This window comes from Nostoc sp. (assembly GCF_036917635.1).
In the GTDB taxonomy this organism is placed as follows: domain Bacteria; phylum Cyanobacteriota; class Cyanobacteriia; order Cyanobacteriales; family Nostocaceae; genus Nostoc.
In genome coordinates, this window is sequence record NZ_JBALCW010000077.1 from 1 (window position 1) to 57,671 (window position 57,671).

The following is a 57,671-nucleotide window of genomic DNA, read 5'->3' on the forward strand; positions in this document are numbered from 1 at the left end:
CAAGCAATGCAGAGGTAGCAATGGCGACTGAACGCATTGCTGAACAAAAAGCCTCTGGGGAAGTGAATAAAGCATCCTTAGAAAGAGAACTTCAAACACTTATAAAAGAGAAAATTGAAACTGAAAAACAATTAGAGCGCCAAGAGAACGAACTCAGGCAAGTTGAAATCGATCTGAAGCAAACTACTATTACTGCTACAGCAGATGGGATTATTTCCAAGCTAAATTTGAGAAACCCCGGTCAAACTCTCCGGGCTGGGGAGGAAGTTCTCCAAATTGTTCCTAGCCATGCACCTTTAATTATCAAAGCAGCTGTCGGTTCTGAGGAAAAAGGTAAGGTAAAAGTCGGTCAAAAAGTGCAAATGCGAGTCACAGCTTGTCCTTATCCTGATTACGGTACTCTCAATGGCGTTGTCAAAACGATTTCCCCAGATGCTGTTAGTTCGCAAAAAAACGATGCAAACTCTGATACAAATTCTATCCCCAGAGCAACTGCTGTAGGTGCTTTTTATGAAGTCACAATTGAGCCTGAGAAACTTGCTTTAGGTCGCACTACAAAGAAATGTCAAATTCAATTGGGTATGGATGGCAGAGTTGATATTATTACCCGCGAAGAAACTGTACTGCAATTTTTGCTCCGCAAGGCAAGGTTAATGACGGATTTGTGAAATTAAACGTGTTTTGGAATTGCCCTATCGAGTTGGTTACAATTAAAAGAGGGCTGGGAACTTGCCGAGCTATAATATAAACTTGTAGATTTGATAAATTAGGCAAATTTGACACGCACACTGGGAAATCTAACGTTTGAACCCCACTTTTCAATCACGATACTTGCTGCATTTCGGCATAAGCTTGATAAACACCCTTCACGTTGTACCAGTTGAGAAAAATTCGAGCAATTTCTAAAGCTAATTGCGGTTTACCTAAATTAATTAGCCATTGCAAAAAAGGTGCCATTGTTCGCTCATTCAGTGCGCCATTGAGTGACAAAATTCCCCAAAGTAAGCGATGCAACCAAGTCATCTGAATCATCATTCGCACTTCCCATGTGGGATGCTTTTGATAAAACAAAACTCCCATACGTCCGCGTTGAATTTCTTGATCAATTAATCGCGGAATTTGCTCTAATTTAAATGCTGGATGCCAGTGATATCCTACAGCTTCTGGACATTTAATTAATGTCAAACCTAGTTTTTTTAGCCGCACACCCAATTCTAAATCTTCCCAGCCATAGAGTTGAAAGCTGGTGTCAAAAAGTCCCGCTTTATCTAACCAATGTTTAGGGATTGCGACATTTCCGGTAGCAAAAAAAGCTGCTGAAAAATCTGTGACTTTATAGGGTTCAGCCGTTGGGTTATGGAAATTACAAGTATTAATAACTGCACCGTAAGTGAAAAAGCGATCGCTCCCCAATTTCTCTTGTCCCTGCAATAATACATTAGCATGAGCTTGCAGGAAATTCTTCAGTACTACTAAATCGCTATCAATAAAGATAATTGTATCTCCCAGCGCCTGTTTTACCCCTAAATTCCGCGCCGCAGCAGGGCCTGCATGATCTTGCTGAAACCAGCGCACATGGGGAAACTCTTCTTTGTGTCCTGCTAGCCACTCCAATGTGCCATCAGTAGAACCATCATCTACTAAGACAATTTCGTAATCAGTAACCGAACTTGACTTACTCAACTCCTGCACCTCCAAGGCGCGGAGGCACTTTTCTAAAATCGGTTGGCGATTATAAGTTGGTATCACAACGCTGAAAAACACAGTCTCACCCACACACAACACTATTTATCCATCTCCAGGATAGGACAGATGCGACGCTGACACTGTTCCTTACATAATTCTGCTTACGGAAATGGTAAATCTGCCCATGATGCAATATTTGCTGGATATTTAAAAGCAGGTATATAAATTTACCATATCTAAAACCTGAAATTATACATTTTTCTATGTCTGTAAAAGATTATTCAACAGGTGCAGAGGTATTTATGCTTAATTGATATTATTTTTCAGTAAATAATAACAGTTGATAAATTTTAATTAATCAGCATATAACCTGTTGTTAATTTTTATTGATTATAGTTTAGAACAAACTTATAAAAATTCATGCATTTAGGTAACTTAAACTGTAAAAAGGTTTTTTGAGTAATGGTTTCACTTCAATGGTGTGGATGTGCAGATGATTCTGTAAAACTAGTTAATAATTACCAAAAAGCAAAAAATTTGTGGATAACAGTAGGTTTACTGGCTGTTTTTTTTGTTGCTGAGTGGAGTGTGGGTTTATGGAGTCAAAGTTTATCTTTACAGGCGGATGCAGGACACATTTTATCGGATATTACAGCCTTGGCGATATCACTCCTTGCTAGTTTTTTGGCACAGCAACCAGCAAAGAAAAAAGCAACATTTGGATATCAGCGTATCGAAGTTTTAGCAGCTTTGTTTAATGGATTAAGTTTATTTGCGATCGCTACTTTTATCATATTGGAAACTATTCAACGCTGGCAACATCCAGTAGCAATTTTAGGCTTACCAATGTTAGCAATTGCAGTATTAGGTTTAATCGTCAATCTGCTCAATATTACTTTGCTTCATCCCCACACTCACGACGACTTAAACCTACGGGGAGCTTTGCTTCATGTGATTGCTGATACTGTTAGTTCAGTTGGCGTAATTATAGCTGCAATAGCCGTTCATCTTTGGGATTGGTGGTGGGCAGATGTTGCTATTAGTTTAGTCGTTGCAACTTTTACGGGTTTGAGTGCTTTACCTTTAGTACAAGAAAGTTTAAAGATTTTTTTGGAGTATGCACCCGAATCAATTGACCCTGTTGATGTGGAAATATCCCTCAAATCTTTTCCTGGTGTTGTTCAAGTAGAAAAACTTCATATATGGGCAATTAGCTTAGATAAGGTAATGCTTTGTGCAAATTTGACAGTTGAATGTGCAACTATTCAAGAACGCGATCGCTTACTCAATAAATTGGAAACTCACATCCACAAAACTTTTAATATTGCTGAGATAACTTTGCAACTAAGTAGCTATAAAAAACCTTCGGCTTTGCAAATTCATCCTTTATTTAACCAAGATTTAGTTTTAATGTTATCTGCAAATCAAACAAATTCAAAGCTGGAACATAGCTAAATAGATAAATTTATTAATTACTAGTATAATACCCAAAATATTTGTCTATATTTAGTTTTTAAAGAACTTTTAAAATAATGCTTATTGGCATTTTTTCTAACTGTCAAAGCATAGCGATGTCTACGACCGGCTACGCCTGCGCTCATTGCAAATCGGTTATTTACTAAGAGGTTTCCTGCTCATGACTCTCATTCAAAAATCCAAAATGATTTCATTACTGAAACAGTACAAACGCACCTTGGCTTGGTTTATATCTGGTTTGGTTATCCCACATTCCGCACTTCAAAATGTATTATCTATCTTTTCAATAAAAATTCCTAATAATGTTCAAATTATTAAGTATTAATATTGAATACCATTGGCGATTTATGTTGTTGATTTAACCATTTTTTTCCACCTATGGGAAATCTACGCATATTACACGATGAAGTGCGGAAAGTCGGGTTATGACAGCTTTGTTGTTCTTGGGAACATCAAATCAACAACCAGCAACCGCCTCTGACCAAAGTCAAGCTACAGCCTCTACTCAACCAGATGTGACAGCTACATACTCAGACTTTGGTGCTAGTCATCTAGAACCAAATTTTTATCAAAATTAACGCCTAAACCTCATCTATTTTGAGAACCGTAGTTTTTGCCCTCACCCTAAATCCCTCTCCCAAGAAGGGAGAGGGACAACTTTGCGGCTCTCCTTCTCCCAAATTTGGGAGAAGGGGCTGGGGGATGAGGGTTTTTTCTTTTCATCATGGAATATCTACAGTTTTCAAGATGGACGCGGTTTAACTCTTGCTCAATTAACTTTAAGGCATACTGCAATGATTTCATTTTTGCAAAAGTACAAGCGATTTCTAGCCCTTACTATGGCTGGCTTGCTTTGTACCGTTCTACTGGTAGTTGGTAATTCTGTTTTTCAGCCCACTATGGCAGCTGGTAATGGAGTTAACGTAATTATCATGATTGGCGATGGGATGGGCTGGAATATGGCACGGGCCGCAGCCGTTGCCAAAGGCGCTCCTTTTTACACAAGTGGCAAAGGTTCAGGTCTGAGCTTCCAAAAGCTAAGTGGATATGGATTGGTGACTACTTACGGCACAACTATTCAAGGAAATACACCAGCCAATCCAACAGACCAGCCCCATCTAACAACTAACTCTGCTCTGGATGGGTCGAATCCACTCACTGGTGCAAGTCCTCTTCGTCCCAAATTCTCATTCCAGCCTACTCCTTTTAACCCTGGCAATCGATCTGATGGTAATAGCTTAGAGAATGGTAATCTCACGGGTTATGACATCAGTAAGGGCGGCCCTGTTCCTTGGATTCCTTTGACCCCTGCTAATTCTGGTACTTACGACAAAGATTACATCAAGTACAGTTATCCCGACTCTGCTAACACAGCTACAACTCTGTATACGGGAGTAAAGAGCTTTAACAACGCAATGGGGGTAGACATTTACGAGAAGAAGTTGAAAACCATCCTAGAAATTGCTAAAGAAAAAGGCAAGTCTACAGGCTTGGTAACTTCCGTACCTGTTAGCCATGCAACGCCTGGTGCTGCGGCTTCTTTCGTAAATCGTCGTAGTAAGTACGACAGTGTTTACGACCCCAGCAAGACCAACCAAGACAGCATTTTGCAACAAACATTGCTGAACTTTAAACCCAATATTTTGTTGGGTGGTGGTCATCCAAAAGATTTTGAAAATAAAGAAAGCACAAGTACAGCAGAGGGTGTCTTTAAGTATACGTACATTACCGAAGACACTTACCAGCATCTGAAGAATAATCCTAAGTCCAATCGTTACGGCTATACCTTTTTGGAACGCGGCCCTAATGCAGCTAAGACACTGCTAAAAACGGCTGCTAAAATCGACCCCAACAAGGGAGGTAGATCCCACATTCCGCACTTCAAAATGTATTATCTATCTTTTCAATAAAAATTCCTAATAATGTTCAAATTATTAAGTATTAATATTGAATACCATTGGCGATTTATGTTGTTGATTTAACCATTTTTTTCCACCTATGGGAAATCTACGCATATTACACGATGAAGTGCGGAAAGTCGGGTAGATTATTTGGTCTGTATGGTGCGCGTGGACAAAATGGCAACATTCCTGTTAGTTCCTCTAAGGGAGACTATAGTTTGACAGGTCTGGATAACTTCTCTCTGTATACCTCTGTTGTCAAGCCTGGAACTCCTGCTACCTGTCCATCAGGTCAGATAATAACTGGTACTGCTGGGGATTGTGTTCCTGTCATTGATGCAGCTGGTAATCCCATCGCTCCTAATGCTCCTGCACCTGATACTGTTCGTCCTCTGGCTCCTGGTGAAACTGATGCCAGCTTTATCGCTAAAGAAATTAACGAAAATCCAACTTTAGCTGATTTAACCAAAGCAGCTTTAACCGTTTTAGGTAAAGACAAAGATGGCTTCTGGCTGATGGTTGAGGGAGGCGATATCGATTGGGCTGCTCATGACAACAACATGGATAACCTGATTGGTACCATGAATGATTTTGATAAGGCAGTCCAGCAGGTCATTAGTTGGGTAGATAATCATGGTGGTTGGAGCAAGAACCTGCTATTGGTTACTGCTGACCATGACCATTACCTAACTCTAAATAATGATTTTGCCTCTAAATTGACTCCCAATCCTAACCCAAATCAGGCTAAAGGCTTGAAGTATAACGCCAAGGACATCACCTTCGTTAAGCACAATCCTACTGATGCTGGTCACTTCTGGGGGTCTGATCCAAATTACAAATATCTCTGGGGTAGCCATAGCCGCCGCGTTGTACCTGTTTACTATCAGGGTGCTTATGCATCAACTCTGACGCGATCGCTAGGACAAGGCTTCCAAATTACAGATAGCTCTGGAACTTATACTGTACCTGGTGTTCGGGGTGTGGTTGACCAAAGTCATATCTTCCAAGCCATGAAAACTGCGATCGCAAGTCCGTAAAATTAATCCACCGCTTCACTAAACACTAACTGATGTGTTGCAGAGACGTGCTAACACACGTCTCTGTCTCAAAAAACTATTGCAGTATTAATGCTTCGATTCTCTGTATTCGGGTTGAGTTTCTTCTTGAGTCAAAAGATAGCATCTTCTAAACCATCAAGCACAAAAGCTTAAACCAAATTATCAAGAATATTGGAGTGGGATTATCCACACTGCAAATTTTTAAAATTATAAAATTTCAAAGCTCAGATTCTCAATTTTTCTAAAAAGTTAGGGAATCTTGTTATTTACAAATGATTTAGGATTGCTACATCGTTTTATTAACATCAGACAAGAGTTAACGGGAAGGGACTTCCAAATAAAAAATACCAAAAAACTCTCTCCTCCTGATTTCTCTGCGTTCTCTGTGTCTCTGTGGTTCGTTTATTTGGGTAATATGAATAAAATATACATGGATTAGTTTAGATATAATAATGACTCATTGTTTGTTTTCCTAACTGGAGAAATTAATGGGTCGCGCCAAAAAAGTTGTCCTGGCATATTCCGGTGGAGTGGATACCTCCGTTTGCATCCCTTACCTCAAACAGGAGTGGGGTGTAGAAGAGGTGATTACCCTAGCAGCAGATTTAGGCCAGGGAGATGAATTAGAGCCAATCCGAGAAAAAGCTCTCAAATCCGGTGCAAGTGAATCCCTCGTGGCGGATGTCAAAGACAGCTTCGTTAAAGATTATGCCTTTGGAGCGATTCAAGCCAACGCCCTTTATGAAAATCGTTATCCTCTCGGAACTGCCCTTGCTCGTCCACTGATTGCTAAAGTATTAGTAGAAACAGCCGAAAAATATGGTGCTGATGCGATCGCTCACGGTTGCACTGGCAAAGGTAACGATCAGGTTCGCTTTGATGTCTCTGTAACCGCCTTAAACCCAAACCTAAAAATCCTCGCACCAGCCAGAGAATGGGGCATGAGCCGTGAGCAAACCATCGCTTATGGTGAAAAGTTTGGTATCTCCTCACCAGTCAAAAAATCCTCTCCCTACAGCATTGACAAAAATTTGCTCGGTCGTAGCATTGAAGCTGGTTTACTCGAAGATCCGTCATTTGAGCCACCAGAAGAAATTTATGAAATGACCAAAGCGATCGCTGATACTCCCAATGAGCCAGAGTACATCGAAATTGGTTTCCACAATGGTATTCCCACAACCATCAACGGCATAGCTAAAAAACCAGTTGAGCTAATTGAAGAACTCAATCAGGCGGTAGGAAATCACGGCATCGGACGGATCGACATGATCGAAAACCGTCTGGTGGGCATCAAATCGCGGGAAATCTACGAATCACCCGCGATGTTAGTGTTAATTCAGGCACATAGGGATTTAGAAAGCTTGACTTTGACGGCAGATGTCACTCATTACAAGCGGGGGATTGAAGAAACTTACAGCCAAATCGTTTACAACGGTTTGTGGTACAGTCCACTCAAAGTTGCCCTGGATGCCTTTATTCAAAAGACACAAGAGCGAGTCTCTGGAACTGTGCGAGTGAAGTTGTTCAAGGGCAACTCTACCATAGTTGGGCGTTCGAGTGATAATTCTCTCTATACTCCCGATTTGGCAACCTATGGAGCCGAAGATCAATTTGATCACAAAGCTGCTGAAGGCTTTATCTACGTTTGGGGACTACCGACTCGCATTTGGTCGCAGAAAATCAAAAGTTAAGAGTAGGAACACGATTAATCGCGTCTGTACAGGAGTTAGGAGTAGAGAGGCGATTAATCGCCTCTCTTCAAAAATCAAAATCCAAAAGTAAAAGTTAAAAAAATAACTTTTTACTTTACTCCAAACTCCAAACTCCTAACTCCAAACTCCTAACTCCTAACTCCTAACTCCAAACTCCTAACTCCTAACTCCTAACTCCTAACTTTTTACTCCTCACTCTTAACTTCCTTAACTTGGCGAGACTCTAGCCACAGAGGCACAATAATTAAAGCAGCGAGAATCAGTAACGCTGCGATCGCAAATTGACCTACCCAAGCAACCAATTGCTCTAAAGAGACAATTTTGCCAGCAAAAAAAGCCAATGTCACCATCAAGCTAGCCCAAGCAACTGCTCCTAAAAAGTTGTATAAAAAGAATTTTCCAAAAGGCATTTCGGCTATACCAGCTAGTGGTGCAGCAAAAACTCGTAACAATGCCAAAAAACGTCCAAAAAATACTGCTTTAGCAGCATTTTGACTAAATTGTTCTTTGATACTCAGCAGCCGCACTTCAGAAACCCGAAATATGCTACCAACTTTTACTAGAAAAGACCAACCGCTAACTCTACCAATCCAATAGCCACAAGTGCCGCCAATTACAGCACCCATAATTGCATCACTGAGAACCAGCCAGAAATTCAGTTCATCGCTACCAGCTAAAAACCCGCCTACTAAGGTCACAGTTTCGCCAGGAAGGGGAATGCCTAAATTTTCTAGCAAAATTCCCAAAAAAATTGCCCAATACCCGTAAGTGTGGGCGACTTGCTGGATATTTTCTAGTGAAATCAGCTCTAAAGACATCCCGCACCGCCGTCTTTACAAATTTTTACTTTTATTATATCTTTGCTTGTTTATGCGCGGGGTGTCAATTAAACCGCTACATAGAGCCATTAAGCCATTAGTTTAATTCTAAATAATCCATAGACTATAGTCTATGGTAACTATCAACTTTTGACTATTAACTATGCATTGTTTAGAGGTTGCTACCACAAATTCATAATTTATTAAAAAAAAAACAAAATATTTATAAAGAATTTATAAATATCCCGTTAAATGATGAAAATCTTGTAAAAGATACGGTTGATACCGAAATTGTTAGGCGTTTATGCCTATATTGATGAAAGTTATCACAAATTATACGGCATGAATACTGAAATAATCCCTCTCAACTGCACGACCGCAATTACCCAAATATCTGGGTAAAACAGTAATTTTGCTGTTGAAAGAGAAAAGGTATTGATGTTTTTTTTCAATTTTTTGTCAAGTGTTCCAACTACCCCGTTAAATTCATGATTCTCACACAAGAACTTCAAGTTATTTTGTTTAAACCCGAAGGAAGCATAGATTTGGAAGGCGGTAAGACTTTGAGTGAACAGATGGCTAGAGTATCGCCCCAAGCTCATCAACTCTGGGTTATCGACCTAGAAGAAGTTAATTTTATGGACAGTTCTGGGTTAGTCCCTTTAGTAAAAGGATTGAAAGCTGCACGCCAGAGCGGTTGTCGCTTGGTTATATGCAACGTGCAAGCTCCTGTACGGTTAATTTTGGAACTTACCCAACTAGATTCAGTATTTGAAATTTTCCCCACTTACGAAGACATTTTTACCACCGTCAAAGAGAACAGTCTGGTGCTAGCAGGCTAAATAATAAATCTACCTATAGATGGATGGTGGAGTCAAGCAATATTTGCATTTTTTCATATTCTCAAAGAGAACAGTCTAGTGCTAGCAGGCTGATTTTCTTTTTTCTAGAGAAGAATGTTGATCGAAACTCATGGCTTTGACGTAGGTAATATCAATAAGCAGATCAATGAATCTGCTTGGTGCAAGCCATCTACCTAAAGCAGTGAAGTTAATAAATGACCAAAATCGGTCAAAACAATGCAATTATTTGTGAGACTCCCCAGCTTTTGAAAGAGAGGGATTTTCAAAAAATTGCTTTGATCTAAGTAAGTAGGTACAATTAAACCGAACTATATAAAGTTATGTAAAGTGCCAGAAACGCTTTTAATATAAGGTTTTAAGCGATTTACATTTATTAATTTAGTTGTATTTTTTAGCGTCCACCTACTTAATTGTTCTATAAAAAACGTTAGTACGGCAAAGAAGCAGGAGGTAAGAAAGGCTATATTATCAGCCTTTGCCTTATTTCTAACTCCATAGTTGTTATTTATTAGACATCTCCGAAAATGAATGTAGAGACGCGAAATTTCGCCTCTCTACAAGGGTTTCAGATTACGCATATTTAATTTCTGGAGATGTCTATTGCCATGCTGTACTAGTACAGCATGGCGTAAGAAGCTCGGAATACGATTATGCGTAACTTTAGATTTTTCACCAGAAAAAAAACGTACAGAGCAAATAAATTTATTTATTGAAAATAAAAAATATGTATGTAGTAACACGCCATGCTGTGAAATACTACGTCAGTTGACTCAAACTACTAAATTTATTTATGGTTACTGAGCGACTTGCTCTGAGCGCAGTCGAACGCGAGTGCGTCCCGCAGGGAGGGGAGTCGAAGTATGGGCTTGGTAAATTAAATTTTTGAATGCGTGAATGCGCGACTTACCCAAAGCGCCTGACTTCCGCCTTGCGGTACTAGGGACTTCCAAGAAATAAATTATTCCAATAAACGAACCACATAGACAAGGCAGCGCGGTCTTGGGGGTTTCCCCCATGAGCGACTGCCGCACAGAGAACGCAGAGAGAAGAAATAGAGAGAGTTTTTGCGTCAGTTTTGGAACATTTTTTTATTTGTCAGTCCCCTAGTTGGATATCTCCAAGATAGTTTGTCGCGGCAATTTCTTACCTGTTCAATTTTGCCATAATGGTAACTTTAGGCGTTCTGGGGAGTCGAAATGTTAGTTTCTTCGCATGCTGGGCGGGGAAAATTTGGCAAATCAATGCCACTATGGCTAGCATTGCGAGTCTTGAGTGCTAAACGGTAACTCACACTTTGTAGTTCTGCTTGTAGTTGACGGTTTTCCCGTTGTAGCATTGCTACCTTTTCTCTGACTGGCGTCATCCGTTCTTCAAACTTCCGGCGGTAAATTTGAGGCAACTCTTGTACTACTTGCTCCAACATGCGGGTGCGATCGGTGAGTTCTTGAACTGACTGTCGCAATTGGTAAATTTCGGAGTCACGAGTTGTAATTTGCTCTTGATAGAACGCCACCTGCTGCTCTACAGCTTGGAGTTGTTCTTGCAAAGCCTGTAACTGGGTCAGATCGCGCTCAATATCCGGCTGCTGGGGCATAAAACTAGTGTTACCCTTTACCAGCCGGAAGAGTTCTTGAGATAGTTGTTGCACTAACGAATCACGAAGTTGCAACTCTTGGCGTAGCTGCGATACTTCCGTAGAGAGAACTTGAATGTTGGGTGTATCAGATTGGCTCACAGTAGCTTACAGCTCCCATTCAGAATCTTGTCCACTCTTAGGTATAACTGCGGGAGTACTACCTTTGGCAAGTATTTGTTAATTTAGCATTCCCAAGCAAGTAACGAAAAAAGAAAAAACAAAATTTTATCGAATGGGATGGAGTATTAGGGAGTAGCGAGTGGAGCATTAATTATTTGTTCCTCATCTCCCTCATCTCCTCCCTACTCCTTAGACCGTTGCTGCCACTTTAGTGGGTTTTTCTTTTTCCTCTTTAGGGGGTTTTTCCTCTTCGGCTTCCTGCTTAACTGTCAAATAGCGAATCACTTCTTCACTCAAACGCATGGCGCGTTCAAAGGGGGCGATCGCAGTTGCAGGTGCATTGTAGTTTAACTGGATGTAGATGCCATCGCGGTGTTTTTTGATTTCATAAGCAAGACGACGCTTACCACGATTTTGAATTTGCATATCCTCGGCGCCTTGGTCCCGAAGCAAATTCTGATATTTAGTAATTGCTTGCTCTACCTGTTCGTCTCCCAGGTCAGGACGCAGGATGTACATTGTTTCGTAACTTGTAGTCATATTTTCAGTCTCCTTATGGACAGAATTGGCTGCTAGTGCTAATTTATACCTGATTTAATTCAAAATGTCGGTATTAATCAACATCTGAAGCAACAAGGAACTATAATCTTACCAGTTTTAAATTTGAATCATTAGTCAAATCGCCGAAATTTGAATTTTTTGGATGTCCCTAATGAAAATTAACAGAACCGGATTGGGACATATTATAGCGATCGCTTTCAGGCTCAAGGCTCAATCGGTTCGCTAAAAAGCTAACTGATGATTGCTACCCGCTCACAGCAACAAAAAAGCAGATAAAAGGATATTCATTAAGGTTATGGCGCAACGCTATGTGCGAATTCAAAATCAAGAAGGACAGATTTACTATGGGATACTACAATTATCCCTAAATGTGCAGGTGTTAGATGCTCCGCCCTGGTTGCAAGGACAACCCACTGATTTAAGTTTGACACCAGAAAATTACCAAATTCTGGCCCCCTGCGCTCCCTCAAAAATTGTGGCGGTGGGTAAGAATTATGCAGATCATGCAGCCGAAATGGGAACTTCAGTACCTTCTGAGCCACTAATTTTTCTCAAGCCACCCACCTCGATCATTCCATCTGAGAGGGAAATTAAGTATCCTCCCCAGTCACAAAGAGTTGACTATGAAGGAGAGTTAGCATTAGTGATTGGCGATTACGCCTTTGAATGTACGCCAGAGGTAGCCCAAACCAAAATTTGGGGCTACACCATCGCCAATGATGTAACAGCGCGGGATTTACAAAAAAAGGATGGTCAATGGACGCGAGCCAAAGGTTTTGATACTTTCTGTCCTTTGGGGCCTTGGATCGTGCGGGAATTAAATCCAGGAGCGAGATTGCAGACTTTTGTGAATGACAACGCCAATCCTGTCCAATCTGCCTGTATCGATAAAATGGTTTTTTCTCCCGATTTTCTAGTTTCTTATATCAGTCAGGTTATGACGCTACTACCTGGTGATTTGGTGCTTACAGGCACGCCGGAGGGTGTAAGTCCATTGCATCCAGGCGATCGCGTCCGCGTCGAAATTGAAGGTATTGGTCGCCTGGAAAACACCGTAGCGCTCCGTTAACTTCTAACGCACCTGCATGTACACTGCATCGGAAATCGCCGGAATTTCCGCATAACGTCCTAGTAGAGACTGGATGGCGGAATATCCAACTGCTGCTATAACGCCTAGAAAGATGGTGTTAGCTACTGTTTCTATTGCGAAGCCAGTACCAGGAACCTGCCCTAAAACTCGCACCAGTATGGAACACAAAAATATAACTATGTCCAAAAGAATCGCTTGCATTGTGTTGAAACGAATAAAGTGACTGATTTTTTCATTTCTCACCACTAATATTAACAAGGCAAAGAACACAATTATTTGTCCAAATTGTCCTAAACTACCGTAAATTATTAGCACTGGTTGCAGTGGTAAAAACAGAACTGCTAGGGCTGGAAACTGACTCAACAAAAAGCTGCCGAAGACTAAACCATCAACTAGGGGCAGCAAATAAGGCAAGGAAGCAAAAATTCGATCTGAAACTGTTGTAGACCCGCGCCAAGACATTATGCGTTCTCCTGTGGTTAAATTTTAATAGTTACTTGAGCTTAGGATAACGCAGTTGCTTGGTCTTGCTGGCAAATTCAACTATTCTATATGGGCGATGCGAAAACCCATTACACACTCATACTGGTCTGCCTGCTGTTGAGTGAGTTTGCCAATGGCTTGACCACAGCGCAGTTGACCTCCACGCCAACGGGGTTGACCGCTCCTGTCAGCGAGTAAACAAGACTGGCAAACTTGCTCAGGGGCAAGGATTTGCTCGTCCATTAAAATGACTAGCATCGAATCCCTCCTGTAAATCCTCATTGTTACCCACATTTCACTCAGGTGAGGATACGCTTTGTAGTGGTTCAAAGAAACGCTGCTTTGTAGGTTGGGTGCGTGCTGCGCGGTTAAGTGGTGATTTGCGATCGCACTTCGCACCCACCCTAAGCGAAGGCAGAGGACACTTAAGAGCCACATCCTAACTCTTTGTAGCAAAAATGTGGGCAATCACAATTTAATAAAAATTGTCAAGTTAATCTTAAATTTATTGTATGTTGTGTCTATGGTAAATGGACATTGTGGTAAAAAATCATACAAAAAAAGTTGGCACTAAGTTGAGTTAACTAGATAGCCATTTAAAGGATGCATTTACAAAATACTGGGGTAAACTTGCAAGCAAGTTAATACACAATATAATTGGGCGGCTCGTCGGTCTGGGCATCACTCACAATGGAACACTGGCAATTTCTGATACAGAAACAAGGCGATCGCTCATGGCATATCCTAGAATCGCCAAATTTGGAAATTTTGGAAGGGGAGTATAGAGTTTTGGCTCGTTCTAACCTTCCTAATACAGACGTGGAAGTGCGGGTAACTCACTCTTCAACCCAGGAAGTTCTACCAAAGCGGCGAATTTTCAAGCGATCGCGTCGCACTAATTCAGAAGGCTTAATGGCGTTAATTCCCTTTACCTACTTCCATCCGGGAGTTTGGGAGTTGCGCTGTATCAGCGATTTAATGTCGGAGCTACTCGGTAAATCTTGGCACTACAGTGTCCAACTTCAAGTATTGTGTCAGGAAGTAGGGGGGAAGCAGAGGAGGCAGAGGAAGCAGGGGGAGAATGTAGAATTAAATTCACTCAAACCAGATACTGTTTTTGAAAATTTGGAATCTCTAGCTCCAGCAGAACCTGCAATTGCGCTAGAGAAAGCGATCGCTATAGAACAGGTAATTACTACAGACAGTAACCCTGTTACTATTGTTGTGCCAGATGAAGAGAACTTAGAATACACTGCCCCAGAAGAACCCGAAATTACCCTAGAGCAAGCGATCGCAGTCTTTGCAGAACTGCTAATTGCTCCAGACGATAATCCCGTTCCTATTATGGTGCCAGATGAAGAGAACTTAGAAGACACTGCAATACATGAACCCGAAATTACCCTAGAGCAAGCGATCGCTACAGAAGAGGCAATTACTACAGACAGTAAGCCCGTTCCTATTATGGTGCCAGATGAAGAGAACTTAGAAGACACTGCAATACATGAACCCGAAATTACCCTAGAGCAAGCGATCGCTACAGAACAGGTAATTACTACAGACAGTAATCCCGTTACTATTGTGGTGCCAGATGAAGAGAACTTAGAATACACTGCAATACACGAACCCGAAATTACCCTAGAGCAAGCGATCGCTAGAGAACAGGTAATTACTATAGACAGCAACCCTAATACTACTGTTGTGCTAGATGAAACAGAAAAAGATATTGATCAGCCTGTGAGTTCTGTGTGGCTCAAAGGTGAGACGGCAGAGCAGATTTTACAAAATTTAATAGATTTAGCTTTACCCAATTCTGAAGCCCTGCTCAATGATGAAAAGGTTGCAGATTCTCCTTCATCTCAACCAGCGCTTCCATTACTGCTAACTTTAGCTCGGGATACTTACATTGCTCGTTGGGGACAACCTCTTACAATCAATGGACACGTAGAACTCAAAGAAAAGATAAATCTAGATCGGGCTGAAACATTATTCTCCAAAAACCTGCGGGCGCTTGAACTAGGAATTGAACTGCGATCGCCCAAAAATTCAAAAATCTTGACCCAGGTACGGCAACCCTTACCAGATCAGGAGTTACCCTTCACCATCAATACCTCAATTGATATTCCTGCTGATTTTGAATCTAAGTTAATTTTGGCAGATATCACTTTGTCTGGTCGATTCGCCGATGTTGATCAAGTCATCCGGTTAGCCAGCCAGTCCTTCACCATTACAGCAGATATAACAGAATTACTGGCAATTACAGCCGCAGCAACACCTAGTACATCCTTAAATGGACTTATAGCACCATCCAACTCGTCTGGTGCTGTCACGGAGCCGGAGGCGGCTGTGAGGATAGATTTGAAACTATTCAATCTGGTCAAGATTCCAAAACCAGACCAGTCTCAGATACTCAATCAATCCCCAAATACACCTTTACCACGACAAATTAATTTACAACTTCTGCGAGAAACCACCCTGCGGACATCTAACTTAAAAAATTTAGGCACTTCGCCTCAATTGCCGAAACTGCCCCCTATTCAAACCCATGCCAACACTTCCACAGATGTTGTTACAGAAACCCCTATAGAAGAGGAACTTCTGGAAAAGGATACTACTATTATGGTTGCGATCAACTTGGAGCAGTTGATTATCAAGCAACGTCGAATGCCAATACTTGACACTACTTTGCCGTACTTGAAACGGGTACAAGCTCTGCCAGATGATACAGAAGAAGTAAAAAACAATGCTCCAGATGCGAAAGTTCCAGCAAATGAAGACTTACCGCAGTTGGATACAACTGTAGCTGATGAAAATACACTAGAATTATTAGTAGATGATGCACAATTTCCAGAAGAATCTGTTGCTGAGGTAGAAGCCCAGCCAAATGAACAATTTCCAGAAGAATCTGTTGCTGAGGTAGAAGCCCAGCTAAATGAACAATTTCAAGAAGAATCTGTTGCTGAGGTAGAAGCCCAGCCAAATGCACAATTCATTACAACAGGTAACCTTTACTCATCTCCCCTGCTCAGAAAGTGGATGCACAGCCAAGGATACTCTTTGCCTGAATCCATCGATGAACTCGAACCTGAAGACCACGATAGCTATGTTCCAGCCCAGCAGACTCAGCTTTCTCTTAGTGGTGAAACTCCCAATGTTGATGTCAACTTGCCGTTAAACCTGGATGCTGACACAGGGACACGCGAAGAAGTTCAATCGGTTTTTGAGCTTGGGAACTTTAAAGAAGACGCAGATACAGCAAAGGAAGCCGATCTAGAAATAGGGGAAGATCCGGTAGTAGAAGTATCTGAATCAACACTCTCAATGGTGGTAACAGAACTACCGCCCCCCCCTCCTCCCATAAAAATGAATATAGCGTCAGCTTGGTTGGCGCAAGAAATCGTTGTAGATGATACATATACTGAACAGGAAGCCAATGGGACAAAGAATTACTCTTTTGAAGAACAGAAGCAACCACTGTTAGGTTTATCCTCTTCCTCACCCATAAATGCGGCAGCCATTGAGCCTTTGCCAATTCCAGAACTGCATGTACCAGACGGCGAATTGATCGCTGGCAAGTTTATCATAGTGCGCGTAGTACTGCCTGAAGTAGCTCCCCAAGTTGTTGTCAAGTTATGGCTTGAAGATTATCAAACTCGCTGGTTACTAGAGGAACCCCATTTATTGACAAATTTGCTACCTAACGCCTTGGGAGGATTGGAAGTGATGACGCAATTAAATATTCCCTTTGGGTGTTTAGAAATTCGCTTAGAAGCGATCGCACTTGATTTGACAACCCAACAGGAGAGTCATAAAGTCACAATAGTCCGAACTGTGATTCCTCCAGACTTGCCAAACTTGCAGCTAGATGAACTTCTAGATATATGAGGTGGTACGGGGAAGTTTTGGTAAAGATGCGATGCGATCGCTATTTAGCTGTCGAAGTTTGGTTTCACACTAAGTCCTGCTGCTTCAAGACTAATTTTGAATCTACACTATTAAATTTACTGACTGCCAAGACTTTAAATTTTACTCGACAGGGGTTTCTATCACTTCCAGTTTTTACAGCAACTTATCTACAAGATGTTCATTTTTTTGGGAAATTTTAGATGCGTTTATCCTGAGAGGATGAATGAACAAGTCCTCTTCTTGGTAGCAAAACGTTCTAGATCCCCCTAAATTCCCCGATAAATTGGGGGACTTTGATTCCGTCAGTTTTAGAAACCACGAAGGTATTCTTCCCAGTTTAAGTCTGTGTCTATCAGCTTAATGATTGCACGAAGGGTCTCCAAAAGTTTGGTAGGCTGTGTATACAACAAGTTCATCAGTCGGTTACAGAGATATCGATATCGTGATGGCAGATACATCCGGTAGAGTTCATACATCCAAAACCCTTGTTGGGTCTCATTATCATAGTCACCAAATTTAGTCCAATATTGAAAATGCCGATTGACCATAGCTTCTTGTTCCACTGTCAATAGCACACTTGGTACAGGAAGGTACATAAATGATGGCTGGTCTGGTTCTGAACACCATTCATTTGGGATACACTGTGCAGGAGCTTCAATCTGACCTTGTTTAGAAACATTGACAAATTCAGCACCTGAAAATTTTTTCTGAAGCTCTTTTTTGCTCTGGTACGTTAAATCAGTACAGCTTAACCAGGAAACGTGCTGTAAACCTAAGACTCCCGCAATTTTAGACCCGATTTCTTTAACAACTAAATCGGTTGCTAGGTCTTGCAAACTAGACGCAGTAGATTCATTGATGATTGCTCGACTAACCAAATTATTTAAAGGTACTGCAAGTTTTTTGAACAACAGATTATCTCCTGCTTGATAGCAGAGGCAAGCCAATTCTATATCTTTGTCGAAGAATTTGACCCAACAACCGTAGTCTCCAGCATACGCATAGTGAATCAGAAGTTGAGTATTGTGCTGAACAAGCTGATCAATCGGCCCACCCGCCTCTTTTAGTCCCTCCACGATAAAGGGAATGTATTTCCCTGAACTGGGAATAACCATTCCATAACGCTCGGACTGCCGAATTAAAGACTTGGCATCTTTTATATTTGAGGCTAAGAGGTGATAACTGTCACTGAATTCACTCATAAAAATTTTAGATTAAGAGGTTTAGTTATATCTTGCACCTGCCGCATATCCCGCCAGAGAATAAATTCTCAGGCTAATAGCGCAAGTCCACGCTTAGTGGACTACAAACCTTACTCAGTCTTCAATAGATAGACTTTAGGGACTGACAAATAAAAAAATGTTCCAAAACTGACGCAAAAACTCTCTCTATTTCTTCTCTCTGCGTTCTCTGTGCCTAATAAGGTTCGTTTATTGGAATAATTTATTTCTTGGAAGTCCCTTAGCTATCAGCCTCAGAATTCATTCTGAGGCGGTTGTAGGGACTGGTGCAAGTTCTGAGTTTAGGGGCGGTAAGCTACGCACACACCGAACAGAGGGCGATCGCAGTTCCATATCCTCTTCCTCATCCCCTCTGTGTTAAAAATCTTTAGAATTTCAAAAATCTTGGCATAATTTGCAGTAAGCTCATTTTGAATTGTAGTGTTATTTAACAGGAATCTTTACTATGGCAGCTTCCTTTTTGCCTTCTATCTTAGTTCCGATCATTGGTTGGGTTTTGCCAACCGTCACCTTCGCGTTTCTATTTTTATACATTGAAAGAGACGATATTGGCTAATCTAGTCATTAGTCAAGTTTTTGCACAAGCGAGTGCTATCAATTCCAATACAGGTCAGTTAGCTTGTTTACCCTGCCAAGATCCTCCCAAAGCAGTCCAGTTGCTCCACTTTGGAAGACTCCAAAATTGCAGTGACTCCCCTTTAAAAGAGAGGCCATTTTCCTCTACCCCCAATTGATCGGGAGTCGCCACAGGCGGGGGGATCTTATCCGAACTGTATTGCTATCAAGTCGGATATGTTTCTAGACTATTGACCAAAATTAATACCGCCTATCTTAATAAAGACAGGCGGTTTTTTTAAAGTTGATTTCTCAACAAATGCTAGAAAATTAGTCTTCGGTTCAAACTAACTGATGTTAAATCGAAGAACCGATTCCGGCGTAGGCACCATAAAAGAAGATGCCCAAGACTGTAATTATACCTAAACCTGCGATCGTAGCGACGACCCACAGGGGAATTCTTCCACTTCCAGACACAGCTTCTCTCCTCCCTTAACAACTAATCAACACAGGTTAAATAAACAAAGATTAACAACAGGATTTCCAGTTAGTTAAAGAAGTAACTAGAAAACAGAATCCCCAGAACGAAAACTAGTAGTAGTCCCAGGTATAGCGAAGTCCGGTTTAGCTCAACCGGTTGATTATTGGGATTGGGCGATCTTTCTACCATAATTACTCCTAACGATGAATAAATTGCATTGCGGCGATCGCGCCTAAAAAGAATACAGTTGGTACACCTAATGTGTGAACTGCCAGCCATCTAACGGTAAAAATTGGATAGGTAACTGGTTGATTGATGTTATTGCCGCTAGTCATGATTTCAAACTACTTTCCAATAAATTGTTCAACTTGTTTTTTAGCTTCAAAACGGTTCTTCACAATTGGCACTTCTTGCCGCGCTGCTGTGAAATACTCGTCAGGGCGGGGTGTGCCAAAGGCATCATAAGCCAGCCCAGTTTGCACAAATAGCCAACCGGCAATAAACAATGCTGGGATGGTGATGCTGTGAATTACCCAGTAACGAACGCTAGTAATGATGTCCGAAAACGGACGTTCTCCAGTGGTACCTGACATTTAGATCCCTACCATATACATAGAGTGTTATTGAGTTTATTATCCTACAAAGTTAAGAAAGAGTTACAAGTTGCAAAGTTCTTCTCAGAAATTAGGTATTGGGGATTGGGAAAACTCTTACCTAGCCCCCAGTCCCTAGTCCCCACTAAGCGGCTTCTGAAGAACTTGCTTCCGGGTTTGGTAGATATTTGAGCAAAACGCCGCGATCGCCAATTATAAATCCCCGTTCTGGCTCTAAGAACACAATTTTATACAAATTAGCAGCAACTTCTTCTACTGCACGATCTTTTTCCCACGTTTTACCACCATCGGGACTCCGTAGCAAATTACCGCTACCGCCACCTATCCAAATTTCATCGGGTGTGCGATATGCCAAATCCAGTAAACCCCAACTGGTGGATAACTCTGGATATTTTGCCTTTTGCCATTCCTCAGGTTTAGTTGGGTCACTAAACTGAATTTGACCTCCCCTGGCTAGCAACCACAATTGCCCATTGTCAGCAAAACCCATGTTTTCTACCCGCCTAGAACTATTGCGGTTATGGGGTACCCAAGCATCTTGTCCCGGTTCCCAAGTCGAGTAGAAACTACCCTTCGCGGAAACCGCAACATATTTACCATCAGGAGAACGTTCTAAGTTACGCACCACACCGACTGCTGATTCCACCTGCGCTTTCCAGTTTTTGCCGCCGTCTGTGGTCTTATATATGGCTCCTACATCAGTAGCCATCTCAGCTGTATTATCTGCTAGTGCCTTAACTGCGATCGGGCTACCTGGTAGCTTTTCGCTCAAGGGAATCCGCGACCAAGAAGCACCTTCATCAGTAGTGTGTAGCAACAGTCCAGGCTCTCCGGCAATCCAGCCTTCTTTACCTGCAAAACTTACTGAGTCAAAGCGATACTTTTGCTCATCCAGTTGCAGTATTATTGGCTTCCAGCTATTACCACCGTCATTGGTTTCCAATAGGGTGGCATTGCTACCTACTAAGTAGCCATGCTCAGGGTTTTTAGTAAATGCAATATCCAGGAGATTCGAGTCTGTTGGCACAGAAATGACTTTCCAAGGGTTGTAGCTAACAGAGGGAATTTTGCTACAACCTATACAGATCAGGACTACTATCAACAAGGTAGCTATTCGTTGCCAACCTTTCACAATTGAATGCATTAGTATTTCTTAACTTGTTTCTAAATTTCTGTAGCTGTTCTCTAAAAGGTTTACTGATACTTTTTTGCTAACATTTGCTAACAAATACATAAGTTGAGCAGATCAATCTCAACCAAGGTGTATCAATCGATGCATAAAAACAAGCTTTATGCACTCTTGCTTGTTTGCTTCTAGCGTGATTTTTGCTTTAAAAAGCAACATATTTGCGATTACTTGCTGTAACACCTCAGAGGCAACTTATCAGTATATAGGTTGTTTGATGTTACGGATTTTCACCTGAATCTCTGATATTTTATCAGAGAATACACTGCTAATCAATGTGAGCAAAAGTGAGTATCTCTTAGCTTAATTAAACGCTCTAGGGAATAGGCAAAACAAGATAATTGTGTAATTATAATCACACAATCAATAACGAAAATCTCTTTCCCTAATTGCTACTCCTTGTTTCTGAGATAACGGCTGTCATTGCAAGCCGTAGAGACTGATAAAAAACAAGAAGCCAAGAGCCAAAGCACCAAAAATTAGGATATTTTTTTGGTTTGGCGTTAGGTTATTGACACCCAAACCGTAACCGAGATTTTCTTTGAAGCCGGATGCAGTACCCACAGGGCCGATGTTCGCAAAAGCGGTTTTCTTCGCAGCACAAACTGGACAGCGCCAATTTATGGGCAGTTCTGCAAAGGTTGTGCCTGAAGGAATATCGCCCTTATCGTCTCCCTTCTCAGGTTCGTAAACATAACCGCAGGCTCGACACTCGTAGTGGTCTAACACCGGAGTCTCAATAGCTGGTTCGCTCATGGCTAGGGCCTCGCAGAGGAGAAATCTTAAATATACGTTAAAAATTATGACATAATTGTTAGGCTTTTCTATCACTATCAAAAGCGAATTAAATACTTGAAGTGTATCTGTTTCCCAGATTTCAGAAAAACCAAACAGATATAATGTAAAAGAAAGTAACGTAATTCAAGGGATTGGGTATTGGGCATTGGGCATTGGGCATTGGGCATTGGGCATTGGTGACTGGTTATTAATTCTTCTCCCCCTGCTCCCTCATCTCCCCCTGCTCCCTCATCTCCCCACTCCCCACTCCCTACTTAAAATACTCCATAAGCGGTAGATACTCATTGTGTTTGTCCTCAGCGGTTACGAGTACCTTCTAGGCTTCTTCATCATCTGTAGCCTAGTACCTGCCTTAGCGCTCTCAGCTTCCAAGCTTTTACGACCCAGTGGTTACAGCCCAGAACGGCACACCACCTATGAATCTGGCATGGAACCCATCGGGGGAGCCTGGATTCAGTTCAACATCCGCTACTACATGTTTGCTTTGGTCTTCGTCGTCTTTGATGTGGAGACTGTATTCTTGTATCCTTGGGCGGTAGCTTTCCACCGTTTGGGGCTATTAGCATTTATTGAAGCACTAGTCTTTATTGCAATTCTTGTAGTCGCCTTAGTTTACGCATGGCGTAAAGGAGCTTTGGAATGGTCTTGAATTCTAACTTAACAACCCAGGACAAAGAACGAATCATCAATCCCATTGAGCGGACTACAATCACTCAAGACCTTTCAGAAAACGTCATTTTGACGACGGTTGATGACCTCTACGACTGGGCGCGGCTTTCTAGTCTGTGGCCGTTATTGTTTGGTACTGCTTGCTGCTTTATTGAGTTTGCAGCTTTAATTGGTTCCCGATTTGACTTTGACCGTTTTGGGCTAATTCCCCGTTCTAGCCCCCGCCAAGCCGATTTAATTATTACGGCAGGGACTATTACGATGAAGATGGCCCCGCAACTGGTGCGTCTTTATGAACAAATGCCAGAGCCAAAGTATGTAATTGCGATGGGTGCTTGCACAATTACTGGCGGGATGTTCAGCGTTGATTCCCCTACGGCAGTGCGTGGAGTCGATAAACTGATTCCTGTGGATGTGTATTTGCCTGGTTGTCCTCCCCGTCCAGAAGCAATTATCGATGCAATCATTAAGCTGCGAAAGAAAATCGCTAATGAATCGATGCAAGAGCGGTATAAAATTAAGCAAACCCACCGCTACTACAGCACGACTCATAACCTGAAGCCAGTAGATGAAATCTTAACTGGTAAGTATTTGCAGTCAGAAACTCGCTCTGCACCACCGAAGGAATTGACGGAAGCAATCGGTATGCCAATACCACCTGCACTGCTGAAAGAATTGGCGCAAAAGGAGGAACAAACCCGTGGCTGAAGAAGAAGAATCTATTCCAGTACCAGCAGAGAAACAAGAGTCATTGGTACAAGCGGGTAAAATTTCCCAATGGTTGACAGAAAATGGCTTTGACCATGAGTTTTTAGCACCAGATAAGAATGGTGTAGAGATAATTAAGGTGGCGGCAGATTTCTTGCTTCCTACCGCTACAGCCCTTTATGCCTACGGGTTTAATTATCTCCAGTTTCAAGGCGGTGTTGACCTTGGACCAGGACAGGAATTGGTGAGTGTGTATCACTTGATTAAAGTCGGTGATAATAGCGATCGCCCCGAAGAAGTTCGAGTTAAGGTGTTCTTACCACGCGAAAATCCTGTAGTGCCTTCTGTGTACTGGATTTGGAAGACCGCAGATTGGCAAGAGCGCGAGTCTTACGATATGTTGGGCATTATCTACGAAGGACACCCAAATCTCAAGCGAATTTTGATGCCGGAAGATTGGGTGGGTTGGCCTTTGCGGAAGGATTACATCTCGCCTGATTTTTATGAGTTGCAGGACGCTTATTAGAGATTGGTGAGTTTGGGCAATTATTAACCCCTTTCCGGTGGCGGAGAGGGGTTATGTTTTTGCTGCTGACATCGGCGGGTTTGATCATGGGCTTGTAAACGCACTGCAAAGATATAAAATAATTATGCTTATGAATGTATTACAGATATTCAGATTTTTGATTGGACTACTTAGAGAAAGCGATCGCACCCCAATCCAGTTCGGTTAGTGATATATTGCCCAGGAGATCCCCCCAACCCCAATACTGCTCAGTAAAGGAAAACAGAGAAATTATGTTCGCGTGTTAATTATAAACTGGCGATCGCCTGTTGCAAAAGTTCGGCTTTATTGATGATGTCGTCTTCTTTTGTGGGCATTACTGGTAGACACGAGAACATAATCTTCTTTATTTTAGTCCCTATTTTTACTTAACCGAGCAGTATTGTATTTGCATGTTATTTAATTCACATTCCTAAACTGGGAACTGGGGACGCAAAGAATAAGCAATCCCCAATTCCTTCACATCCACTCAAATCAACGTCCTTGAGTTGCCAAAAACTGACGCAAGCTCAACAAACTCAAAGTTTGACCCAAATTTAAAGGCAAAAGTGAAATTCCTTCCAAGCGGGACTGTACCCAACCTTCTCCCCAGTACCATTCGTGGAACCCGTCAATGCCTCCGCTAAGTACCAAGCGGAGACAGTTGGGTTTGACAACATCTACTTGATGATGAATCGCAACTGGCCCAGTCCAGGTTGTAAACTGGAATCCTGGAAGCAGTTCTTCTGGCATTCCTGGCGCAAAGCGTTGCCCTAAGAGCCATTTTTCGAGTTGCACCGGATGCAGTAGACTATCACGAATTGCATCTGCTGATGCTTCGATTTCGATCCGCAGTTGGCTTTGTTGAAAATTACCCAGCATTTTTATAGGATTACCTAAAGGTGAGATATCGCTATTTCTAATATTGCAAATAGAATCACTGATTATTGCAGCGTCACTTTTCTACCAGCAGAGAACTTAGAATAGAAAAAGTGAACTTGTTAAGAAATGTAAGGTTATTCATGGCGGATCAGTTAATTCGTGCAACAGCAGCCGAAGGTGGAATTCGTGCCGTAGGTGTGATCACCACACGTTTAACAGAAGAAGCACGGGGGCGTCACAAGCTTTCTTATGTGGCAACGGCAGCACTAGGTCGAACGATGGCGGCGGGCTTGTTAATGGCTTCTAGTATGAAGCGAACTGGGTCAAGGGTCAATGTCCGGGTGAAAGGCGATGGCCCTTTGGGTGGCATATTAGTAGATGCAGCCTTAGATGGTACGGTACGCGGCTATGTGGGGAATCCATCTGTGGAATTGCTTCCCAACGCCAAAGGTAAACTAGATGTTGGTGGTGCAGTGGGTGACGGCTACCTCTACGTTGTCCGGGATATTGGTTACGGTTACCCATACTCTAGTACTGTTGAACTAGTTTCTGGGGAAATTGGCGATGATGTGGCTCATTATCTGGTGAATTCCGAACAAACACCTTCGGCTTTAGTTTTAGGTGTGTTTGTGGGAGCAGGTGGAGTCACGGCTGCTGGAGGCTTACTGGTACAAGTATTGCCCAAAGCTGCTAGAGACGAAGCTTTAGTAGAAACTTTGGAATCACGGGTTGCAAGTCTAGCAGGATTTACGCCATTGTTGCAAGCTGGTAAGACTTTACCTGAAATTTTTAACGACTTGTTGGGAGACATGGGGCTGGTAATCTTTCCCGAACGGCAAATGCTGCGCTTCCACTGTGGTTGTTCTTTCGATCGCGTTTTAGGAGCATTGAAGATTTTGGGAGAAGCTGAACTGCAAGATATGATTGCTAAAGATGATGGTGCTGAAGCAACTTGCGAATTTTGCGGCAATGTTTATCAGGCAAGTAGCGATCAGTTAGCTCAACTAATTGCCGATTTGCAAACTGAATCTACTGTTTTAGGATAACGTATAAACTAGCACTAATTTTTTATATTGCTAATGGTATTCTGTGGAGAGAGAGATTCAAAAAAGTAGCTTTTTAATCATGAGAAAGTTACTATGTCAACAATGGAATTATCGATCTAAAACAGAGCGCTATTCAATTATTTTGGTGTGAGAGATGACAGAGCGGGATATTCCAGACAGTTGGTCAAGAGCCAGTGAAAGAGAGCCAGATCAAAACAAAAGATTATCCCGAACAGAAAAATTCGGTGAAACTGAGCCATTTGATTCCCCAGCGACTGGTTCTACCTCCAAGTCAGTGAAGCGGCGAAAAAAAAACCATACGGAAGGATTACCTATAAATAGTAATTCAAAAGAAACTGCCCAACTCAGTAGTACTTCTGGGAAATGGCCACGCTGGATCAAAAGCTGGACATTATGGCTGGTACTACTAATGTTGGTTCCTGGCAGTGTAGGATTCTTAGCAATGGCAATGCTGCTAAAGTTGCCCTCTGCCCCTAATTGTCCCTCGATTTTCTGGCCGCTAGCTAGTGCTTCGGTGCGGCTACACTGCGCTCAGTTGGCGGCTTCTAAACAGACAGTGAACGACTTATTGCAAGCGATCGCTCTGGTGAAGCAATTACCATCAAATCACCCGTTACATGAAGAAATTGATCGTTTCATGGAAGAATGGTCGCGGGATATTTTGAAGCTAGCTGATGAAAGTTTCCAAACAGGTAATTTAGATGAAGCGATCGCAACTGCTCGGAAAATACCCGAAGATGTGGCTGCTTATAAATTAGTCAATGAGCAAATTGACAAATGGCAGTCAATTTGGGCAAAAGCAGAAGCCACATACAACGGTGCGATCGACCAAGTTAAGGAACGCAACTGGCAATCGGCATTTATGTTATCCGCTAAAATGCTGCGCGTAGATAATCAATACTGGGCCGGGACTAAATACGACCAATTGAATCGTCTAATTGCCACAGCCCGGGAAGATGGCGATAAGTTAGGAAAAGCCGAAAGTTTAGCAAACAGCAAAGTTGTTGATAATCTATTAGAAGCTATCAAGTTAGCCGAGTCCATTGGACAAGAAAGTTACATTTACCAAAAAGCTCAGGAAGCGATTCCGGCATTTGGACGCAAAATGCTGGAGTTGGCACAAGCAAAACTAGACAAGCAGGATGCGGATGAAGCACTGAATATTGCTAGACAAATTCCAGAGAGTGCGAAACTACAAAGCGAAACAGATGACTTTATCGCCATAGCTGACGCGAAAAGGAGTGCTTGGATAGGTGACGTTTCTGGTTTAGAGGCAGCGATCGCCGAAGCACAACAAATCGATCCTTCCAGACCAGTGTATAACGAAGCACAGCAACTGATTGCTCGTTGGCAATTGGAAATTGAAGATGTTGCCAATCTAGAAAAAGCGAGAATATTCGCTAGCCAGGGAACAGTCCCGAATTTAACAGCAGCGATCGCCCAAGCGCAATTAATCCCTGCTAGTAACCCTAGAGGCACAGAAGCTAGGCAAGAAATGGGTCGCTGGGAAGCCCAAGTAGAGACAATTGAAGACCAACCTTATTTAGAACGCGCCGAACAGATAGCAGTATTTGATGATATCAACTCTTTGCAAAATGCGATCGCCCAGGCCAGCGAAATTCGTAGAGGTCGTGCATTATATCCACAAGCACAGAAAAAAATTCGCACTTGGGTAGGAAAGATTCAGCGAATTCAAGACCAACCCTACTTAGATCAAGCACAAGAACTGGCTCAGAGTGGAAATCTCACCGCCGCCATTAGCGCAGCTCAACAAATTGCCTCCTCGGGAAGGGCGCTTTCTAAAGAAGCACAAGCTGCAATAAATGACTGGGAAGCACAAATCCGCACCACAGAAAACTGGAAAAAAGCCCAGGAAGTGGGCGCAGCTGGCACGCCAGAAGCCTTAGTTGAGGCAATACGGCTGGCAGATCGGGTTTCAAATAATAGCGTCTTACGTATGGATGCGAATCAGGCTATTGACCAGTGGAGTCAGCAATTGTTAGAAATAGCCCGCTCTCAAGGCCAGTCTGATATTCCTAGAGGGATCGATATTGCCAAATCGATTCCCCGCGGTAGTGCTGCTTATAGTTCGGCGCAAGAGCAAATTAGGGCTTGGCAGGAATCTCTCAATCCTCAACCAGAACCTCAGCCTCAGCCTCAGACTCAGACTCAGCCTGAATCTCTACCATTTCCTCAATCAACTACTAATGGGCAGTAATATCGTTATTAACAATTCAGTTAAAACCTTTTGATTAAGCATTTTCAAAGTAGGGGCAATTCATGAATTGCCCCTACAAAAATTTATTCTCCCCATTCTTTTATTACAGAAAATAGTGATGAGTAATCATCATCAGCAAATGACATTTTCACGGCTGTTTGCAAGATTTGCCGAACACCTTTAATACTGCTGAGATCCAAACTCCGAGATTTCGCTTCCGAGATAAATAATTCTGTATCTTTGAGCAAGTGTTTTGTGGGGAAATTTGGATTAGCATAATTGCCATCCAACATTCGTTGTAGCTTTTTATCAAAGGTAGCTGCGTAGAGTGGACTGTCGCGCAATATTTGCATAAACACATCCACATCGACACCCTGACGCTGGACAAAAGCCAGACTCAAAGCAAAGCTAGTTGTTAGAGAAGCTATTAGCTGATTGAGTGCCAATTTGAGCGCCGCCGCAGATCCCACTGGCCCAATAAGTAAAGGTTCTGTCCCAAAATTTTGGAGTAACTTTAAGAAACGTTGATATTGTTCTGGCTCGGCCCCTACCATAACACTCAACTTGCCAGCTTGTGCTTCCGGGATACTCCCTAATACAGGTGCTTCTAAATACTCACCACCACCAGCAACAACCGCATCTCTAATTTCCTGGCTTTCTGTAGGAGTAATTGTTCCCATTTGGATGATTGTGCGCCCTTCCAGAGTTTGCCAAGCAGTGTCTGAAAGCAACACATTATAAATAGCCGGGGCATTAGTCAGCATCAGGATTATGCACTCAGCAGCACGAATGGCGTGGCGGGGATGTGTAACAATTTCAGCCCCAGCTGCTTGTAGTGGTGCTAATTTTTCTGGGGTGCGATTGTAGGCAACTAGCTGTATATCTGCGGCTAATAACCTTTGAGCCATTGGTAGTCCCATCAGTCCAGTTCCCAGAAATGCCACCTTCATTTTTTACGTTCCTTTGGTACAGCATCAAACAATTTTGGATTTTGGATTTTAGATTCACTCCAGCAATCAAGTTACTGGCTTTGTCATTTAATTTTAGATTTATTCCACGTAGCTTGCTGCTCGCAAAACGAGTATAAATTCAGGGGTAACTCTTGGAGACGCTGTTCGCCTTTAGAACTTTTTCAGGTTTGAATCTTCAATCCCAAATTTAAAATCTAAAATCTAAAATCCGGTCACGTAATAATCAACCACCAGCCGCAAAAGTCGCCATAATTATCACTGAAAGTAAAATCCCTGGAGTAAGTAAGGTTACTAGCATTAACAGGTCATGAGTGGACATAATTATTACTTTGCTATTGTGTTTAAGTTTAGAGTAATCACTGTTATGCTAGTCTAGATAAGACTGATACTGCATTCTTAAATAGAGTTTTAACTTTTCAAATTCACTTTTAGTCTGGCAGGGTCAATCCGAGTAGTGGTTGAGAAATTTCTGTATTGTCTAGACCTTTGCTCTGAATTAAGACTCCAAAGCCACCGAGTCCTGTAGGATCTATAAGCTGGTGTAGTGAGTCGCGGCGCTGTAGTAACTGTGAGAGGGGTTGCTGTTGATCGTAAAGGGCTGCAATCCGATCGCCTAACCCCAACGCCATCAAAAATAATCCTTGCTGGATAAAACCAATATTCTTTAAATTGCATTTCTGCCCTGAGCGTTCCAAAGCCGTAAAGTCAACATGGGCGGTGATATCTTGTCGCCCAATATTGATATAGGGGTTGTCATGGAAACGGTGCTGATAATAACACTGTAGCGTTCCTTGCGATCGCCTGGGATTATAGTAACGACTGGCGGGGTAGCCATAATCAATTGTTAACACATAGCCGCGCTGTAAGCGGTCTGCTACTATACTCAACCAGTCACCAGCCGCTAAATTAATTTCACTACGGTAGCCATCTGGATATGCACTTTGAGCAAAGTCGATTTGCACTAAATCTAAATATTGGGCTAGTTGGGGCGTTGAAGGTTCTCCCGTAACTTCTACAAATGCAAAATTTGACCTCTCCCCCAACCCCTCCCCTATCAGGGGAGGGGAGAAAGACTCACTCAAAGAGGTTTGGGGGGTTAGGTTTGAGGTTGTTACGTAAATTTCTCGTAGTTCGCCTGTTTCTAGGATGAATTGATGGACGGGGAACGCATCTACTAATTCGTTAGAAAAAAAGCAGCCAGCGATCGCATTAGGTGGTATATCTTCTAAATTGCACCAACGCACGGGTAAATCTTGCAAGCGTTGCTGCTGTTCTTGTCTTAAAGTTGGGGACTTTTCAACAATTACGTACTCTAGGGCGGTAAAAAAATCTGGGTAGCGTCGCTGATGATATTTGAGGATATGCAAAGCTAGCAATCCTTGACCTGCTCCCATTTCTACCAGAGAAAACGGTACAGGTTTTCCTAAAATCTCCCACATTTGAAAAAATTGGTCTGCAAGTAACTCGCCAAAGTCAGGACAGAGGTTTGGTGAGGTAAAAAAATCACCACCTTGAAAGCCAATTTTGACTGCATCGCTGGAATAGTAGCCGTATTCAGGGTGGTATAATACCATGTCCATGAATTGGGCGAAAGTAATTCGTTGGTGAGGATTGGTGGTAATATGATTTGCGATCGCAGCACACAGCAAAGCATTTGAATCCATAAAATTTGAGATTTTAGATTGGGGACTAGAGAAAACAAATGCTTACCAACGAAGGGCTACACCAACGTCAGTCAAATTAATCGCCTCCAATCGTTAACGTAAAGGTAAGAACCGGACTTGTCTTTCCCATTCTCCTTCTAAGCTACATTCATCTAGCAACAAAATTTCCTCGATCGCTAAACCAACTGAAACACGACGACTGATCTCAAATAACCCAGGCATTGCCAAGCCTGCTTGTAATCGTTCATAAGCAAAAGTTGTCATCGTCGCTACATCATGAGTTAGCACCACACGCGTGTTTTGTGCTGCCCATTCTAATACAGTTGGGTCGTCTGCTTCAGTCAATCCAACATCCTGAACACGGACAATATCAACATTACTGTTACGACGCAGAACACCACGGATAATCTGATTATTAAAGTTCTCGTCAGCCAGGAAACGCAGCATCGTAATTTACCCTTGTGGGTTGCGTCTTGCTAAAAGGCGATCGCGCACTCCAATGGGGTTAAAACGCTTTTCAGCTTCTTGTTGAACCTCTGTGGCAAGTCTTTGACGCTCTCGAAGGTAGGTATTAACCTCAGCTTGGTGTTGTAAGTAATAACCAATCACCAAATAGATATCCCAAAGATCAAGCGATGGGTACTGTTCTCTGATCTCTTCTGCTGTAGCCCCTTCAAGGAAAGCTGTAACCACTGTATCTAAAGTGATGCGGGTTTTGCTAATTCTAACAACGCCATTTGCATCAGTTACAAGGGGAATCGGAGTAACAGTAGGAATAAGTAGCATTTTAATATCTGGGCAGTGCTGTTTTCCTATTGCCAGTATAAGCCAAATCTAGAAGCAGTCATCTAGCTCAAGACATCTGGTAGAAAGCGATCGCTATCTAGCCACTCACCAACGACACCAGCACGCCATTAGGATCGCGGACACGAGCAATCATTTGTCCCCCAGGCTGGGTTTTAGGAGCATCTAGTGTTTTTGCACCTGCCCCGATCGCTCTCATGTAAGCACTGCCAACATCAGGAGTAATAAATGATATCTGAATTAATGCCGGTGGTTGTGTAGCGTCGTTGGGATGGCAGCCACCAGGAAATAACTTCTCTGCTTCGCTACTAGAGGAGAAAGCTAATGTGGTGTTTCCGGTTTCGATTTCTGCCCAGATAGATTGCCCCTTCTCCACGAGAGCGCGACGAACTAGACCAAAGGCTTTTTCGTAAAACTCAACGGTCTTAACTACATCGTCTACCCAAATAACCGTGTAACCAAATTTCACAGTTTTTTCTCCTTATGATAAAAATCAAATTCCAGGTTTTCAACCCACGGAGGTGGGTAAAGCCTCGTGTAGACGCGGTTTCTAACCGCCCCTTTGATTAACGCCCTTTTTAACTCTCCAAAATATTACGATCTGTTGCTAGAGTTTGTGCGCCTATTTGCATCATTTCTATATCTGATGGCGACCAATAATGAGGCTCTTGACAGTGATGTGCTGCTAGCAATCCCCATAATCCTCTCGGTATCAAAATTGGTACAACTAAGTTAGCACGAACCTGCATATTGCTCAGAAAATCTCGGTGACAAGGCTGGATTGGCTCTAATTCAATATCAGCGATCGCTCTTACCCGTCCTGCTAAGTATAAAGCAGCATACTCGTTGTTAAAACAATCATCTGGCCCAGTAGAACCAAGTATTGATAATTCTTTAGAACTCAAAGATTCAAAAGTCACCTGTCCTTGCCACTGACTGTAAAAATAATACAACACCACCCGATCAACCTGAAGCGATTCTCTGAGTTGATTGGTTGTTTGCCGAACCAACTCATTTCGCTCTATTGATATGACAAGGCGATCGAGCAATTGTTGCAAACCCTGTTGGTGGCGATCGCGGCTGTGGTTAAATTCTGAGTGAGGATGAATTTGCACGGTTCTAAAATGACGACTAGGTAAATGCTGCCGGATTTATATAAACCACGTCTATCTTGAAACCTGTAGTTCAACTGTTTTCAAAAGGATTTGCCCTCATCCCCCAACCTATCCCCCATATATAGTCCAAGAGGAGCCAGAATTTCAAACTCCCTCTCCCAGATTTGGGAGAGGGATTTAGGGAGAGGGTGAAAACTACGGTTCTCAACTTAGATTTGGTTAAGTAATTTATTAGACTTTATTTTGTATTTATAGCAGCAAGTCAATTGTAACGAAAAATAATACTAGTCAAACTCGACGATGATTTTAAAATAAATTATTAAGAAATTACAATTTTTCATCTGCACTAGAGATTATTTATAATTATAAATTTAAAGTTAAGAATTTTAGAACTTTAGAGATAATATGCGTCTTGATCTTTTTGTAGTAGATTAGATCCCTTAAGGGGCAATTCATGAACATTGGTGTCAACTTAAGCTCAAAACTTTGTCCCACGGACGTTATAGGCCACCTCTCAATCCCCTCCCCTTAGTCAGGCTACGGTGTCAACTCGTATTACCCCCCTTAATCCCCCCTTATAAAGGGGGGAAACAAGAAATCCAGTTCCCTCCCCTTTACAAGGGGAGGGTTAGGGTGGGGTAACGCGGATAGTGGTGAGAAGTGAGTGAACTCAATATCCAGTTTTTACAAGGGTTTTACCTTAAGTTGACACCAATGATTCATGAATTACCCCTACTTGGCTACGGTAAGCTTCTAACGCTGCTTCTTTAACGGTTGCATTCACGATGGGAAATGTTGTGAGGATGTAGCTAAATTCATCTTCAGTTAAGCCATAAAGATGTGCTACCATTCCATCGAGTTGGGCGCGGAGTTTGGCGCGTTCTGCTTCGTCGGTAACGCCTTGTTGATGGGAAACTAAACCGACTTCTTGCGCGAGTTCGTCAAATTCTGGTGTGGTGCAGATTAGTTTGGCGGCGCGTTGTACAATATCGTTGAAGTTGCGATCGTTTTTTGTTAAACGTGGGACGGGTAATTGGTAGACATAAAACATATTACAATGTGCCGTTACTTTTTGGCGAATTATAAAATCGCAAGCAAAGCTATTTAACACAGAAATAACAAATAATAACTCGTCTTGCGTTGTGAACTGCTGTGACACAATTAATGTGTTACCTGCAAAAATATTAGGCGGGATAATTCCTGCAATCATTGTGCGGTTATCTGTATTCCGCGCCACATCTCTAAAACCTAGACGATAACTTTGATAATCAATCTTTTGACCGTTATCATTTTCATTCCGTTTTAATAAAGCTTTTCTCCCTTCTTGTTCATCCACCCAATATCTTGGTTCAGCATATAGATGAGTAAACTGATGAATCATTTTACCTTCATATAATGGTAATCTTCCTTTACCTAGCTGTTGTTTGAATAAATTGCTATCGCTAGTCATGTGAAATTCAGCAGTTAAGCGCAAATTCCATTTTCCCTCAATCTTTTCACCCAGCAAGGGAAACTTAGCCATTTTCTCAGCTATGCGGATATCTACCTGATTCTTAAACTCCATCACGGATAAAGAATCAGGCGATAGTTGACGCACCATATCAATATTAATCTGTAAGCTATCATCACCAGGAAACCTTTGAAGTTCCTGCACGTCATGACGCATAAAAGCAGATGGAAAATCTGTTGTTATATTACCTTTAACAAAAGTCAGAACAACAAACTTAAAACGGCTATCAACTTCTTCAAAAATTGTTTTACGGTTTTCAAAGCAGAAAAGTCCAGTAACTTTAGTTTGACTAAACAACATCTCCCGCAATTGCTTAGTCCCTAAATCAGTATAAATCCCACTAGGAATTACAATCCCACACTCACCGCCTGAACGCAAAAGATTAAAACATTGTTCTGTAAACAGCTTATAGAGATTAATATCTGTACCTGCTTTTTTACCATTCACAACAGAAATTTGATTTTTATACTGTTCAGATGAACGATAATAAGCGCTGACATAAGGATATTGACTTTGATATTCTAACCAAGTACTTGCAATTATGGGATTTTGTAAAAGTTTACTCTGTTCTTTCTCAAAATCCTTGATATCCATCTTATTCTTCGTCACCAGTTCATTATGCTGTGCAAAGAACTCCTTAGCTTGTGGCTTAAATATTTCCCACGGTGGATTAGTAATAATCGCATCAAAACCGCCGCGTTCTAAAACCTTATCAAAATGATAACCCCAGTGAAACGGCTTCAAAGCTGCAATATCCTCAACCTTCAAAACCCGCTTCTGTGACTTCCCAGTTAACTGAACCTCTTCATACTTGATACCCAAACGCTTACTAAACTCATCCAACAGCAAAACATTTAACTTCTCTTGCGATTTATTGTTGAGTTTGTCAATGTCAGCGCGTAACATCTGCAACCGAGATTTTTGTTCAGTTCCCTCTATTTCACCAGAAAGTTTTTCTTTTCCAGGAATAAAAGCGTGTTTTTTATACGATTCAATAGATTTATTCTTTTCTTCTAAAATCTTCTTATAATTATCTGCGGCTAAAGATTGTAAGAGATTTCCTTGTAACGAATTACCCACTGCATCAAAAGCAGTATCATCTACTTTAATTAAACCAATTAACGAATTACCCGCCATAATATTAAAATCAATATTAGGCAAAGGTTCTAACTCTTCCACATCATTAGCAGAAGAAACCAACGCCAAGAAAAGGCGCAGTTTTGCAATTTCTGTTGCTTCCTCCATGATGTCTATACCATAGAGATTATCTGAAACAATCCGTTTTTTGATAAAATAAGGTATTGACGGGTGAGAATTTTCGATATCTTCAAGCTTCTTTTTGAGAATGTCATCACCCATCAATTTAATTGTCCCAAACACCGCACTATAAACTTGGATTAGCGTTTTCATCGCCGCCACAAGAAAAGCACCAGAACCGCAAGCTGGGTCAAGAATTGATAAATTAGGAAGAATATCATCCATTAATAGACGACAAACATTTGCATCCAGTTTAATCAGAAGTTCATTAATATCCTCAAATGGCTTATATTTATCAGATAGCGCATCATTTACGCGGTCTACAATTAACTTGTGGATAGTTCTATCACAGAGATATTCTGTAATTTGCGGTCTAGTATAATACGCCCCAAAAGCCTTTTGATTAATGTATTTCTCAAATATATATCCTAAAACATCAGGATTTATCTCATCGTCTTTCCCTTCCGGCGTATCATCTAGATTCCAAGAATAACGCCCAAATAAATCTAGAACTTGCTCAAACGCCTCATCAACTATAGAAACATCATATTTCTCTTCAATATGATGTTTAAGAAATAATCCACCATTAAGGTATTTAACCTTTCCTACCAATTCTTGTACAGATGAATCGCGTTCAATCTCAGGTTTAGCAAAGCTTTCAAAAAACAAAGCCTTGAGAAATTCATCATAAAAATGATTTTCACCTTTTTGTTTGCTTTGCTCAAGCTTATTTTGCAGATAATTTAAATTCTTATTATCAATAAAACCTTTACGCTGGAGAAAATAAACAAACATCAGCCGATTCAGAATTACCGATGTATACCAACGTCTATCTGTCTCATTATCAATTCCTTTAACAAACAGCAAAAACTTCTGGTGTTGCTCTTGAAATTCCTTGTAAAACTTCTTAGTTACAGGCTCAACATCAAACCCGCGTTGTAGCTTATAAGCAATTTCGACAACCGTCGGTTCACCATGTTCTAATTCAGTAATATCAATAACTAAAGAACCAAGCTTACTTAAAAATAAGTCTCCTGGTTGACCTTTCACATATAAATGGTCACGAACGAAGGTTTTACTTCCTTCTCTTTTTACCCAATACCAAAGACTCCGTGTGCGTTCTTGGGTAACAAAGATGAGGAGATTTTCAGCTATTAGTTTAGTAATTTCTTGATGAATAGCAACTCTAACTTTAGCTTCTGGTATTTTCCCATCTGTTGCGGTGACTTCAAAGATTGCAACACCTGAAAGTTCAGCAATTTTTTGGTATTGATAGGTTTTGTTATCAAATTTTAAAGTAACAGCTTTTTGTCTGGAAGGTTTAGACCAACCTAATTCTTCTATAAACAAATTACTAAATTGAAACTTAGAAAGTAAATCGCGTGTTCGTTGAAAATTAAGCGACATAATTTACCATGCTTGGAAACTAAAAAGCAAGCATGGTAAATTTGCCATTCAGAAAATAAATCTGTGGCTTTAAAAATTAAGTCTACGCTGGCGGACTTTAGTAAACCCTGTTTATAGGAGTTAAATTTTTACCATGCTTTTTATACTTTATAAATCCTTTATCTTTCTTGCGCTTGAGAAATATTACTGAAACATTACCGATTTTTTTAAGCGGCGGCTTTATTTGTACAACCATCATTTTTAATTGTCAGGTATATTTGCTGATTACTTTATAAAAATGCCTAATTGCTTTATAAAAATGCCCGTTTACTTTCTCAAAATACTGAAATGCTTTCTCAAAAGAAGCTTTTACTTACTCAAAAGCAGCTTTTGCTTTCTAACTTTGGTGTTTTCCGCAAGTAAAAGCAGCTTTGACTTACTCAAAAGAAGCTTTTGCTTTCTGATTTCGGTGTTTTCCGCAAGCAGAACAAGCTTTTACTTAATCAAAAGAAGCTTTTGCTTTCTAATTTAAGTGTTTTCCACACACATCACACAGATTTTACCCCACCCTAACCCTCCCCTTATAACCCACATTCCGCACTTCAAAATGTATTATCTATCTTTTCAATAAAAATTCCTAATAATGTTCAAATTATTAAGTATTAATATTGAATACCATTGGCGATTTATGTTGTTGATTTAACCATTTTTTTCCACCTATGGGAAATCTACGCATATTACACGATGAAGTGCGGAAAGTCGGTTATAAAGGAGAGGGAACCGGAAATATTATTTCCCCCCTTTATAAGGGGGGATTAAGGAGGGTAATTTGACTTGTGTATACGGTATAGTGCGAAAGTCAGGGGTAAAATGCATGAGAGACAAAGTATTTGGGCTTACAGCAGTTTTCATGTATTTAGACCACAATTATGAGACCTAACCCCCAGCCCCTTCCCTTGCAGGGAAGGGGAGAAAATCAAAGCCTCTCTCCTCGTAGGAGAGAGGAATGGAAGTGAGGTCTATTTGTGGTTCATTTACCTGAAAATCGCTGTAAGTTCAAGCACTGTACCCTTACGGGTGTAACTCACGTAAAGAATAACCGTCATAACACTATTTCAATATTGATTTACTATTTAAGCTTCAACCAACTAAATATATCTGCTGGCGTAATTTGCCAATCTGTTAATACATCAAGAACAGTCAATTTATCATTATTATATTTTACTTCTGGCAATTTATTAGGTTGAAATACCATCACCGATTTATCGTTAGAGTCAATAAACCAACCTAATTTTGTACCATGATTAATGCAGAAAATAATTTTATCAATCACCCGGTTAGGAAATTGGTCAGGTGATAAAATTTCAATTATCCAATCTGGATAAATTTGAAACTTATTGGCAATTTCCCCATCTTCATCAACAATCAGCCGTGACCACTCAAATACAGCAATATCTGGAACTAAAGAACGTCCTCCAAATGTGCATCGCAATTCAGTTAATGCTAAAGCTTTTTGCTCAGGTTCGCTTCGCTGATTAATCTCGGTTGATAAACGAGTTTGGATTCTGCTATGTTTTCCCTGCGGCATTGGTTTTTGGTAGATTTTTGCATCAATATATTCACTAGCTGGTTTAGTTTCTGGTAATTGCAGAAACTCTGTTAAAGAAAGATTAGATGATAATATAACCATAAAAATTGCACCTAAAATAGTGAAATTATATCTTTAAATATAACAAAGACGCGATGAATCGCCGTCTCTACAAAAGGCTAATTATTGTAGAGACGGCCATTTATCGCGTCTATGGCCTTAATTAAAAATTACGAATTACAAAATAATCCTAATGAACAAATAATTTGAGGTTCTCGCTTTTCTAGTTCTTCTGTGACAATACACAAACGGTCATCCATTCGTAACGCTACAACTAACTCAGCTAACTGCTGATTATTAATACCGCTTCTCAGTTGACGGTTGAGAGTATCAATGGCTGACTGGCGCAAAGGATAACGGTAAATCTCATCAATTGCTTTTAAAAGTTCTTCGCTAACAAATAATGTTCCTTTCATTTGTTGAACATAACTTTTCAGCCGTTCATAACTGCGAAATCTTGCACCTGATGGCCGCCCTAATTGACCGCCGGCATTTTTCTCTTCTTCAGCAATCAATTCAGCACCCTTATTTACTAACTCGTGATGTTGTTTATCTCTCGGTATCGCTGGGGTAGATTCTTCACACGCCGCTACCCGAAGCACTGCTAATTGTGATTGAGTAACGCTATTTCCATCGCGGTCAACATAAATTAAAGAATCATTCCCTTCTGTGGTTTTCATATAAAGCAATACTCCCTCTGGTTGCACAGGTTGCGGAGTATGGGCGCGGGTAGAATAAACCACATTTTGCATTTCTTCTATCGTCTTTTTCAAACCCGGATTATCATCTGTGGCTTTTTTCCAAATTTGAAATGCTTCTGATGTCAAATCAACTTCTGTATCTTCTTCACCATCTAAAACTCCAGATTTCTCGTTATATAAATCAAGAATTACTCGTGCATCATCATCTTCAAAAAAAGCTTCATCAGTTCCCACCACTTCGGCATTTTCTTGCAATCGTTTACGGAGTCGTCCCCGCAAATTAATAATCCGTTCTACTCCCTCGGCTGGTAAAAAAGAATAGCAAAGAATTTTATCAGAATTTTGTCCAATGCGGTCTACCCTTCCGGCGCGTTGAATTAAGCGAATAATTGCCCAAGGTAAATCCCAATTGACGATAATTGCACAGTCTTGCAAATTATGACCTTCACTCAAAACATCTGTGGCGATTAAAATACGCAACTCATCTGATGATGAAATTTGCTCACGTTTTCCATTACTCACTGGGCTAAATCTTCCCGTCATTACTGTCGGGTCTTTAGATTGACCTGTCACCCCTGCGATATTAGTAATGCGATTCGACTGCAAATTGTCTGCAAGGTAGCGGACTGTATCAGCAAATTGAGTGAAAATTAGTACTTTATCCTTGGGGTGAGTTTTTGTTAAGAGTTTGATTAAAGCAGTAAGCTTTTCATCTTTTTGAGGATTCCACTCGCCACACTGTTGCAACACATTAATTAGTGCTTTGGCATCTTCTAATAAATCCCGTTTCAGTTTTTTAATATCAAAAAGTGTAGAACGTAACCACTTAAATCGCCGTTGATATCGAGTTGTATACTCTTGGTAAATTGATTCTGCTCTTTGGCGAAAAACTTTTTCCTGACTTTTCACAGAATCTGGAAAACCTCTCTCCTGCAAGGAGAGAGGCTTTGAATTCTCCCCATTCCCTAGTAGGGAAGGGGGTTGGGGGGTTAGGTCAGAATCATCTTCTTCGGTTTCTGTATCAAACAAAGCTGCTGCTACAGAATCGGCATCTTCATCATTATTACTTGTATCTAATAACTCAGCCTCTTGAGTGCCAATCGGAATATCAAACCCTTTTTCTAAAGCATATAAATAAATAAAGTTCCGTAAAATATGACGCTCAATTGATTGAATAAAAGCAACACCACTACTTTCTAAACGTTTAAATAAATTAGTGCGCGAAAACCCCATTAACCTCCTACCGCCACGAAATAAGCTATTAATAAAACGTTCTTCGGTGTCTGTAGGTGGCTGTTCGGATTTAGCAATAATATAATTTCCTAGACCATAACGAGGTAAATTTAGTTGATTAATTACTTCTATTACTAACTCCGAGTAAAGACGAGCATAAAAATCTGTGGTAGAACCTTCGAGAGGAAACTTGAGACTCCGAGGTAGACGCTGGGGAAAATAAGAACGTCTCCCATCAGAAAATTCTAAATATTTCCGCCCGGTTTCATCTGTGTGGGCATAATTTTCTTTAATAAAAGAACGAGTGCGTCGCACCATGTAACGCTTCATTAATTCTCGCCAATCATCAGGGTGTTCGCTTTTTTCAAACGCCGCTAAAGAACGGACTGAACACTGATGCTTTCTAATAAATTCTAATTCTCCTATAGAACTGCCACCCAGTTCATTAATTAAAGCTTCTGGTCTTAATCCCAAATCTTCATCTTCTGGCACAAATAGCCGCAGTTGGGCGGAAAGGTCAAGATAACTTTTGTTGTAAGGAGTAGCAGATAATAATATACATTTACTTTCGTTAGTTGCAATATATTCTATAATTGCTCGATAACGTTTGCCTTCGCGGTTGCGTAAGTTGTGACTTTCATCAATTAACACAACTCGATAACGGCGGAGTTTTGGTAACTTATTTTGGACTTGACTAATTGGCATAACTTCGGCAAGTAGCCGATAGTTATTTACATATTCTTGCCACATTGGTACTAAGTTTTTTGGGCAAATAATTAGTGTTTCTAAAAAACAATCTTCTTGTAATATCTTCGCAAGGGCGGTTCCAACTAAAGTTTTACCCAAACCGACCACATCACCCACTAATACGCCGCCACGCCTTGTTACATGACGGGCTGCTAGCTGTACGGCAGCTTTTTGGAAATCAAATAAGTTGTTAAATTCGCGGGGGATGCGGAATTGCGAAAGTCCCGCGATCGCTTCATGGGATAAGTGGTAAGCTATCTTCAGGTAAATGTAGTAAGGTGAGACTAAATCTTGCCTAGCCCAACTCTGATCGATAATTTCTGCTAATTCTTGAGAAATATCTACACAACCGTAATCTTGCCAGCGATCGCTAAACCATTTTTGCAGTTTATTACAAGCATCATGGTCTAAAATATCTACATTTAACTCTCCTTGTTTTGCCAGTCCCGGAAGGGTTAAATTACTACTACCCAAGAATCCCACTGTGGGAGTATTGGGATCATGACGATGCACAAGATATAACTTAGCGTGCAGAGAATGGCGCAAAAACAGTTTAATAATTACCTTCTGACTTTTTAGCTGATGACTTAACCGCCGCAACCCCGCTTCATCCTGATTAGTCGGCGCACCAATAGTTAACTGCTGACGAAATTCCGCCGCCATGCGTTTTTTAAACCGCACGATGCTACTGTTGTCAATCCTTCCATCACCACTAACAAAGCTAAATGCTGCATGAACTTCATCACTGGGTAAGCTTTGCATCCCAATTAACAAACGACAACAAGCATTTTCACTACCAACATACTGTTCAATCAAATCATCAATTCTTCGCCAACCTCTGAGATTGAAGTAGCCAACGCAAAAATCTGCCCGATAAGAGACTTTGAGAGTTTCTCGTAAAATCGGTAGCAGTTGCAAATCTATGTTGTCAAAAATACGGGGCATTATTTAAAACTCGATAAATATTTCGTACATCTGTTATATGTTGAAAACCGTAGTTTTTGCCCTCACCCTAAATCCCTCTCCCAAGATGGGAGAGGGACTTCTTTCTAGCTCCCCTTCTCCCAAATTTGGGAGAAGGGGCTGGGGGATGAGGGTTTTTTCTTTTCATACTGAAAGAACTACAGTGAAAATCCTTGTAGAGACGTAAAATTTTACGTCTCTACATCCAAGTTCATACCTCGATTCAGCAATGCCCAGTTTTCAAGATGGACGCGGTTTATTTATGTTATATGAGTAAAAAAAGAGCAGTTGCATAATACAACTGCTCTAAAAAATGTTTAGATAAATATTATCTACCTATCCACAGACCCCATAATTATGTCAACACTGCCCAGAATCACCACGATATCTGCAACCTTCATGCCCCGCAGTAAATGTGGGACAATCTGAAGGTTGTTGAAATCTGCGGCGCGAATCTTCCAACGTGCAGGGAAGACGTTATCATCGCCAACCAAATAAATTCCCAATTCACCTTTGCCACTTTCTACACGGGCGTAGATTTCACCCTTGGGAATCTTAAAAGTCGGGGAAACTTTTTTACCAATGAATTGGTAGTCAAATGCGTCCCACTCGGATTTTTTACCTGCGGCTAAACGCTTGGCTTCCAGATTTTCGTAAGGGCCGCCAGGAAGTCCTTTAATTGCTTGGCGAAGAATCTTCACAGATTCGCGCATTTCCCGCATCCGCACCACGTAACGCGCAAAGCAATCACCGGCGGTTTCCCACTGCACATCCCAGTCAAAATCATCGTAGCATTCGTAATGGTCAACTTTCCGTAAATCCCATTGCACACCAGATGCGCGTAACATTGGGCCAGAAAGTCCCCAGTTAATTGCTTCCTCACGGGTTATAGTCCCAAGACCCTCAACACGTCGCCGGAAGATGGGGTTATCCGTTACTAAGCGTTCGTACTCATCAACTTTGGGTATTAAATAGTCGCAAAATTCCAAACACTTATCTACCCAACCATAAGGCAAATCGGCTGCTACTCCACCAACCCGGAAGTAATTGTTATTTACCATCCGATAACCTGTGGCAGCTTCCCACAAATCATAAATCATTTCCCGTTCGCGGAACTGGTAAAAGAAGGGAGTTTGAGCGCCGACGTCAGCGAGGAAGGGGCCAAACCACAGCAAGTGGTTAGCGATGCGGTTCAACTCCAGCATGATGACGCGGATGTAGCTAGCGCGTTTGGGGACAGCCACACCTGCAAGTTTTTCTGGGGCGTTGACAGTGACGGCTTCGTTGAACATTCCCGCCGCGTAATCCCAGCGACTAACGTAGGGGACGTACATTACATTAGTGCGGTTCTCGGCGATTTTTTCCATTCCCCGGTGCAAATAGCCGATGACCGGTTCACAGTCAACCACATCTTCGCCATCCAGAGTCATGATTAGCCGCAGAACCCCGTGCATTGAGGGGTGGTGTGGCCCCATGTTTAGCACCATAGGTTCAGTGCGGGTTTCTAGTCTGGTCATAGATTTCGTGTTCTCCCGTTGTGTTCGTGTAGCGTGCTGAAGGCAAAATTTTGAATTGAACCGCTCTAGATGCCAACTAGACCCAATTTATCTTGTTTGTCAAGCCAAAGTAAGGGTTGTGGATTGACGGGGAGACGCGGTGGGTAGGTTGGAGAAAAAGTGACAGAGGAGGGATTTGATTTGATGTTTCATTTTGTTGCACTTCTTCAACTATTATATGGAAGCTCGATATGCACTTAATTAAGGCATTGAATTTTTTTATCTCATGGTGCTGGGATAAGGGGACGGGGTGAAAGAAAATGGTTTTTTCAATGATGACTATTGAATTCTGAGTTTTTACGTAAGCCATAAAGATATTGTGTCAGTTATATTACAGTTTTATGAGACTGATACATATCTATGACTTTCAATCAAGAGCGTTTTGATAAGCTAATTCAGAAGTTAGAAATTTTTGCGAATAAACAACCACATGTTTATAAATTGCACGTTGCTTTTTTGGCTACTTTGGGTTACGCATATATATTTTTGGTTCTAGCTGTAACGTTGACTCTGCTGGTAAATATTATCTTTTTGATAGTTAACACTCAGTCAATTTCTAACTTATCTTTGACAGGTCTTTTGTTTTTGCTGACGTTAGGATTTGTATTGCTGCGATCGCTTTGGTTTTCTTTTCCTCCACCTACAGGTTTACCACTGCAACCCAAGGATGTACCCAATCTCTATTCTTTAATTAACGAAATCTCATCGAAGCTACAAGCCCCACGGTTTCACCACATCTTACTAACCAACGATTTTAATGCATCGGTTGTCCAAAGACCACGCTTAGGTTTGCTGGGATGGCAGCAAAATTACCTAATTGTCGGTCTACCACTCATGCTAGCACTGCCACCTGAACAATTTCGTGCCGTCTTAGCCCATGAACTGGGACATCTATCAGGAAATCACAGCCGCTTTAGTGGTTGGATTTATCGCCAACGCGAAACTTGGTATCGCATTGTTACAGGACTCCGACAAAGTGGACATGAAATATTATCGTTAGTTTTTCAACTGTTTTTGATATGGTACATCCCATTTTTTAATGCCTATTCTTTTGTATTAGCACGCATGAATGAATATGAAGCAGATAGATGTGCTGTTGATTTAACAGGAGAACAAAATACTGCTAAAGCTTTGATAAGTTTGGAGGTCAAATCTAGATTTTTAGAAAGATATTTTTGGTCTAGTATTTATAAACAAATAGAGACAGAAATTGAACCACCAAAAATGACTTACATGGATATGAGGCAGGCTTTAAGCCAGAGACTTCATCAGGAAATCACAAGTACTTATTTAGATGAAGCTTTAACGGAAACAACCAGCAATGCTGATACTCACCCTTGCCTGAAAGATAGATTAAAAGCCTTGGGATATATCCCCAATGCTCAGAAAGAACTAGCTATCTTTGCACCAATTGAAATTAGCGCTGCCCAAGAGTTTTTAGGAGATAAATTAGAAAAAATTATTGAGCATTTTAGTCAAGATTGGCGAGAAAAAATAGCAACACCTTGGCGACAAAAATATGCTGAGTTTCAAAAATCGATAGCTACGTTAAAAGATTTAAATCAAAAATCGCAAAAACAACACCTAACCCTAGAAGAAGCTAGTCAGCAAGCATTTTTGACGTTGGAAGTTGAGGGCGAAGAAGCTGTTATACCTCTATTACAAGAAATTATTCATCGTGATGCTTACCATGCATCAGCTAATTATTTACTAGGTCAAATATTATTAAAAAAACAAGATGCAGCTGGAATAAAATACATTGAGAAGGCAATAGAGCAAGACTCAAGTATAGTCATACGAGGTTGTCAGAAAATTTGCTATTTTCTTAAAAATCAAGGTAAAAACAATGAGGCTAAATTTTATCAGGAACGTGCCGAAAACTATCATAAATTAATTTTAAAAGGGCAGAAAGAGCGCTCTAAATTTAAAAGGGATGATAAATTTTACCCTCATAATATTTCCGATATAGAGGTAAATAAGCTTCGTCAGCAGTTATCTCATTATCCGCAGATAATAACTGCTTATTTAGTTCAAAAGAATCTACAATATTTTCCTGAAAAACCACTTTATGTTATAGCTGTGAAGCGTGGATTTAGTTTTTGGGAAGGTAGTCGTATTTATGAAACTGATAACTCTAAAATTGTTCAGAGCTTATTAAAGGAAAATGAATTTACCGATAATGTATTCATTTTTATTTTAAATAGCAATTTAAGTATGGAGAAAAAATTAAAACAGATATCAAATTCGATGATTTACCAGAAAAAAGGTAAAAAATAGCACCACAGATGCTTAAAGCTCAACATCCAAGGCTGACGCTGGGTGTGGAATTTATGATATTTTCCTTTTGTGTCTTTGTAGTTTAAAAACTATTTTTTAGCTATAAACCCGCAAAGACACAAAGAAAAGAATACATAATTAAAGTTCATCTCTGGTCTTTTGCCTAAGTCTCATGAATCGTCAGCTAGCTATTGAAGAACCGATATTTTCCCATCTACCAGTTTTACCGCAGGAAGTTATTGCAGGTCTAGCGGTATCTCCAGGAGGTCATTATCTTGATACGACGGTAGGCGGTGGAGGTCACAGCCGTTTGATTTTAGCAGCTGCGCCAGATGTGCAATTAACGGCGATTGACCAAGATGAGGATGCTTTAGCAGCAGCGAGGAAAGAATTAGCTGAGTTTGGCGATCGCGTACAATTTATTTATAGCAATTTTGCTGACTACGAATTTCCCCCTAATACTTTCAATGGTATTATCGCTGATTTGGGGGTAAGTTCTTACCATTTAGACCAAGCAGAAAGAGGTTTCAGCTTTCGCCAAGCTGCAAATTTGGATATGCGAATGGATCGAGGGCGATCGCTAACTGCTGCTGATATCATTAATAATTGGGATGAAGCAGAATTAGCAGATATTTTCTTTAAGTACGGTGAGGAAAGATTATCACGGCGCATTGCTCGTCGCATTGTCGAACGGCGACCGTTGCACACTACTATTGAATTAGCTGATGCGATCGCTTCTTCAGTTCCCCCCAAATACCGTTATGGCAGAATTCACCCCGCTACCCGCGTTTTTCAAGCTCTGCGAATTGTCGTCAACGATGAGTTAAAATCCCTAGAAACCTTTTTGGAAAAAGCACCAAATGCCCTTGTCCCTGGCGGCAGAATTGTAATTATCAGTTTTCACAGTTTAGAAGATCGTCCAGTCAAGCATGGTTTAAGAAATTCAACTTTATTAAAAGTCTTGACAAAAAAGCCAATTATTGCTTCACAAGAAGAGATTGGAAAAAATCCGCGATCGCGTTCTGCCAAGTTGAGGATAGCCCAAAAGCTGCTGTAACTGCAATACAGCCTTACACTGCTTCATCTCGTGGCTCAGAACTGCTGCGAATACGCTCAATGAACTGAGGATAATTTTCTAAATCTTGTTCTGACTGTAACGGTGGCATTTCAATCCAATTACCTTCGAGATGCAACTTATCGACATAAGCATAGAACGCTTCTTGATCTTCCCGATGAGCAAGAACGTAATCATGTAACTCTTTCTGACTCATTGCATGAAAATTACGCTTGCTCATCCTATGTATCTCTATTTACCGTTAGGGTATATTTCTATAATATTTTCCTCACCTGCCAAGAAGAATAGATTTTTTGTCCGTTCATCTATCCAAACGATATTAATCGGCAAGTAAAGTTTAGTAAACGTAAATTTGTGGACGTACTGATGTACTATGTTTGTAAAACATATATTGCGTAACACAGATAAAATCAAAAAATGAGCATAATAATTCAATGTTTTCCCTTCTACAACAGGTATGCAGGTGTTAAGCATGAGGTGCGGATATATTCTGATGAAAAGGGTGGGAATAGTAAAATAGTCTTAGAAGATGTTGTATTAATACTGTTAGCGCAACCAAGAAAACCAGCCGATACCAATGAAGCGATCGCCATTACAGAAGAAAAGATTAAACTAGCCAGTATAACGCCAACTGATTTTGACGGCTTGCACTTAGCTACAGTAGATCAAATGGAAGAATTTTACATCTGCTGTGATGAACTTGGAGACTATGGAAAACCTACTGTTTATGAGCGCTTTGGCAAATGGTGGGTAGATATTATTCGTGAGTTGATGGAAAAACGTTTAGCTCATATTGGCCGTTTAGTAAGTAGAGTGCCAGTCTGGGAGAAAGATTTAGATAAAACTCGAAGAATTTTTGGAGACGATACCAAGAAAGAAATTGCTCTCAGAACATGGTTGAAGATGTATTACAAACTAAGTGTTGATTGGATGGTAACAGCTATTAGCCATAAAACAAATTTAAAAATGTCTCACCTTTACAGAGGAACTACCGGAGAGGTTCCAAACAACGTCAACTCTAGCATAACAAATGACCGAAGGAGACAAAGAGGCAACAACATTTACACTCCTGAGACTTGTGTCTTAATCGCACCGGAAGTCGAAAAACTGTTAGAAAATCCCAAAAATTTACTAGAAAATACTGCTGAAACTATTAAAAAATCCGATAAAGTAGAACAAGAAAAAAACCAAGTGAAAACATTGAGATTAGAAGGAAAATCAGATGACGAAATTATAGAACAGATATGGAAAGTAACTCCACAATCAAATTTGGCAGAAGCAGAAGAAGAGGGTGAATATCGAAATTACCAATATGAATTATTGAAAGCTTTTTTGGAATTCATTAAGAAGTAAATATGTTATTAAAAGAAAAAGCTATTAGTCTGTTAGAGGCACGACAACTAAAACCTGATAAGCGAACAATAGGAGGTAGATCAGACCTGGTAGTAAAATTAAGTGATAATTATACTTTCACTGTCCGAGAGCATAAAATTAAGCCCGAATGCCTATACGCTAATCTTAAAAATGGAGATGTGTTGACAGAATGGGTTGAACTGGATGAAGTGTCTTTACCTCTTGCTATTGATTACGTATACAGTTTTGCTAAACCAAGTATAAAATCCAGTCTGCTGAGTAAACCTACTTTATTTTTAGGGGCAAGTATTATTTGTTTTTTTGTTTTAGCAAGTATGTCTGCTTATCTGCTTGCGAATTATCTGATCGCGAAAAAGACGAGTACCTGTAATTATCAACAATCTACTTCATCATTAAAATAACTATTTCTTTAGATGTCGTTAATCACTATGAGATGTTCAAGATAAAGTTATACTGGTATATTTAAGAACTCGTATTCAGGATTATTTTGGGAAAATGATCAGCTAATCGGCATTTAACTTGCATCATCAGGGCGCTCATGTTGCCCACCCCACAAGACATTGATAAAATTTTGATATGCAAATTAGATGTGTTTTAGCTTATCAGCTTCGCCAAAACAACAATCTGTTAACCTAGCGTTGGTGGTGAGTAAAAAAAGAGTCGATGGAAATTAATAATATATTTACAGCAGGTGGCTTGGTTATGTGGCCTCTGCTAGCGTTCTCTTTATTAGGGGTGGCGCTGATTATCGAACGGATCATCTTTTGGGTAAGGATAAGTAATCGGCAAAACAACGTGGTGCGAGAGGTGCTACAGCTTTATCGTCTTGATAATGTAGTTAGTGCTTTAGATAAATTGCAGAAAAATGCTGATTTACCCATTGCTCGGATTTTTTTAGCAGCTTTAGAATTAGAGGAGGCGACACCAGAAGAATTTCGTTTGGCATTAGAAAGTGAAGCACAAGGCGAAATTCCCTTACTCAAGCGATCGCAAAATATTTTTGAGACAATTATTGGTCTTGCGCCCCTGTTGGGACTTCTTGGCACCGTTTTAGGATTAATTAAATCCTTTGCCTCTCTAAATTTCGGAGATGTGGGAGGTGCTAAAACAACAGGTGTAACATCGGGAATTAGTGAAGCTTTAGTATGCACCGCATCAGGCTTAGTAGTGGCAATCTTTACACTTTTATTTGCCAACACCTTCCGGGGACTCTACCAGCGCCAGATTGCCTGGATTCAAGAATATGGTGGACAGTTAGAATTACTCTACCGCCGCCGCTACGAAAGAGGAGATAACAATTTAAAATTCAAAATAAATCCAAAATAGTTAGACTGAGACATTAGGCGATCGCTCAGTCTAACCGCGCCTATGCCAAAGTCGAAAATCGCCAATTCAAAATCTAAAATTGATTGCCTCTAATAGTATTCTAAAATGAAGAATAGCTTTTTTCGCTACAGTTTTCGAGGAAATATTCCATGACTATTTGGGTAAATGAGCAAATTGATCCGTCTGGAATGATTCATGCCTGTATTGCCACTTGTAATGAATCTCAAGCCAAAGATTGTCATGATTCATTTGAGAATAATTTGACCGAGACGCAAAAGACAGCAGGTTGGGTAGCGCGATTGCGGACAGTGGATTCTTGGGATGATGTGCCGGTGAATTCTTTAAAGCTCAATTAATTGGGTGAGATGGAGTTCATTTTTTGGGGTTTTAATCGAACAGATTTCAGCAGCGTAGGCGTAGCCCGCCATAGACATCGCTTATCTACCAGATGCTGCACCTATGCCAATGCCGAGTGCGATCGCAACAAATCCCATGAGAACAGGTTAATAAAGCATAAAATTCGGATTAAAATTATCCAATTATTAGCAACTGCTGCCAAAAAAAGTGACATATTATAGTAAATTGATGATTTTTCTGAACTTTTAAGAGCTATCATCTATACCGGAGATTAAATTAAAAAACTTGCAAAAACCGAATCAATTTAGTGAACTATCCCAAGGTTTACACTTCGGAGCAAGCCTGTCCCATTAATTTAGTTGGTGAAACGGGACAAGCGGTTCAAATTTCAATTCATCCTCCCAGTCCATATATCTGTGCCAACTGCGAACGGATATTACCAGATTGGAAACGGCAACCAATTTTGCGAGTAGTGATTGTTTTACAGCAATCGCGTTATCAATTAGTCGAAAAGACAATAGAAGTAGAGACAGAGAAAGAACGCTTGCGAGAAAGATTTATGAGATTTGGCTGCGATTTGGCATTTAATCTGCGCGATCGCGGCTATTTAACAGACCTGATCGACCCTCGTACAGGCTATCCTTTATTGTCTCACCCTGGAGCAATCCCCCACGATGACACAGCAGTTGTCAAAGCTTTGCTCAACTATCCAGTCATTAAAAATAAATGCCGTGTGTTAATTCATCCCGATTGGGGTGCAGCAGTTTATCCTAGCATCTTGATATCAGAAGCTCCCCCAATTGCGATCGAATGGGTTACAAAAGGCATAGCATCCATGCATGGGTGGAAAGAAATTGATTATTAGTCATTAGTCATTAGTTAGCAAAGCCAATATTTGAGAGTGGCTGAGTTAAAATCCAACCGTTTGCTTCTAAATTTATTTCACCTCAAGGATGGTTTAGTTACATCTTTCTTTTAATAGGCAATATTCATCAAGCGTATTACTAATTAAAACCCCAAATTTAAAAACCAAAATCGCCACGTTCATCAAATGTTTGGCGTATTAGAGTTTGCAGGTCCTGATATCCCTATTTTGCTATTTGGTCGGCTAAGAGCTAAACTTACTCGTTTCATAATCCAGTACAAACCGGCAAGTACCACAAAGGTGATAGCAACAATCACCAGGGGCTGTTTCCCAAGAATTTCTTCTACTCCTTTGGTTAGTACGGCATCGGGTTGAGTAATAAAATCCCAACTGTTGAAACGCAAAAATCGCCCCCAATAAACACCAACAGCACAGAAAAAATGGGTAATCAACTCAACGCGCCAAATCCATTGGCTTTTGCCGATCCGATGTAAGTAGTAACCCCAATTAATTAACGATATTACATAAGCTTCAAATCCACCGATAATTACTAACAAATACAAAGGAATGAGTACCAAAGTAATCATCCAAACTGATTGAATCGTGCGGATATCATCTATCAGGTGAATTACATCAGTCAACAAATATGGTGCATTCGGTAAAAAAGCATAGAAAACTAAGAATCCTAGCCACCAAAGCCAAGAGCCACCACGCCTAAAGCGAAATAGCCACACACTCAAAGCTAAAGGTATAAAAGCCAGAAATAAATTCCAAGTCATCCAACTCATATTAATTCGCAATACCTGCACAACTCTGGCTATAAATTCTTCTTTCATAGGTGTTAACTTAGCAGACGTTTGATTAATTTAGATTCACTCTGTAGTGTTATTGTTAATCTCAGTGATTGACTGATAAAATTTTTATCCCCTAAGAAATTTATTTACTCCAAGACCAGACAAGGCTTTTGTGTCACTTAAAAGGAAATGCACATTTATATGTCTAATATATGTCTGAAATTTAGAGTTTTTATGTCTTTCATACTGCGGGATGAAATTTATCAATCAGCTGAAATCACTAGTATAGCCAGAAAATCATCAGGGTAAAATCTACCACACAAAGAAAGTCTGAGCGGCAAAAACGCTGCCCAATACCTTCCTATAGACTTTCTTTATGGAAAAGTTGCCCCTGTCCTAACTATTATATTGATTTAATTTTGACCTGCTAGAATTCCAGAAGCATCTTAAAAAGGTACGAGCGTCACCCGTTGGGTGAGGACTTTAGTCCTTAAATGAGGGCTGGAGCCGCTCACTACGATATCATCTGCCCATCCCCCATCAGATAGATTATTCAGACTGGCTACAGTATTTATTCATCTGATTGACTAATGTATCCGACTGCTTGCCAAGTGTTGTAGCTGTTGTCAGTGCTGAGTCAATTTCGGCTCTCGCTTTTTGGATTTTTTCTCTACCAGATGCTGAAGCACCTGCTGTTTTGGTCGCACCAAGCGCCCTAGCTGCAACGGCTACCGCTTGACTAAGATTTTGAAATATATTCACAAAACCGCTTTGAAATTCTTTCAGCTTGGGATCTTTTAAATTCAGTTCCTTAAGCGATTTAGTCACAAATTCTAAATCTTTGGATAGCTGTATGCTGGTGATCACTTGCGTTCCTTTATTTTTATCAATCAGAGAAGTTCCGGCATTCACAACTCGAATCAGTCGCTGGCATTGGGAAGCTCTATTTTCGCTGCAACTACTAATGAATAAAGCAATGCTTAGGCTAACAGAAGCAAGAACAGTATATTTATGTGAAACAGACATTAACACCCCAACAACAATAAAACCGAGAATATAGTATCCAATATTACGAAAAAATAAGGCAAATAAGATAGGGGGCATTGAAAAGAGGCAGTTCTTGCTGGGGGCAGCTACGACTACACTTATACCAGCTGCAATGCCAGCCGCTAAAGGTAAGCGCCCTTTAGACTGATTTCCTAGTTTATTAATTTTTATATTAGGACTTACGCCTTGACAGAAAATACCAAATGTGGTGTCTGCATTTGAGGCATTAAACCTTGATTTTTCGACCCTTTTTAGGCGATGCCTACGGTGGGCTGCGCCTACGCTATTTATCAAAGCATAATTGGTCAAAGTCTGAAACGACGTATTTTCGTCAATTCACAAGATAATAAATTTGTATAATGCGTAAGTCTTATATATATCGTTAAATCTTGAAAAAGTCGAAAAAACTTGACTTTAATCAGGTAACATGCATTTAATTTGCATATTCTCAATCGCCAAAAGACTGGCTAGGATTGGCTTTTTTCTCTACGAGACGCTACGCGAACATTTTGAATTGCTTTGCTGTTCTTACGGTTGAGATATAATTATCACAGCAGTTTTGATTTATTTAAACCACATCTGTCGTCGGAAACATTGCAGCGCCCAAAAGCGCGAGTTTATTTACTAAATTGCCTTGATATTTATCTGGAATCAAGAAGAATTCCGAAGTCAGAGTTGAGGATTCAGAATGCAACTAGCTCTTGATTTGGATTTACCACTTTCTTGTTTACCACCAATTTTCAGATTTTGTGAACCAGTACTTAGTAAGTAAGTGCAAACAATTAGAAGCTTGTGTAGTTAGCCTAACCCACCGAAAATTTTAAATGGTGGGTTACGGAGACTGTAAGCCACCCTATAGCTACTATTTATGACGAATGATTTCGGATTGGTACATTCTACCTATTAATACTAAAAACTCTTCAAATAGTCTAGATAAACTGTATATTTGCTGAGTTACATAACTTAATGCTACAATATTTATTGTTGTATAAAAAACATCTAATTTTAGATAAATTTACCATAAAATTAAGCAGTTAAATGTAAAGTTTAGATTAAGTTTGGTAAAATATTTTGAATTGACGCGCGGAAATTATTAAAGTTTTCAAAATAGCTAACTGTAATAAAAGTATTCATCAAATTTTGACTAACCCGGTTCAGTCAATCAAGCCAGCAGATGTTCGGCTTTGTTTCTCTCGGTTTTTACACATCCTCCTTCTGTAATGTGAAATTATGAAGACAAACCCATCCAACTCGCTGTTAACAGTACCAACTGGCCCACTAAAGATTTCCGAGTTGCCCCCTAACGGTGTGGGTCTAAGTGGTGAATTTATCCATCTTTCCCTAGTAATTCCTACTTATAAAGAACGTGACAACATCAAGAATGTAGTCAACATATTGAGTCAGTTACTGGATGAATCTATTCCAGGAAACTATGAATTGATTGTAGTAGACGATGATAGCCCAGACCTAACTTGGGAGATCGCCCAATCCTTGACGACAGAATACCCGCAGTTGCGGGTGATGCGACGCCAGCAGGAGCGGGGGCTATCAAGTGCGGTGATTCGTGGGTGGCAAGTAGCTAACGGGAGTGTGTTGGGGGTGATTGATGGAGATTTGCAGCATCCACCAGAGGTACTGACGCAACTGTTGCTTAGTGTTGATCAGGGAGCAGATTTGGCAGTAGCCAGTCGCCATGTGGACGGAGGCGGCGTCAGTAGCTGGAGTGTTGTTAGGCGGATCTTGTCTCGTGGCGCTCAGTTGTTGGGATTAGTGATCTTACCGGGGGTACTGGGCAGAGTTTCTGACCCCATGAGTGGTTATTTTATGGTGCGGCGGAGTGCGATCGCAAATGCAACACTCAATCCAGTTGGATACAAAATTCTCCTAGAAGTAATCGGGCGGGGAAAGGTAGGCCAAGTTGCTGAAGTTGGGTATGTGTTCTGTGAACGCAAAGAGGGTGAGAGTAAGGTGACATGGAAGCAATATGTAGATTACATCCACCACTTAGTACGGTTGCGGCTCTCCACAGGAAGGGTAGGACGATTGAGTAGAAAAGTCAATTTCCCAGTTGGTCGATTCGTCCGCTTTGGGTTGGTTGGCTTGAGTGGGGTATTTGTGGATTTAACGGTGTTTTACTTGCTGCGTACTGTGATTCATTTAGGTTTAACTCGCAGTACGATTCTCTCGGCCGCAGTGGCAATCATAAATAATTTCCTATGGAATGATTTATGGACTTTTGGTGATATTTCTCAAAGACAACGCGATCCGCATCAACGTTTCAAGCGATTCTTGAAGTTCAGTGCGATCTGTTTGGCAGGAGTTATATTACAAGTTCTAATAATTAACTTTCTCTATAATGTCTTGGGTATAAATCAGTTTTTAGCTAAGTTGATAGCGATCGCAGTTGCTACCGTCTGGAATTTCTGGATTAACTTGAAACTTAGCTGGCGGGTCACTGATGTGAAATAATCACAACCAGGGATTTGAGATTTTGATTTTTGTTCTTAGACTTTAGAACGAACTAAAATCTAAAACGTCAAATCTACAGTCCATTTGTGTGAGGCCCGGCAATGAGAGCTTTTTTCCAAGGTGCATTTGATTTTTACAGAAAAATTATCTCGTTGCTACGAGTCTATGCTCCCCGTTTTCTGCCGATAGTCGATGCAAGTTCTAACTCACAACGCAAACATTGGCATAATTGGCAGATTCGGCTTCCTCCTTTCTGGCTTCACACCTTGCTGAACTTAATCTGGTTAATCATCGGCATCAGCTTGCGCCTAACCAACTTGACTGCAAAGCCTCCTTGGACTGATGAGTTTTCCACCTTGGTGTTTAGCTTAGGGAATACTTTTTTATCAGTTCCCCTAGATCAAGCGATCGCGCCTGATATCCTATTGCAACCACTGCAACCAAACCCCGCCGCTAGTATTGGTGATGTGGTTCATAACTTAGTTACACAAGATAATCATCCACCATTATATTTTGTGCTGGCTTACCTGTGGATGAAATTATTCCCCAGCGACGGAGGATTAGTATCGCTGTTTGCCGCGCGATCGCTACCAGCTATATTCGGTGCTGCCTCCATACCCTGTGTTTACATATTAAGTAAAGTAGCATTTCGTTCGCCATTAGTGGGACACTTGACTGCTGCCATGATGGCAGTATCACCCTACGGCGTATTTTTAGCACAAGAAGCGCGTCATTACAGTTTGGCAGTCTTATGGGTAATTGGTTCCCTCACCTGCTTAGTAATTGCCACACGTCATATTCAAAACCGCATACCTTTACCTATCTGGGTAGCACTTTTATGGGTAGGAATTAATGCTTTAGGTTTTGCTACTCATTATTTCTTTAGCCTCACCCTCTGCACAGAAGCCGTAATTTTGATTTTCCTTGCTTGGCTTCAATTGCAAACTAGCAGCAAATTTTCTCTTTTCTTCTCTTCTGGCTGGCGGCGCATCTATGCCGTTGCTATAGGTACTTTGGTGGCGGGTTTAATTTGGATACCAATCTTATTAGAGAATAAAAATCGTGATAATTTGACCGAGTGGATTCGAGGTTCCCGCGTTGGACTAGATTGGTTAAGCCCAATTTTTCAAGCTTTAGGAACATTGATTGCGATGATTTCCCTGTTACCAGTTGAATCTTCACAGCTATTGGTTGTGATTCCTTCTGGAATAGTGATGCTGACTTTCTTTATTTGGGCAGTACCAATTTTGCTGCGTGGGATCAAGATTCAACTACAGCACCCAGAAAACCGGATTATGATTCAGGTGTTTGCTGGAGTAGTGAGCAGTGCGATCGCTTTATTCTTTATCTTTACCTACTTTTTGGGTATTGACCTGACCAGAGGTGCTAGATATAACTTTGTTTACTTTCCTGCGATCGTTGTTTTACTTGCGGCAAGTCTCGCAGTTTGTTGGCATCCCCCCAAGGAGATAAAAAGCTTAGGTAAATGGGGAATAAACGGTAAAAAAGCCGTGATGTTAATTTGGCTAATGGGATTTTTCAGTGCAGTTACAGTAATCTGCAATCTTGGCTATCAAAAATATTATCGCCCTGACCTATTTGTGCAACTAATTCAACAAACATCCCCAACACCAGTACTGATTGCCACCGCTCACAAAACTTATGTACACATTGGGGAAATGATGGGAGTCGCTAGGGAGATTAAACTTGCCAATTCACTCCAAAAACCTCTGTTTCTCCTTGCTCATCAAGACAAAGACCCGAATACTTCCACCATTGCTCTGGAAAATACTTTAAATAAATTACCACGACCTTTTGACTTGTGGCTGGTAAACTTTCACGCACCCGTACCAGAAGCCGTCAAAACATGCGTTAAGTCTGATACTCAATCAATGCCAAGGGTGAACGGCTACGAATATAAACTTTATCATTGTCAGCAGAGTTAACAAGCTGGGGAGTGTTGAGCCTGAACAATTCAAAAGTCTCTCTCCTAGAAGGCTACTGCGTACACACAAGTCGGAAAAACTTCATCCACCAAAGATTCGCGGTGAAGCAGCGCTGCGGGAGGGTTTCCCTCCGCAGGCGACTGCTGAACCCGTTCGCGTAGCGTCTCCGATAGGAGAAGGGTGCGTTACGCTGGCATGACAAAGCTAAATTGTTATTTCGGCGAACTCATCTTAAAATTTTCTCAATATCTTGTGGGGTGCGCATCTTGCCCGCCCTGATTATGGAACTTGAATGCCGATTAGCTTATAGGCAGAC

General features: G+C 40.9%; 52 protein-coding genes and 1 pseudogene. 24 read left to right on the forward strand and 29 right to left on the reverse strand.

From position 1 onward, the window contains the following. On the forward strand, positions 1-668 hold a 668-nt coding region (locus V7K32_RS17830; RefSeq protein WP_334995156.1), incomplete at its 5' end, for an HlyD family efflux transporter periplasmic adaptor subunit. Positions 669-822: 154 nt separating this feature from the next. Here the strand turns inward: V7K32_RS17830 and V7K32_RS17835 are convergent. After that, the gene (locus tag V7K32_RS17835) at positions 823-1,764 is read right to left on the reverse strand and encodes a glycosyltransferase family 2 protein (protein WP_334995157.1); all 942 of its coding nucleotides are present in this window, start codon (positions 1,762-1,764) and stop codon (positions 823-825) included. A 384-nt stretch (positions 1,765-2,148) separates the two neighbouring features. On the opposite strand from V7K32_RS17835, the gene V7K32_RS17840 reads away from it, so the two are divergent. The 4 genes and pseudogenes from V7K32_RS17840 to V7K32_RS17860 all read left to right on the forward strand — a co-directional run bounded on the left by V7K32_RS17840 (position 2,149) and on the right by V7K32_RS17860 (position 7,812). Next, positions 2,149-3,141, forward strand: a complete 993-nt coding sequence (locus tag V7K32_RS17840; protein WP_334995158.1) for a cation diffusion facilitator family transporter — start codon at positions 2,149-2,151, stop codon at positions 3,139-3,141. A 446-nt stretch (positions 3,142-3,587) separates the two neighbouring features. Further along, positions 3,588-3,740: a hypothetical protein gene (locus tag V7K32_RS17845; RefSeq protein WP_334995159.1), complete on the forward strand. Its 153-nt coding sequence runs from the start codon at positions 3,588-3,590 to the stop codon at positions 3,738-3,740. Positions 3,741-4,001: 261 nt separating this feature from the next. After that, positions 4,002-6,094 (forward strand): annotated as a pseudogene (locus V7K32_RS28820) (alkaline phosphatase); the annotation flags it as partial. A 515-nt stretch (positions 6,095-6,609) separates the two neighbouring features. Then, positions 6,610-7,812 (forward strand): argininosuccinate synthase, encoded by a 1,203-nt coding sequence (locus tag V7K32_RS17860; RefSeq protein ID WP_334995160.1) that lies wholly within the window; start codon positions 6,610-6,612, stop codon positions 7,810-7,812. Between the two features lie 206 nt (positions 7,813-8,018). Here the strand turns inward: V7K32_RS17860 and V7K32_RS17865 are convergent, their stop codons facing one another. After that, positions 8,019-8,651: a DedA family protein gene (locus V7K32_RS17865; protein WP_334995161.1), complete on the reverse strand. Its 633-nt coding sequence runs from the start codon at positions 8,649-8,651 to the stop codon at positions 8,019-8,021. Positions 8,652-9,139: 488 nt separating this feature from the next. On the opposite strand from V7K32_RS17865, the gene V7K32_RS17870 reads away from it, so the two are divergent. Then, positions 9,140-9,493, forward strand: coding sequence for an STAS domain-containing protein (locus tag V7K32_RS17870; RefSeq protein WP_334995162.1), 354 nt, complete (start codon positions 9,140-9,142; stop codon positions 9,491-9,493). 1,195 nt (positions 9,494-10,688) lie between these two features. Here the strand turns inward: V7K32_RS17870 and V7K32_RS17875 are convergent. After that, positions 10,689-11,249 (reverse strand): Npun_F5560 family protein, encoded by a 561-nt coding sequence (locus V7K32_RS17875; protein ID WP_334995163.1) that lies wholly within the window; start codon positions 11,247-11,249, stop codon positions 10,689-10,691. A gap of 210 nt (positions 11,250-11,459) precedes the next feature. Further along, positions 11,460-11,810: a 30S ribosomal protein S6 gene (rpsF, locus tag V7K32_RS17880; protein ID WP_334995164.1), complete on the reverse strand. Its 351-nt coding sequence runs from the start codon at positions 11,808-11,810 to the stop codon at positions 11,460-11,462. Positions 11,811-12,126: 316 nt separating this feature from the next. On the opposite strand from rpsF, the gene V7K32_RS17885 reads away from it, so the two are divergent. Further along, on the forward strand, positions 12,127-12,900 hold the full coding sequence (locus V7K32_RS17885; protein WP_334995165.1) for a fumarylacetoacetate hydrolase family protein: 774 nt from the start codon (positions 12,127-12,129) through the stop codon (positions 12,898-12,900). Positions 12,901-12,903: 3 nt separating this feature from the next. On the opposite strand, the gene V7K32_RS17890 is transcribed toward V7K32_RS17885, so the two are convergent. Both V7K32_RS17890 and V7K32_RS17895 read right to left on the reverse strand, forming a co-directional pair. Then, positions 12,904-13,383, reverse strand: a complete 480-nt coding sequence (locus V7K32_RS17890; protein WP_334995166.1) for a Tic20 family protein — start codon at positions 13,381-13,383, stop codon at positions 12,904-12,906. 81 nt (positions 13,384-13,464) lie between these two features. After that, positions 13,465-13,662: a hypothetical protein gene (locus V7K32_RS17895; RefSeq protein WP_334884374.1), complete on the reverse strand. Its 198-nt coding sequence runs from the start codon at positions 13,660-13,662 to the stop codon at positions 13,465-13,467. 23 nt (positions 13,663-13,685) lie between these two features. On the opposite strand from V7K32_RS17895, the gene V7K32_RS17900 reads away from it, so the two are divergent. Next, complete coding sequence (locus V7K32_RS17900) at positions 13,686-13,847, forward strand: hypothetical protein (RefSeq protein WP_334995167.1); 162 nt, start codon at positions 13,686-13,688, stop codon at positions 13,845-13,847. A 247-nt stretch (positions 13,848-14,094) separates the two neighbouring features. Next, positions 14,095-17,286, forward strand: a complete 3,192-nt coding sequence (locus V7K32_RS17905; RefSeq protein WP_334995168.1) for a hypothetical protein — start codon at positions 14,095-14,097, stop codon at positions 17,284-17,286. A gap of 329 nt (positions 17,287-17,615) precedes the next feature. Here the strand turns inward: V7K32_RS17905 and V7K32_RS17910 are convergent, their stop codons facing one another. Next, positions 17,616-18,509 carry a hypothetical protein gene (locus V7K32_RS17910; RefSeq protein WP_334995169.1) on the reverse strand — a complete coding sequence of 298 codons (894 nt, stop codon included), beginning with the start codon at positions 18,507-18,509 and terminating at the stop codon, positions 17,616-17,618. A 484-nt stretch (positions 18,510-18,993) separates the two neighbouring features. Between V7K32_RS17910 and V7K32_RS17915 the strand changes: the two genes are divergently transcribed. After that, positions 18,994-19,104 carry a photosystem I reaction center subunit VIII gene (locus V7K32_RS17915; RefSeq protein WP_196526956.1) on the forward strand — a complete coding sequence of 37 codons (111 nt, stop codon included), beginning with the start codon at positions 18,994-18,996 and terminating at the stop codon, positions 19,102-19,104. 356 nt (positions 19,105-19,460) lie between these two features. Here V7K32_RS17915 and V7K32_RS17920 read toward each other — a convergent pair whose 3' ends face one another. From V7K32_RS17920 to V7K32_RS17945, 6 genes are all read right to left on the reverse strand, one after another. Beyond that, positions 19,461-19,580 carry a photosystem II reaction center protein J gene (locus V7K32_RS17920; RefSeq protein WP_334914194.1) on the reverse strand — a complete coding sequence of 40 codons (120 nt, stop codon included), beginning with the start codon at positions 19,578-19,580 and terminating at the stop codon, positions 19,461-19,463. Between the two features lie 70 nt (positions 19,581-19,650). Further along, positions 19,651-19,773: a photosystem II reaction center protein L gene (locus V7K32_RS17925; protein ID WP_012411802.1), complete on the reverse strand. Its 123-nt coding sequence runs from the start codon at positions 19,771-19,773 to the stop codon at positions 19,651-19,653. Between the two features lie 8 nt (positions 19,774-19,781). Continuing rightward, on the reverse strand, positions 19,782-19,919 hold the full coding sequence (psbF, locus tag V7K32_RS17930) for a cytochrome b559 subunit beta (RefSeq protein ID WP_012411801.1): 138 nt from the start codon (positions 19,917-19,919) through the stop codon (positions 19,782-19,784). Between the two features lie 9 nt (positions 19,920-19,928). Then, positions 19,929-20,177 carry a cytochrome b559 subunit alpha gene (psbE, locus tag V7K32_RS17935; RefSeq protein ID WP_334884383.1) on the reverse strand — a complete coding sequence of 83 codons (249 nt, stop codon included), beginning with the start codon at positions 20,175-20,177 and terminating at the stop codon, positions 19,929-19,931. Positions 20,178-20,322: 145 nt separating this feature from the next. Next, a complete protein-coding gene (locus tag V7K32_RS17940; protein ID WP_334995170.1) occupies positions 20,323-21,342 on the reverse strand; it encodes a photosynthesis system II assembly factor Ycf48 in 1,020 nt (339 codons plus the stop codon). A 462-nt stretch (positions 21,343-21,804) separates the two neighbouring features. Continuing rightward, positions 21,805-22,140, reverse strand: coding sequence for a rubredoxin (locus V7K32_RS17945; protein ID WP_334995171.1), 336 nt, complete (start codon positions 22,138-22,140; stop codon positions 21,805-21,807). A gap of 328 nt (positions 22,141-22,468) precedes the next feature. Here V7K32_RS17945 and ndhC point away from each other — a divergent pair, with 328 nt between their 5' ends. Genes ndhC through V7K32_RS17960 form a run of 3 tightly spaced genes read left to right on the forward strand, consistent with a single transcriptional unit; the run spans position 22,469 to position 24,085 of the window. Next, entirely contained in the window at positions 22,469-22,831 is a 363-nt protein-coding gene (gene ndhC, locus V7K32_RS17950) for a photosynthetic/respiratory NAD(P)H-quinone oxidoreductase subunit C (RefSeq protein WP_196526961.1), read from the forward strand. Continuing rightward, positions 22,822-23,559, forward strand: coding sequence for a photosynthetic/respiratory NAD(P)H-quinone oxidoreductase subunit K (ndhK, locus tag V7K32_RS17955; protein WP_334995172.1), 738 nt, complete (start codon positions 22,822-22,824; stop codon positions 23,557-23,559). The genes ndhC and ndhK overlap by 10 nt, the downstream gene beginning before the upstream one ends. Then, positions 23,552-24,085, forward strand: a complete 534-nt coding sequence (locus V7K32_RS17960) for an NAD(P)H-quinone oxidoreductase subunit J (RefSeq protein WP_334995173.1) — start codon at positions 23,552-23,554, stop codon at positions 24,083-24,085. Before ndhK ends, V7K32_RS17960 begins: the two co-directional genes overlap by 8 nt. A gap of 513 nt (positions 24,086-24,598) precedes the next feature. On the opposite strand, the gene V7K32_RS17965 is transcribed toward V7K32_RS17960, so the two are convergent. Beyond that, entirely contained in the window at positions 24,599-24,985 is a 387-nt protein-coding gene (locus tag V7K32_RS17965; RefSeq protein WP_334995174.1) for a hypothetical protein, read from the reverse strand. 140 nt (positions 24,986-25,125) lie between these two features. Between V7K32_RS17965 and hslO the strand changes: the two genes are divergently transcribed. Further along, a complete protein-coding gene (gene hslO, locus V7K32_RS17970) occupies positions 25,126-26,031 on the forward strand; it encodes an Hsp33 family molecular chaperone HslO (protein WP_334995175.1) in 906 nt (301 codons plus the stop codon). A 154-nt stretch (positions 26,032-26,185) separates the two neighbouring features. Further along, the gene (locus tag V7K32_RS17975) at positions 26,186-28,270 is read left to right on the forward strand and encodes a chromosome segregation ATPase (protein WP_334995176.1); all 2,085 of its coding nucleotides are present in this window, start codon (positions 26,186-26,188) and stop codon (positions 28,268-28,270) included. A gap of 83 nt (positions 28,271-28,353) precedes the next feature. Here V7K32_RS17975 and V7K32_RS17980 read toward each other — a convergent pair whose 3' ends face one another. The 11 genes from V7K32_RS17980 to V7K32_RS18030 all read right to left on the reverse strand — a co-directional run bounded on the left by V7K32_RS17980 (position 28,354) and on the right by V7K32_RS18030 (position 44,502). Then, a complete protein-coding gene (locus V7K32_RS17980) occupies positions 28,354-29,220 on the reverse strand; it encodes an NAD(P)-dependent oxidoreductase (protein ID WP_334995177.1) in 867 nt (288 codons plus the stop codon). A gap of 449 nt (positions 29,221-29,669) precedes the next feature. Next, positions 29,670-30,905 carry a class I SAM-dependent methyltransferase gene (locus V7K32_RS17985; RefSeq protein ID WP_334995178.1) on the reverse strand — a complete coding sequence of 412 codons (1,236 nt, stop codon included), beginning with the start codon at positions 30,903-30,905 and terminating at the stop codon, positions 29,670-29,672. A gap of 93 nt (positions 30,906-30,998) precedes the next feature. Then, entirely contained in the window at positions 30,999-31,352 is a 354-nt protein-coding gene (locus V7K32_RS17990) for a DUF5615 family PIN-like protein (protein WP_334995179.1), read from the reverse strand. 6 nt (positions 31,353-31,358) lie between these two features. Then, positions 31,359-31,691: a DUF433 domain-containing protein gene (locus tag V7K32_RS17995; protein ID WP_334995180.1), complete on the reverse strand. Its 333-nt coding sequence runs from the start codon at positions 31,689-31,691 to the stop codon at positions 31,359-31,361. 97 nt (positions 31,692-31,788) lie between these two features. After that, a complete protein-coding gene (locus V7K32_RS18000) occupies positions 31,789-32,178 on the reverse strand; it encodes a VOC family protein (RefSeq protein ID WP_334995181.1) in 390 nt (129 codons plus the stop codon). 109 nt (positions 32,179-32,287) lie between these two features. Further along, positions 32,288-32,824, reverse strand: a complete 537-nt coding sequence (locus tag V7K32_RS18005; protein ID WP_334995182.1) for a GAF domain-containing protein — start codon at positions 32,822-32,824, stop codon at positions 32,288-32,290. A 700-nt stretch (positions 32,825-33,524) separates the two neighbouring features. Continuing rightward, positions 33,525-36,998: an Eco57I restriction-modification methylase domain-containing protein gene (locus V7K32_RS18010; RefSeq protein WP_334995183.1), complete on the reverse strand. Its 3,474-nt coding sequence runs from the start codon at positions 36,996-36,998 to the stop codon at positions 33,525-33,527. A 1,108-nt stretch (positions 36,999-38,106) separates the two neighbouring features. After that, a complete protein-coding gene (locus V7K32_RS18015; protein ID WP_334995184.1) occupies positions 38,107-38,667 on the reverse strand; it encodes a Uma2 family endonuclease in 561 nt (186 codons plus the stop codon). Between the two features lie 128 nt (positions 38,668-38,795). Beyond that, positions 38,796-42,251, reverse strand: coding sequence for a helicase-related protein (locus V7K32_RS18020; protein WP_334995185.1), 3,456 nt, complete (start codon positions 42,249-42,251; stop codon positions 38,796-38,798). Between the two features lie 350 nt (positions 42,252-42,601). Then, complete coding sequence (locus V7K32_RS18025) at positions 42,602-43,786, reverse strand: NAD(P)H-quinone oxidoreductase subunit H (protein ID WP_334877234.1); 1,185 nt, start codon at positions 43,784-43,786, stop codon at positions 42,602-42,604. Positions 43,787-44,370: 584 nt separating this feature from the next. After that, entirely contained in the window at positions 44,371-44,502 is a 132-nt protein-coding gene (locus V7K32_RS18030) for a hypothetical protein (protein ID WP_334995186.1), read from the reverse strand. Positions 44,503-44,614: 112 nt separating this feature from the next. Between V7K32_RS18030 and V7K32_RS18035 the strand changes: the two genes are divergently transcribed. Then, positions 44,615-46,102, forward strand: a complete 1,488-nt coding sequence (locus V7K32_RS18035; RefSeq protein WP_334995187.1) for a M48 family metallopeptidase — start codon at positions 44,615-44,617, stop codon at positions 46,100-46,102. Between the two features lie 172 nt (positions 46,103-46,274). Next, positions 46,275-47,159: a 16S rRNA (cytosine(1402)-N(4))-methyltransferase RsmH gene (gene rsmH / locus V7K32_RS18040; protein WP_334995188.1), complete on the forward strand. Its 885-nt coding sequence runs from the start codon at positions 46,275-46,277 to the stop codon at positions 47,157-47,159. 13 nt (positions 47,160-47,172) lie between these two features. Here the strand turns inward: rsmH and V7K32_RS18045 are convergent, their stop codons facing one another. Together V7K32_RS18045 and V7K32_RS28825 are read right to left on the reverse strand one after the other, a co-directional pair. Further along, the gene (locus V7K32_RS18045; RefSeq protein WP_334995189.1) at positions 47,173-47,397 is read right to left on the reverse strand and encodes a DUF6887 family protein; all 225 of its coding nucleotides are present in this window, start codon (positions 47,395-47,397) and stop codon (positions 47,173-47,175) included. An 11-nt stretch (positions 47,398-47,408) separates the two neighbouring features. Beyond that, positions 47,409-47,651, reverse strand: a complete 243-nt coding sequence (locus V7K32_RS28825) for a DUF6888 family protein (RefSeq protein ID WP_442938767.1) — start codon at positions 47,649-47,651, stop codon at positions 47,409-47,411. Here V7K32_RS28825 and V7K32_RS18050 point away from each other — a divergent pair. The 5 genes from V7K32_RS18050 to V7K32_RS18070 all read left to right on the forward strand — a co-directional run bounded on the left by V7K32_RS18050 (position 47,595) and on the right by V7K32_RS18070 (position 51,099). Next, positions 47,595-48,530 (forward strand): hypothetical protein, encoded by a 936-nt coding sequence (locus tag V7K32_RS18050; protein ID WP_334995190.1) that lies wholly within the window; start codon positions 47,595-47,597, stop codon positions 48,528-48,530. The two genes, V7K32_RS28825 and V7K32_RS18050, sit on opposite strands and share 57 nt — an antisense overlap. A 2-nt stretch (positions 48,531-48,532) precedes the next feature. Continuing rightward, positions 48,533-48,952 (forward strand): hypothetical protein, encoded by a 420-nt coding sequence (locus V7K32_RS18055; RefSeq protein WP_334995191.1) that lies wholly within the window; start codon positions 48,533-48,535, stop codon positions 48,950-48,952. Between the two features lie 262 nt (positions 48,953-49,214). Next, positions 49,215-49,877, forward strand: coding sequence for a MotA/TolQ/ExbB proton channel family protein (locus tag V7K32_RS18060; protein WP_334995192.1), 663 nt, complete (start codon positions 49,215-49,217; stop codon positions 49,875-49,877). Between the two features lie 149 nt (positions 49,878-50,026). Then, complete coding sequence (locus V7K32_RS18065; RefSeq protein WP_334876923.1) at positions 50,027-50,233, forward strand: glycogen debranching protein; 207 nt, start codon at positions 50,027-50,029, stop codon at positions 50,231-50,233. Positions 50,234-50,541: 308 nt separating this feature from the next. Further along, the gene (locus tag V7K32_RS18070) at positions 50,542-51,099 is read left to right on the forward strand and encodes a methylmalonic aciduria and homocystinuria type D protein (protein WP_334995193.1); all 558 of its coding nucleotides are present in this window, start codon (positions 50,542-50,544) and stop codon (positions 51,097-51,099) included. 182 nt (positions 51,100-51,281) lie between these two features. Here the strand turns inward: V7K32_RS18070 and V7K32_RS18075 are convergent, their stop codons facing one another. Together V7K32_RS18075 and V7K32_RS18080 are read right to left on the reverse strand one after the other, a co-directional pair. After that, entirely contained in the window at positions 51,282-51,935 is a 654-nt protein-coding gene (locus V7K32_RS18075; protein ID WP_334995194.1) for a DUF1361 domain-containing protein, read from the reverse strand. A 507-nt stretch (positions 51,936-52,442) separates the two neighbouring features. Then, positions 52,443-52,919: a hypothetical protein gene (locus V7K32_RS18080; protein WP_334995195.1), complete on the reverse strand. Its 477-nt coding sequence runs from the start codon at positions 52,917-52,919 to the stop codon at positions 52,443-52,445. A 1,251-nt stretch (positions 52,920-54,170) separates the two neighbouring features. On the opposite strand from V7K32_RS18080, the gene V7K32_RS18085 reads away from it, so the two are divergent. Continuing rightward, complete coding sequence (locus V7K32_RS18085; protein WP_334995196.1) at positions 54,171-55,409, forward strand: glycosyltransferase family 2 protein; 1,239 nt, start codon at positions 54,171-54,173, stop codon at positions 55,407-55,409. A 101-nt stretch (positions 55,410-55,510) separates the two neighbouring features. Next, positions 55,511-57,355, forward strand: coding sequence for a glycosyltransferase family 39 protein (locus V7K32_RS18090; protein ID WP_334995197.1), 1,845 nt, complete (start codon positions 55,511-55,513; stop codon positions 57,353-57,355). The last annotated feature ends 316 nt before the right edge of the window (positions 57,356-57,671 follow it).

Bases quoted from the DNA above. Each gene is read 5' to 3' on its own strand.
- hslO (WP_334995175.1), top strand. From the start codon at position 25,126: ATGGCGGATCAGTTAATTCGTGCAACAGCAGCCGAAGGTGGAATTCGT.
- psbF (WP_012411801.1), bottom strand. From the start codon at position 19,919: ATGACTAGCGGCAATAACATCAATCAACCAGTTACCTATCCAATTTTT.
- V7K32_RS17860 (WP_334995160.1), top strand. From the start codon at position 6,610: ATGGGTCGCGCCAAAAAAGTTGTCCTGGCATATTCCGGTGGAGTGGAT.
- V7K32_RS17995 (WP_334995180.1), bottom strand. From the start codon at position 31,691: ATGCTACTTATTCCTACTGTTACTCCGATTCCCCTTGTAACTGATGCA.
- rsmH (WP_334995188.1), top strand. From the start codon at position 46,275: ATGAATCGTCAGCTAGCTATTGAAGAACCGATATTTTCCCATCTACCA.
- V7K32_RS17925 (WP_012411802.1), bottom strand. From the start codon at position 19,773: ATGGTAGAAAGATCGCCCAATCCCAATAATCAACCGGTTGAGCTAAAC.
- V7K32_RS18080 (WP_334995195.1), bottom strand. From the start codon at position 52,919: ATGTCTGTTTCACATAAATATACTGTTCTTGCTTCTGTTAGCCTAAGC.
- V7K32_RS17885 (WP_334995165.1), top strand. From the start codon at position 12,127: ATGGCGCAACGCTATGTGCGAATTCAAAATCAAGAAGGACAGATTTAC.
- V7K32_RS17865 (WP_334995161.1), bottom strand. From the start codon at position 8,651: ATGTCTTTAGAGCTGATTTCACTAGAAAATATCCAGCAAGTCGCCCAC.
- V7K32_RS17890 (WP_334995166.1), bottom strand. From the start codon at position 13,383: ATGTCTTGGCGCGGGTCTACAACAGTTTCAGATCGAATTTTTGCTTCC.
- psbE (WP_334884383.1), bottom strand. From the start codon at position 20,177: ATGTCAGGTACCACTGGAGAACGTCCGTTTTCGGACATCATTACTAGC.
- V7K32_RS18060 (WP_334995192.1), top strand. From the start codon at position 49,215: ATGGAAATTAATAATATATTTACAGCAGGTGGCTTGGTTATGTGGCCT.
- V7K32_RS18075 (WP_334995194.1), bottom strand. From the start codon at position 51,935: ATGAAAGAAGAATTTATAGCCAGAGTTGTGCAGGTATTGCGAATTAAT.
- V7K32_RS17915 (WP_196526956.1), top strand. From the start codon at position 18,994: ATGGCAGCTTCCTTTTTGCCTTCTATCTTAGTTCCGATCATTGGTTGG.
- V7K32_RS17965 (WP_334995174.1), bottom strand. From the start codon at position 24,985: ATGCTGGGTAATTTTCAACAAAGCCAACTGCGGATCGAAATCGAAGCA.
- V7K32_RS18050 (WP_334995190.1), top strand. From the start codon at position 47,595: ATGAGCATAATAATTCAATGTTTTCCCTTCTACAACAGGTATGCAGGT.
- V7K32_RS18020 (WP_334995185.1), bottom strand. From the start codon at position 42,251: ATGCCCCGTATTTTTGACAACATAGATTTGCAACTGCTACCGATTTTA.
- ndhK (WP_334995172.1), top strand. From the start codon at position 22,822: ATGGTCTTGAATTCTAACTTAACAACCCAGGACAAAGAACGAATCATC.
- V7K32_RS18010 (WP_334995183.1), bottom strand. From the start codon at position 36,998: ATGTCGCTTAATTTTCAACGAACACGCGATTTACTTTCTAAGTTTCAA.
- V7K32_RS17845 (WP_334995159.1), top strand. From the start codon at position 3,588: ATGACAGCTTTGTTGTTCTTGGGAACATCAAATCAACAACCAGCAACC.
- V7K32_RS17895 (WP_334884374.1), bottom strand. From the start codon at position 13,662: ATGCTAGTCATTTTAATGGACGAGCAAATCCTTGCCCCTGAGCAAGTT.
- rpsF (WP_334995164.1), bottom strand. From the start codon at position 11,810: ATGACTACAAGTTACGAAACAATGTACATCCTGCGTCCTGACCTGGGA.
- V7K32_RS18055 (WP_334995191.1), top strand. From the start codon at position 48,533: ATGTTATTAAAAGAAAAAGCTATTAGTCTGTTAGAGGCACGACAACTA.
- V7K32_RS17940 (WP_334995170.1), bottom strand. From the start codon at position 21,342: ATGCATTCAATTGTGAAAGGTTGGCAACGAATAGCTACCTTGTTGATA.
- V7K32_RS17985 (WP_334995178.1), bottom strand. From the start codon at position 30,905: ATGGATTCAAATGCTTTGCTGTGTGCTGCGATCGCAAATCATATTACC.
- V7K32_RS18025 (WP_334877234.1), bottom strand. From the start codon at position 43,786: ATGACCAGACTAGAAACCCGCACTGAACCTATGGTGCTAAACATGGGG.
- V7K32_RS17910 (WP_334995169.1), bottom strand. From the start codon at position 18,509: ATGAGTGAATTCAGTGACAGTTATCACCTCTTAGCCTCAAATATAAAA.
- V7K32_RS17975 (WP_334995176.1), top strand. From the start codon at position 26,186: ATGACAGAGCGGGATATTCCAGACAGTTGGTCAAGAGCCAGTGAAAGA.
- V7K32_RS17870 (WP_334995162.1), top strand. From the start codon at position 9,140: ATGATTCTCACACAAGAACTTCAAGTTATTTTGTTTAAACCCGAAGGA.
- V7K32_RS17945 (WP_334995171.1), bottom strand. From the start codon at position 22,140: ATGAGCGAACCAGCTATTGAGACTCCGGTGTTAGACCACTACGAGTGT.
- V7K32_RS18065 (WP_334876923.1), top strand. From the start codon at position 50,027: ATGACTATTTGGGTAAATGAGCAAATTGATCCGTCTGGAATGATTCAT.
- V7K32_RS18015 (WP_334995184.1), bottom strand. From the start codon at position 38,667: ATGGTTATATTATCATCTAATCTTTCTTTAACAGAGTTTCTGCAATTA.
- V7K32_RS28825 (WP_442938767.1), bottom strand. From the start codon at position 47,651: ATGCTTAACACCTGCATACCTGTTGTAGAAGGGAAAACATTGAATTAT.
- V7K32_RS17980 (WP_334995177.1), bottom strand. From the start codon at position 29,220: ATGAAGGTGGCATTTCTGGGAACTGGACTGATGGGACTACCAATGGCT.
- V7K32_RS17840 (WP_334995158.1), top strand. From the start codon at position 2,149: ATGGTTTCACTTCAATGGTGTGGATGTGCAGATGATTCTGTAAAACTA.
- V7K32_RS18085 (WP_334995196.1), top strand. From the start codon at position 54,171: ATGAAGACAAACCCATCCAACTCGCTGTTAACAGTACCAACTGGCCCA.
- V7K32_RS18090 (WP_334995197.1), top strand. From the start codon at position 55,511: ATGAGAGCTTTTTTCCAAGGTGCATTTGATTTTTACAGAAAAATTATC.
- V7K32_RS17990 (WP_334995179.1), bottom strand. From the start codon at position 31,352: ATGCTGCGTTTCCTGGCTGACGAGAACTTTAATAATCAGATTATCCGT.
- V7K32_RS18045 (WP_334995189.1), bottom strand. From the start codon at position 47,397: ATGAGCAAGCGTAATTTTCATGCAATGAGTCAGAAAGAGTTACATGAT.
- V7K32_RS17905 (WP_334995168.1), top strand. From the start codon at position 14,095: ATGGAACACTGGCAATTTCTGATACAGAAACAAGGCGATCGCTCATGG.